This is a genomic window from Williamwhitmania taraxaci, from assembly GCF_900096565.1.
Classification (GTDB): Bacteria; Bacteroidota; Bacteroidia; order Bacteroidales; family Williamwhitmaniaceae; genus Williamwhitmania; species Williamwhitmania taraxaci.
Window position 1 is genome coordinate 1 of record NZ_FMYP01000025.1, and the last position, 48,937, is coordinate 48,937.

The 48,937-nt window shown below is 43.6% G+C and carries 46 protein-coding genes and 1 pseudogene; 26 read left to right on the forward strand and 21 right to left on the reverse strand.

Annotated elements, in window-relative coordinates; genetic code table 11:
• The 6 genes from BLS65_RS08050 to BLS65_RS08075 form a co-directional block, all read left to right on the forward strand.
• Positions 1-255, forward strand: a 255-nt coding sequence (locus BLS65_RS08050) for an ATP-binding protein (RefSeq protein ID WP_170830039.1), incomplete at its 5' end; no start/stop codon positions are given.
• A gap of 27 nt (positions 256-282) precedes the next feature.
• Positions 283-525 (forward strand): hypothetical protein, encoded by a 243-nt coding sequence (locus BLS65_RS08055; RefSeq protein ID WP_092437763.1) that lies wholly within the window; start codon positions 283-285, stop codon positions 523-525.
• Positions 518-979, forward strand: coding sequence for a hypothetical protein (locus BLS65_RS08060; RefSeq protein WP_092437764.1), 462 nt, complete (start codon positions 518-520; stop codon positions 977-979). The genes BLS65_RS08055 and BLS65_RS08060 overlap by 8 nt, the downstream gene beginning before the upstream one ends.
• Positions 980-981: 2 nt before the next feature.
• Complete coding sequence (locus tag BLS65_RS08065; RefSeq protein ID WP_092437766.1) at positions 982-2,142, forward strand: sensor histidine kinase; 1,161 nt, start codon at positions 982-984, stop codon at positions 2,140-2,142.
• Positions 2,143-2,312: 170 nt separating this feature from the next.
• Positions 2,313-2,765 carry a hypothetical protein gene (locus BLS65_RS08070; protein WP_092437767.1) on the forward strand — a complete coding sequence of 151 codons (453 nt, stop codon included), beginning with the start codon at positions 2,313-2,315 and terminating at the stop codon, positions 2,763-2,765.
• 300 nt (positions 2,766-3,065) lie between these two features.
• On the forward strand, positions 3,066-4,904 hold the full coding sequence (locus BLS65_RS08075; protein WP_170830040.1) for a DUF3413 domain-containing protein: 1,839 nt from the start codon (positions 3,066-3,068) through the stop codon (positions 4,902-4,904).
• Between the two features lie 173 nt (positions 4,905-5,077).
• On the opposite strand, the gene BLS65_RS08080 is transcribed toward BLS65_RS08075, so the two are convergent.
• Positions 5,078-6,334 (reverse strand): ABC transporter permease, encoded by a 1,257-nt coding sequence (locus BLS65_RS08080; protein ID WP_092437771.1) that lies wholly within the window; start codon positions 6,332-6,334, stop codon positions 5,078-5,080.
• A gap of 255 nt (positions 6,335-6,589) precedes the next feature.
• On the opposite strand from BLS65_RS08080, the gene BLS65_RS08085 reads away from it, so the two are divergent.
• Entirely contained in the window at positions 6,590-7,774 is a 1,185-nt protein-coding gene (locus BLS65_RS08085) for an exo-beta-N-acetylmuramidase NamZ family protein (protein WP_244500678.1), read from the forward strand.
• A gap of 698 nt (positions 7,775-8,472) precedes the next feature.
• Here the strand turns inward: BLS65_RS08085 and BLS65_RS08090 are convergent.
• From BLS65_RS08090 to BLS65_RS08100, 3 genes are all read right to left on the reverse strand, one after another.
• Positions 8,473-9,087, reverse strand: coding sequence for a hypothetical protein (locus BLS65_RS08090; RefSeq protein ID WP_092437775.1), 615 nt, complete (start codon positions 9,085-9,087; stop codon positions 8,473-8,475).
• 132 nt (positions 9,088-9,219) lie between these two features.
• Positions 9,220-10,872 (reverse strand): hypothetical protein, encoded by a 1,653-nt coding sequence (locus BLS65_RS08095; protein ID WP_092437777.1) that lies wholly within the window; start codon positions 10,870-10,872, stop codon positions 9,220-9,222.
• 3 nt (positions 10,873-10,875) lie between these two features.
• A complete protein-coding gene (locus BLS65_RS08100) occupies positions 10,876-11,664 on the reverse strand; it encodes an ABC transporter ATP-binding protein (protein ID WP_092437779.1) in 789 nt (262 codons plus the stop codon).
• A gap of 227 nt (positions 11,665-11,891) precedes the next feature.
• Here BLS65_RS08100 and BLS65_RS08105 point away from each other — a divergent pair, with 227 nt between their 5' ends.
• A complete protein-coding gene (locus BLS65_RS08105) occupies positions 11,892-12,296 on the forward strand; it encodes a UPF0158 family protein (RefSeq protein ID WP_092437781.1) in 405 nt (134 codons plus the stop codon).
• A 22-nt stretch (positions 12,297-12,318) separates the two neighbouring features.
• On the opposite strand, the gene BLS65_RS18140 is transcribed toward BLS65_RS08105, so the two are convergent.
• The 6 genes from BLS65_RS18140 to BLS65_RS08135 all read right to left on the reverse strand — a co-directional run bounded on the left by BLS65_RS18140 (position 12,319) and on the right by BLS65_RS08135 (position 16,362).
• Positions 12,319-12,588 carry a hypothetical protein gene (locus BLS65_RS18140; RefSeq protein WP_092437783.1) on the reverse strand — a complete coding sequence of 90 codons (270 nt, stop codon included), beginning with the start codon at positions 12,586-12,588 and terminating at the stop codon, positions 12,319-12,321.
• A gap of 356 nt (positions 12,589-12,944) precedes the next feature.
• Positions 12,945-13,205, reverse strand: coding sequence for a type II toxin-antitoxin system RelE/ParE family toxin (locus BLS65_RS19015; RefSeq protein WP_092437785.1), 261 nt, complete (start codon positions 13,203-13,205; stop codon positions 12,945-12,947).
• A gap of 37 nt (positions 13,206-13,242) precedes the next feature.
• Positions 13,243-13,710, reverse strand: coding sequence for a hypothetical protein (locus tag BLS65_RS08120; protein ID WP_125869810.1), 468 nt, complete (start codon positions 13,708-13,710; stop codon positions 13,243-13,245).
• A 103-nt stretch (positions 13,711-13,813) separates the two neighbouring features.
• Positions 13,814-14,203: a DUF1987 domain-containing protein gene (locus BLS65_RS08125; protein ID WP_092437788.1), complete on the reverse strand. Its 390-nt coding sequence runs from the start codon at positions 14,201-14,203 to the stop codon at positions 13,814-13,816.
• 23 nt (positions 14,204-14,226) lie between these two features.
• Complete coding sequence (locus BLS65_RS08130; protein WP_092437790.1) at positions 14,227-14,733, reverse strand: DUF1987 domain-containing protein; 507 nt, start codon at positions 14,731-14,733, stop codon at positions 14,227-14,229.
• A 183-nt stretch (positions 14,734-14,916) separates the two neighbouring features.
• Positions 14,917-16,362 (reverse strand): oligosaccharide flippase family protein, encoded by a 1,446-nt coding sequence (locus BLS65_RS08135; RefSeq protein WP_092437792.1) that lies wholly within the window; start codon positions 16,360-16,362, stop codon positions 14,917-14,919.
• A gap of 310 nt (positions 16,363-16,672) precedes the next feature.
• Here BLS65_RS08135 and BLS65_RS08140 point away from each other — a divergent pair, with 310 nt between their 5' ends.
• Genes BLS65_RS08140 through BLS65_RS08150 form a run of 3 tightly spaced genes read left to right on the forward strand, consistent with a single transcriptional unit; the run spans position 16,673 to position 20,607 of the window.
• Complete coding sequence (locus BLS65_RS08140; protein ID WP_092437794.1) at positions 16,673-17,818, forward strand: glycosyltransferase family 4 protein; 1,146 nt, start codon at positions 16,673-16,675, stop codon at positions 17,816-17,818.
• Positions 17,811-18,410 (forward strand): ribonuclease HII, encoded by a 600-nt coding sequence (locus BLS65_RS08145; protein ID WP_092437796.1) that lies wholly within the window; start codon positions 17,811-17,813, stop codon positions 18,408-18,410. Before BLS65_RS08140 ends, BLS65_RS08145 begins: the two co-directional genes overlap by 8 nt.
• Positions 18,411-18,459: 49 nt before the next feature.
• Positions 18,460-20,607, forward strand: a complete 2,148-nt coding sequence (locus tag BLS65_RS08150; RefSeq protein WP_092437798.1) for a S46 family peptidase — start codon at positions 18,460-18,462, stop codon at positions 20,605-20,607.
• Between the two features lie 71 nt (positions 20,608-20,678).
• On the opposite strand, the gene BLS65_RS08155 is transcribed toward BLS65_RS08150, so the two are convergent.
• From BLS65_RS08155 to BLS65_RS08175, 5 genes are all read right to left on the reverse strand, one after another.
• Complete coding sequence (locus BLS65_RS08155; RefSeq protein ID WP_170830041.1) at positions 20,679-21,413, reverse strand: DUF2490 domain-containing protein; 735 nt, start codon at positions 21,411-21,413, stop codon at positions 20,679-20,681.
• 75 nt (positions 21,414-21,488) lie between these two features.
• On the reverse strand, positions 21,489-23,816 hold the full coding sequence (locus BLS65_RS08160; RefSeq protein WP_092437802.1) for a CotH kinase family protein: 2,328 nt from the start codon (positions 23,814-23,816) through the stop codon (positions 21,489-21,491).
• Between the two features lie 328 nt (positions 23,817-24,144).
• The gene (locus BLS65_RS08165) at positions 24,145-24,864 is read right to left on the reverse strand and encodes a LytR/AlgR family response regulator transcription factor (protein WP_092437804.1); all 720 of its coding nucleotides are present in this window, start codon (positions 24,862-24,864) and stop codon (positions 24,145-24,147) included.
• A 40-nt stretch (positions 24,865-24,904) separates the two neighbouring features.
• Complete coding sequence (locus BLS65_RS08170) at positions 24,905-25,942, reverse strand: sensor histidine kinase (RefSeq protein WP_092437806.1); 1,038 nt, start codon at positions 25,940-25,942, stop codon at positions 24,905-24,907.
• A 7-nt stretch (positions 25,943-25,949) separates the two neighbouring features.
• The gene (locus tag BLS65_RS08175; RefSeq protein WP_170830042.1) at positions 25,950-26,855 is read right to left on the reverse strand and encodes an alpha/beta hydrolase; all 906 of its coding nucleotides are present in this window, start codon (positions 26,853-26,855) and stop codon (positions 25,950-25,952) included.
• A gap of 829 nt (positions 26,856-27,684) precedes the next feature.
• On the opposite strand from BLS65_RS08175, the gene leuS reads away from it, so the two are divergent.
• From leuS to BLS65_RS08190, 3 genes are all read left to right on the forward strand, one after another.
• Positions 27,685-30,447: a leucine--tRNA ligase gene (gene leuS / locus BLS65_RS08180; protein ID WP_092437809.1), complete on the forward strand. Its 2,763-nt coding sequence runs from the start codon at positions 27,685-27,687 to the stop codon at positions 30,445-30,447.
• Between the two features lie 105 nt (positions 30,448-30,552).
• Positions 30,553-31,425 carry a YitT family protein gene (locus BLS65_RS08185; RefSeq protein WP_092437849.1) on the forward strand — a complete coding sequence of 291 codons (873 nt, stop codon included), beginning with the start codon at positions 30,553-30,555 and terminating at the stop codon, positions 31,423-31,425.
• Positions 31,426-31,516: 91 nt separating this feature from the next.
• Positions 31,517-32,800, forward strand: a complete 1,284-nt coding sequence (locus BLS65_RS08190; RefSeq protein WP_092437811.1) for a M23 family metallopeptidase — start codon at positions 31,517-31,519, stop codon at positions 32,798-32,800.
• Between the two features lie 76 nt (positions 32,801-32,876).
• On the opposite strand, the gene purN is transcribed toward BLS65_RS08190, so the two are convergent.
• Complete coding sequence (purN, locus tag BLS65_RS08195; RefSeq protein ID WP_092437813.1) at positions 32,877-33,446, reverse strand: phosphoribosylglycinamide formyltransferase; 570 nt, start codon at positions 33,444-33,446, stop codon at positions 32,877-32,879.
• Between the two features lie 188 nt (positions 33,447-33,634).
• Between purN and BLS65_RS08200 the strand changes: the two genes are divergently transcribed.
• The 8 genes from BLS65_RS08200 (at position 33,635) to BLS65_RS08235 (ending at position 41,127) form a co-directional block, all read left to right on the forward strand.
• A complete protein-coding gene (locus tag BLS65_RS08200) occupies positions 33,635-33,871 on the forward strand; it encodes an acyl carrier protein (protein ID WP_092437851.1) in 237 nt (78 codons plus the stop codon).
• 58 nt (positions 33,872-33,929) lie between these two features.
• Entirely contained in the window at positions 33,930-35,177 is a 1,248-nt protein-coding gene (fabF, locus tag BLS65_RS08205) for a beta-ketoacyl-ACP synthase II (RefSeq protein WP_092437815.1), read from the forward strand.
• Between the two features lie 8 nt (positions 35,178-35,185).
• Positions 35,186-35,983, forward strand: coding sequence for a ribonuclease III (gene rnc, locus BLS65_RS08210; protein WP_170830043.1), 798 nt, complete (start codon positions 35,186-35,188; stop codon positions 35,981-35,983).
• 16 nt (positions 35,984-35,999) lie between these two features.
• Positions 36,000-36,413, forward strand: a complete 414-nt coding sequence (locus tag BLS65_RS08215; RefSeq protein WP_092437819.1) for a hypothetical protein — start codon at positions 36,000-36,002, stop codon at positions 36,411-36,413.
• Positions 36,414-36,638: 225 nt separating this feature from the next.
• Entirely contained in the window at positions 36,639-38,282 is a 1,644-nt protein-coding gene (locus tag BLS65_RS08220; RefSeq protein ID WP_092437821.1) for a sensor histidine kinase, read from the forward strand.
• Positions 38,264-38,959, forward strand: coding sequence for a response regulator transcription factor (locus BLS65_RS08225; protein WP_092437824.1), 696 nt, complete (start codon positions 38,264-38,266; stop codon positions 38,957-38,959). Before BLS65_RS08220 ends, BLS65_RS08225 begins: the two co-directional genes overlap by 19 nt.
• Positions 38,960-39,056: 97 nt before the next feature.
• Positions 39,057-39,443, forward strand: a complete 387-nt coding sequence (locus BLS65_RS08230) for a DUF1987 domain-containing protein (protein ID WP_092437827.1) — start codon at positions 39,057-39,059, stop codon at positions 39,441-39,443.
• A gap of 19 nt (positions 39,444-39,462) precedes the next feature.
• Positions 39,463-41,127: a glycoside hydrolase family 16 protein gene (locus BLS65_RS08235; protein ID WP_092437829.1), complete on the forward strand. Its 1,665-nt coding sequence runs from the start codon at positions 39,463-39,465 to the stop codon at positions 41,125-41,127.
• Between the two features lie 44 nt (positions 41,128-41,171).
• Here BLS65_RS08235 and BLS65_RS08240 read toward each other — a convergent pair whose 3' ends face one another.
• Together BLS65_RS08240 and lepA are read right to left on the reverse strand one after the other, a co-directional pair.
• A complete protein-coding gene (locus tag BLS65_RS08240; RefSeq protein ID WP_092437831.1) occupies positions 41,172-41,969 on the reverse strand; it encodes a hypothetical protein in 798 nt (265 codons plus the stop codon).
• Positions 41,970-42,015: 46 nt separating this feature from the next.
• Positions 42,016-43,803 carry a translation elongation factor 4 gene (lepA, locus tag BLS65_RS08245; RefSeq protein ID WP_092437833.1) on the reverse strand — a complete coding sequence of 596 codons (1,788 nt, stop codon included), beginning with the start codon at positions 43,801-43,803 and terminating at the stop codon, positions 42,016-42,018.
• Positions 43,804-44,128: 325 nt separating this feature from the next.
• Here lepA and BLS65_RS08250 point away from each other — a divergent pair, with 325 nt between their 5' ends.
• From BLS65_RS08250 to BLS65_RS08265, 4 genes are read left to right on the forward strand one after another with little or no spacing between them, the layout of a single operon-like run.
• Positions 44,129-44,830, forward strand: coding sequence for a hypothetical protein (locus tag BLS65_RS08250; RefSeq protein ID WP_139180959.1), 702 nt, complete (start codon positions 44,129-44,131; stop codon positions 44,828-44,830).
• Entirely contained in the window at positions 44,830-45,276 is a 447-nt protein-coding gene (gene yidD / locus BLS65_RS08255) for a membrane protein insertion efficiency factor YidD (protein ID WP_092437837.1), read from the forward strand. The genes BLS65_RS08250 and yidD overlap by 1 nt, the downstream gene beginning before the upstream one ends.
• A gap of 13 nt (positions 45,277-45,289) precedes the next feature.
• Positions 45,290-46,150, forward strand: coding sequence for a tetratricopeptide repeat protein (locus BLS65_RS08260; RefSeq protein ID WP_092437839.1), 861 nt, complete (start codon positions 45,290-45,292; stop codon positions 46,148-46,150).
• The gene (locus tag BLS65_RS08265) at positions 46,083-46,922 is read left to right on the forward strand and encodes a tetratricopeptide repeat protein (protein WP_125869811.1); all 840 of its coding nucleotides are present in this window, start codon (positions 46,083-46,085) and stop codon (positions 46,920-46,922) included. The genes BLS65_RS08260 and BLS65_RS08265 overlap by 68 nt, the downstream gene beginning before the upstream one ends.
• Before the next feature lie 256 nt (positions 46,923-47,178).
• Here the strand turns inward: BLS65_RS08265 and BLS65_RS18605 are convergent, their stop codons facing one another.
• From BLS65_RS18605 to BLS65_RS18220, 3 genes and pseudogenes are all read right to left on the reverse strand, one after another.
• Positions 47,179-47,598, reverse strand: coding sequence for a TM2 domain-containing protein (locus tag BLS65_RS18605; protein WP_092437843.1), 420 nt, complete (start codon positions 47,596-47,598; stop codon positions 47,179-47,181).
• Between the two features lie 94 nt (positions 47,599-47,692).
• Positions 47,693-48,568: a hypothetical protein gene (locus BLS65_RS08275; RefSeq protein WP_092437845.1), complete on the reverse strand. Its 876-nt coding sequence runs from the start codon at positions 48,566-48,568 to the stop codon at positions 47,693-47,695.
• 98 nt (positions 48,569-48,666) lie between these two features.
• Positions 48,667-48,937: pseudogene (locus tag BLS65_RS18220) on the reverse strand (hypothetical protein); the annotation flags it as partial.

Consider the following 48,937-nt stretch of genomic DNA (forward strand, 5'->3'; position numbering starts at 1 on the left):
CTGGATGATTTTGGGTTAACAGCCTTTGACGATCCTGCAAGAAATGCCCTAATGGATATCGTTGAACAGAAATATGACAAGACTTCTATTATCATTGCCGCACAGATACCAGTAAAAAACTGGCATGAAACAATTGGCGAAGGAACCATTGCCGATGCAATTCTAGACCGCATGGTTCACTCTTCACATCGCATTGAATTAACAGGAGAGTCAATGAGAAAAAACAAGATGAAAAAAACTCAAATTAATTCATAAATTTGGTCACGAAATCATCCTTTTTTTGTGGCACAATATCACCGAAACAAGTGGCACAATATCACCGAAATATCAAATTTCCACTTACCGTTGCTCGAAACCATGATACAGGAATTTAAAGAGGAATTTCCTGAACTTACAATATTGGTTGGCGGTCAAGCATTCACGCATGGTGGGCAAGACACGCTATTGAAGTATACCAATGTGATTTATAAATCGGATATGAGAAGTCTCGAATTATTCATCCAAAACATCGATAGCAATGGATAAAAACGATCTATTAACTTCTGCAAAACGTCTAAAACAAGTCAGTATCAGCGCTGCTGAAGAGTATAACCAAAACGCCGATCTACTTATTTCGAATATCAATTCGCGGATGCTCGAACGGCCAGATATTGAAAGTCTGGTGGGCTTGGACAATATCAGCATGATGAAAGACAATCATTCCAATCATGTACGGTTTATTGCGTCCATACTGAAAAACAACAATCCTGATGTATTAGTAGAAACCGTACTGTGGGTTTTTAGAGCGTATCGTAGTCATGGGTTTACCACTAATTACTGGGCTGCTCAATTGAACACTTGGATAATTGTGTTAAAAGAAGTCTTATCTGCAACTTCTTATGCCGAGGTTTATCCCTATTACGAATGGATGCAAGTGAATATTCCAATATTTGTAATAGTTTCGAACGAGAAGCTTGATGCGCCAAATTCATTTCATTAACTATGTTGGAAGAGGATATTATTTCTGAATGGTATAAAGAATTTAATCATTCAATAATAGATAGTGATATACTATTTGTAGCATTATTCTCTACCAATAAGGAGTTGATTTTTGCGAATAAAGCAATTACACTACTTTTTAAAGGAGATCCTTGCGAGTCCTTGATTAATCCAAACTTTGACGCTCTTTTGTTATTAGACAATACGATCCCACTTATTTTTGATGGATTTTTAACTTTAGGTGATTATAGCTCTATTAACACATCAATCTCGGCACAAATATACAGGAAAGAAAACAGGCTACTTATTATAGGTGGAGTAAAAGCGAATCACCTTATTGAACAGAATATAACGATGCATAAGTTGAATCGCGATTTAGGCAATCTTCAGCGCGAATTAATTAAAGAAAAGCATGAACTTGAAATAACCTTACGACAACTAAATACATCCAATGATGAATTAGAAAAATTGAATGAAAACAAGGACCGATTTATTTCAATTTTAGCGCATGATCTGAAAAGTCCATTTCAGTCAATTCTTGGCTTTCTGGAATTACTCATTGAAAGAATTCATCATGAAGATAGGGGTAGGATCGAGAGCCAATTATCAATGATATTTAGTTCAGCGCAAAATACTTATCACTTATTAGACGACCTGTTGTTGTGGGCGCGGGCTGAATCAGGAAAGATAACCTATGAGCCCCAAAAGCAAAATTTGGCAGAGGTTTGTATCAATGCTATTGATAATCTTGTCCTAAATGCGAGGAATAAGGACATAACAATAACCCATTCTATTGATGCGGATATATTCGTCTTTGCCGATGTAAATATGATAAGTACGGTCTTTCGTAATTTAATTTCAAATGCAATCAAATTCACCCATAAAGGCGGGTGTATTAGTATTTCTGCAATTCAAACCGATTCGGATGTTACCATAACTGTTGCTGACAATGGATTGGGCATACAACCAGAAATATTAAATAAACTCTTTAACATATCTCACAAAGTCACCACTAAAGGGACAGATAAAGAAACAGGCACTGGTTTAGGGTTATTCCTTTGCAAAGAATTTGTGGAGATACATGGTGGGAGAATTTGGGCTGAAAGTGAAGTGGGGAAAGGGAGCGATTTTAAGTTTACATTGAAATCATTTGTTGGCATATAGATGATGAAAAAGATATAGCTGTTGCTAATTCCTCCCGAAGGTAAATTCTGTGTGCGTAGTCGACTAATTCAGCAGCAATAGTGGGGAAACCAAAATCATTCATCCACAATTCTTCGGTGAAGAATATCAATCATGTATATTTGCCTTAAATCCATTCAGCGAAAGCACATATGAGCATTGCACAATCCATGAAACCGTGGGCGCCTAAGCGCCATCTCCTCTTCTTTGCCGCGGTTGTGTGGACCTTTGCGGGCGGCATGCTGCTTTATAAGGGCATTTCGTTGTTGCATAGCGGCACCCCATTGCAAAGCGTAGAGATAGGATTCAGCATTTTAGGTGGTGTACTGTTTTATCTGTTTCTGTTTTCGAAGCTATCGATGAAGCATGCCAAGCGAATAATGGCGCTGAAATCGGAAAAGCCTTGTGCATTCTCCTTCTTCAACATCCGCAGCTACATACTTATGGCAACCATGATATCCTCGGGCATTCTGCTTAGGGTATTTGGTGTTATTCCACCACACTACCTCTTGATTGTATACATTACCATGGGTATTCCGCTTTTCCTATCCTCGTTGCGGTTTTACTACTATGGGATATATTTTAGGAGGTTGGTTAAAGGTTAAATGTTAAAGGATGGCTGCCACAGAATGTCATTCCATTTACCAATGAAGAACATTTAGAGGTAAGAATTGTAGGGCTGTTGCATGCAACGGCCTTTATTTAATCACCACTACAACCATTAAACAAGAAATAACATGTGCCAAGGACACTCTGTGTCCCTCTGTGCCTTTTTTCCTCTGTGCCCTCTGTGGTAAAAAAAACGGATGTTTATTGCAGATACTGATACCCCTAAACTTCTAAATCGCTTACTCACATTTTTGAGTATTTTTGCGGACTACAATAACACAAATACGTTGAGCATTATGCGTAAACTACTGCTAAAGCAAGGGGCATGGGTATTCCTTTTTATTAGTCTTTTCTATATTCTAATAGCTTCGCGCTACTTTCAATACTTTAGCGATGCGGGCAATGTGCTCACCATTGGCTACCTGACGCTGGTAACAATCAGCCACTTTGTAATGCTCTCGTTGCTCACCTACTTGCTTCTTTATGTTCCAGTGGTGCTGCTAGTTCCCAACCGAACTGTGGCATGGGTATGGGCGGCTTTGGCAGCCAGCATGGGCTTGGCCATTCTGTTTCTCGATACATTTGTCTTTAGTCTATATCGTTTTCATATCAATCGGTTTACGCTTGAACTCCTCTTTGGAGGTGCCGGTGGTCAGATTTTCGAGGTGCATCTGGCACAGTATTTCCAAATGATAGGGGTAGTTTTACTATTTCTAGCAATCATGCTCTTTACATCATTTCGGCTCTTTCGATGGCAGCAACGCCGACCTCTCAGAGGTTTCCGATATGTTGTTATTGGGGTGGTATTCATGATGGTGCTCAGCCACTTCTTTCATGCTTGGGCCGATGCCGCCAACTACAAGCCCATTACCAAATCGTCGCGTTACTATCCGCTCTTTTTCCCAACTACCAGCAAGGGACTTATGCTCAAGATGGGTTTGGTGGATTCCCTTAGCGAAAGCAGCATTGATGTAGGAAATTCGGAGGAGAGCAAGGCACTAAACTATCCACAAAATCCGCTCATTGCCGACTCTACCGCAAAAACCAACGTGGTGGTTATTCTTCTCGATTCATGGTATTATAAGGTGTTTAATCCCGAAGTAATGCCCAATATATCGGCTTTCTCGAAGCGGTGTGAGGTTTACAATCATCACTATAGCGGGAGTAATGGAACCCGCACCGGCGTGTTCTCCATCTTTTATAGCATTCCGGGCATATACTGGAACGATGTTTTATCATCGAACACCAGCTCCATCTTGGTGGATATGATGCAAAAGAATAACTACCAAATTAAAACGCTTACGAGTGCATCGCTTATTAGCCCTCCTTTCCATCGAACGGTATTTAGTAAGGTGAAAAACCTCAACCTCGAAGTCAAGGGCGAAAAGGCGGTGGATAGAGATATGAATATCAACAAGGAGTGGCTCAGCGGTACAGCGGAGATGGCTGCAAATCCCGATAAGCCGGTATTTGCCTTCCTCTTTTACGATGCCTTGCATGCTATTTCGCATCCGAAAGATTTCAAAGGACCATTTCAACCCGAATGGGATTATGCAAAGTATGAGATTCTCAACAACGATACCGATCCTACACAATTCCTTAACCTTTACAAGAATGCGGCTTACTTTCTCGATTCGCTCGTAGGAGAAGTGCTAAGGGATATGGAGCAAAAGGGTTTGCTCAAGAATACATATGTGGTTATTACCGGCGACCATAGCCAGGAGTTCAACGACAATAAGAAGAACTACTGGGGACATAATGGCAACTATTCCGCGGCACAAATGCAGGTGCCGCTGTTGATTTATAAACCGGGCATTGTTCCCAAGCAGCACAATCATTGGACATGCCACTACGACTTGGTTCCATCCATATTCACCGATGTATTCCATTGCCAAAACAAGATTTCGGATTACAGCATGGGCCGCCACCTCAACGACTCCTCGGCGCGCAGCTGGATTATGGTGGGCAGCAACGATAACTTTGCCATTCTCGAACCGGGACGCATCACCAGCATTTATTTCGATGGTCACTACGACATCACCGACGATCGTCTGAATGAAATCCCAGGGGCCACCATCAACACCAAGCAGGTAAATGAAATCATGCAAGCCTCCAAGGTGTACTATAAGAAGTAAAAAGTGAAATAGTAAGAAGTGAATGGTAAATTGAGGACAATTTCACGTTCGGTCCAATCACTTCATTGATATTTAAGGATTAAAGACGGTAGCGTGGAGTAGTGCACGGTTTGTTGTTTACAATGGCGTTTTTGTAATTGTAGACGACCAGCTTTGCCACATTGGTAAGTTGCCTACGCGTATCTAATCGTCTTTTCGGGTGTAATGCGTGCAATGAGCAGTGATGGAATAAGCAGCATAACAAACACGGTTAAGAACGTTCCTATATTTATGAGCAAAACATGGTCGAGTTGCAGATTGATGGGAACGGAGGATAGGTAATAGTTTGTTTCGTCTAGCTTTACCAGATGGAAATACTTTTGCAGTAAGCAGAGCCCTATTCCAATAACGTTGCCCCAAAAGAGCCCTATGATAGTGACATAGGCCGAATGGTAAAGGAATATTTTCTGAATTAAGAAGTTTGATGCTCCAAGGGCTTTAAGCACGCCAATCATATGGGTGCGTTCCAGAATAAAGATGAGTAGTCCCGAAATCATATTGAATGCGGCCACAAACAGCATCAATGCTAAAATCACCGCTACGTTTATATCTTGAAGGTTTAGCCAATCGAATATCTGGGTAAACTTCTGCTTAATGTTGGAGACTTTTATTCCCGATCCATCGGGAAGCACCGTGAGCCCGGCAACATCCTCTACGTCGTAGGTAGTCCCTTCTACTTTTTTAAAGTCGGTAGTAGTAAGCTCAAAGCCGGAAATTTGATCGGGTGTCCATTTGTTGAGCCGTTGAATCTGTTTAATATCGCAAAAGACGAAAGTTTTGTCGAACTCGTCGAACTTAGTATCGTAAATGCCAACAATCTTAAACCTACGCACCAGCGGTGGGTTCTGAACAAAGAAGATATCTATCTTATCGTGCAGCTTCAGATTCAGCAGCAAGGAGATAGATTTCGAGATTATCATTTGATTTGATGTGCCAGTATCCGAGAGCGAGAGCACCTCGCCGGCATGCATGTTTTTCTTGAAAAAACTCCAATCGAAGTCGGTTGCTACTCCCTTTAGCACAATTCCTTGGATGTTATCCTTTGTCTTGATAATCCCCGGCTTGTAGGCATACTTTTGTACATGTGCAATGCCGGGAATGGAGGGGAGTTTGGAAACAAAGTCGAGCTGGGTGCTTATGGGGCGCGTTTCGTAGGAGGTGTTGGAATCGTAGTTTTGAACTTGGATATGACCGCCAAAGCCCAGCACCTTATCGGTGATCTCGTTCTTAAACCCGGTAACGATGGCCACAGAGACGATCATTACCACTAGGCTTAGGGCCACGGCAATGATGGATATTTTGGTGATGGGCCTCGATACGGCTTTCTTGGATTCGGGGTCGTGCGAAAGCCTACGGGCAATAAACAGTTCGGTGTTGAATCGCTTCGTCATATAGTGCAAACCTAATACTTTTTTGGGTGAAAATAAAGGATGTGCTTACTTTGAAAAGGATAGCCGTTGGTCTTTAGGACTAAGTTCTAATATATAGAGCAAAACCAGTTTGATTCACGAGCAATCTTTTAACTTTTAACTTTCAACTTTTAATTTGTAGTTTTGTAAAACGGAATAAATCAGTAGCTTTGATTAGGATTTGATGATTAAAGATAGAGGGATGTTATTTGCTGCCGATTTCAAATTGTTGTTGACTTGAGAATAGAACGATATATATCCCTCATTGCCATATTCTTATTGGTAACCGTTGCTGTAAATGGGCAAGTAGCAGTGCGCCCTATTCCAGCTGCCGAACGCACCGATCTTTATCTTCCGTTGCTCAAGGGCAAGCGTATTGCTATAGTTGCCAATCATACTTCACTCATTAAGGGACGGCATCTCGTAGATTCATTACTTTCCTTAGGGATTAAAATTGTAAAGATTTACTGTCCGGAGCATGGGTTCCGAGGCCAAGCCGATGCCGGTGAACGGGTGAACAGCTATAAGGACTTTCGCACCGGATTGGATGTGGTTTCGCTCTATGGGAGTAAGAAAAAACCCGATGCCGAATCGTTGCGGGGCATTGATTTGGTGATTTTCGATTTGCAGGATGTGGGTGTGAGGTTCTATACCTACCTCTCCACCATGCACTACGTTATGGAAGCGTGTGCGGAGAATAAAACTCCGGTAATGGTGCTCGACAGACCAAACCCCAATGGTTCCTATGTGGATGGTCCCATACTCGATAGCACGCTGCGCTCGTTTGTGGGTATTCATCCTATTCCTATAGTTCATGGAATGACCCTTGGCGAGTTGGCTCAAATGATCAATGGTGAGGGGTGGTTAAAGAATAAGGTGAAATGCTTGCTTACCGTTATTCCTTGCGGCAGCTATACTCGTAAATCGCTCTATACATTGCCAGTGAAGCCTTCGCCCAATCTACCCAATATGCGGAGTGTTTACCTCTATCCGTCCACGGGAATGTTCGAAGGAACGGCGCTAAGCGTAGGGCGCGGTACCCCTTGGCCTTTTCAAGTGTTGGGACATCCGCGCTATCCAAACGCTGGCTTTTGGTTTGTTCCCGTTCCGGTGATTGGTGCCAGTAAGGAACCACCCTATAAGAATACCCGCTGCTATGGCATCGATTTGCGTACCATTCCCGATTCCGTTTCGCTGGTAAGAATGAATCATATCAATCTCGACTACCTTATTGCGGCATACAATAAGTTTCCCAATAAGGATAGCTTCTTCAATAGCTTCTTTGATTTGCTGGCCGGGAATCGTCTGCTCCAAAAACAAATTAGGCAGGGCATGAGCGCTGGCGATATTCGCGCCACCTGGCAGCCAGACCTTAAGACCTTTGTTGAGCGACGCAAGCAGTACTTGATTTACGGGGAGTAGAAATTAGGTTATCATGGGGTAGGTTCGCCTTCCAATGCTACCATTTACCACAGAGGTCACAGAGAGTAAAACTACACAGAGAACACAAAGCGTTCGCATTACAACTATTCTGCATGGTATATACGCTACCGACCTCCTCCGGCTCCTCCAAAGGAGGAGTGACTGGGTGGTTAGGCTTTCCTCATCTTTAGCAAGTCACCCTTCCCTTTGGGAAGGGATGGGGTTAGGTCGGGAAGGTGCAGAAGCGCAAATCAGTTGGAGTTAAGAATATGCGTTATCAACAGAGAAATACACATGTCGGGCTTACAGCCCTATATATTACGTGGAATTAGTTTACACAGGGCTGCGCCCTGTGCTGTTACACGCCGGTCTTTCAGGCCTAATGGTTAGCCAAGGAGGAAGTGACGAAGTCCCGAAAGGTAATAGCACAGGTTGGAGCACAGCGTAAACCTGTGTAACCAATAGCAGTAGCAAAAAGCCTTGAAAGGGTGACAGGTTAAATGGTGAGTAGTGAAAAGAAAGAAAATAAAAGAGGGTTAGTCTCAATATTAACTTCTGTTCATTTATCAACCTCTTAATACGCAAAAAAAGATGGTCGCGTTAGTGGCCATCCTTTAACTTTTGCCCTTTAACTTTTATCCACAGAGGCCACGGAGTAAAACTACACAGAGAGTTCTTGGTATGCTACAGTGCCGGATTTAATCACAATGCTTTCGGATAATTTTCTTTGATCCATTTTGATCTTCCATAACAAAACCATTCTCCAGAAAGTAACTTATGTTATTACGTCCATTTAAGTGCCATAAAATATAACCGTATTCACATTGGTTGGGAATGTTTCCAATTTTACGCTCTGCTTCTATTAGAACTTTTAGTTCATCACAATAGACTTTAGGCGTATGCATTAACAATATATAGGGATCGTAATCTAACTTTATGTTGGTGAGAGTTTCAATTCTTTTTTTGGAAGGGAATCCATAGGTTTTAATAATTTCAATCATCCGCTTTGCATGTAAATTATCTGCTGGAGAAATATAGTTGTCCCAAACTTTCTTTGAGTTAGTTGCTGATAAACGAATTGAATCGACTAGCCGCTCCCTCAAAGTATCATTCAATAGTTCAACACTGTCAGTGAAATGTTTGTCGAATGTTTGGTAGCGTATGTATTCTCGGACGGCTTGATCATAGTTCCACATCATTCGCATCTCTTGAATCAGTTCGGCTCCATTAGCAATCAGTAAGCTGTCTTTGTTTGGCTGTGCTTCAACTCTTAAGGAAACTGCAAGTAGAATTAGAAGTATGATTTTCTTCATTATTATGGTTTGTTAATTAGGATAAATAGCGTGCGACTTTATGCACTAAAAACTCTCGAAGACGATTATATAATATGACAAACCTTTGTCTTAGGGTAATTTTCTGCGAGAGATTTTAATTTGCTTCCATCATCATAAAATAGATGCGATAGTCGGTTTTAACTTATTTCTAAGATATCTATATGTCAATGCTATGCCGCCAATTGGAACCACCGCAGCAGCAAGCGTCACCCACGGGCCCAGGAATGTAAGTAGGTAGATTACGCCGATGATTAGCCCTAGCACGAACATCGATATAAACACTTTCGCCACGTTGTTCCCTTTTTGCGACATCTCGCGCATTTGGGTAAATGGCAGTTCCATTCCGGTGATGGCTACCGATGCCAGCATGAGCATAACGATGCATAAACCGCCAAACATAACATAGATTAGTGGTTCCGCTCCCCATATGTAGGCAACAGGAATTATTGCAATCAAATAAATGGGTATGAAAAACTTTAGCAGCATGGCCTTGATGGCCCCCGTTAGGATATCGCCTAAGCGCGTAACGGGATATGCCTTATAGATCCAAGCCGCCTTTGGTTGATCGGTAAAGGGGAGTTGAAAAATTGCCGTTGTTCCAAAGAAGCCTAGGAAAATAAAGGAGAGGTATTTCTTCGATTCGGCAAGCGTCTCGAGCCAACCACTAAAGTCCGAGAAGTCGGGTTTCAACATCACAACCATCATCACGGCAATCATTCCAAATCCGGGGTAGATAGCCTGCTTGAATTTTCGATCGCGGCTCGATACCTTCATGGCAAATTGCCAACCGGCTTTCTCCATGGGCGAAACACAGATCAAATCCTGTAATCTTCTCGATCTCTTGGTTCGTATCTCTTTGTGATCGATGGTGTCGCTGCTGTTTTCCATGTAGGAGAGCATGCGGTTAAATCCGGGTGCTAGGAAGCGCACCATTATCCAAAGCCCAACAAAGGGTAGTACAATACCAACGATTCCAAGCACTATGCTCGAGAGCGGAGCATTGGGTGTTGAGGCCCAGTCTACCAATCCGGCAAGCCAAACGGGTGGAATGAGGTAGGTAAACCAGTGGATGTTGATGGTGGCGGTTTGTATCTCCTGGCTTTCGTAGAGGCGAGGCATGAATTGGTATCCGGCAAAGAGCATTATGGCCAAGAATACCTGAAAGTATACAATGATGTCCTTGAACTTCTCACCAGAGGTAAGCCTCATCATCAGTAAGTAAAAGCTGTTGGCTACGAAAATGGTGAAAATAGTGCTCAGGATAATTCCCACAAAGTAGGCAAGCCCGCCCATCCATCCATAATGAATAAAGCAGAATAGGGTGGAGAAGAAGGAGAGCGCAAGCGCAATAACACCCAGATAGCTGGCAATGTGAATGACCCTTGCCAGCAGCAGCGTTCTATTGTTGATGGGGCGAGGCAGTAGAATATAGTTGTCGCGCTGATCGAAAAGCACGCTGGTAAACTCCGAAATAAACGTGGTGGTTAGCATCACCATCAAAAATGAAAAGTTGATGGTCATGCTCAGCAGAATGCTGTTGATGTGAAAGATGGTAATTCCTATAAATAATCCCATCAGGGCAAAGAAGAACAGTTGCAGGTTGAAGTTTCTTTTCTTTCCTGAGCCGCCCAGTGCTGCTGGTTTTCGGCGGACATCGGCGGTTAGCTTTGCCTTGAGTATGGCGTGGAGTTGCAAAAAATCTGCACCGCACCACTCTATCGGCTTCCGGAAAATACGGATAATAAAAAGGATAGCTTTTACCATAATCTAGTTTCCAAATGCTTGAACAATGGCTTCGGCAGTAACGGTTTGTCCTCCTTGTCCGGTGAGGTCGGCGAACAGTTTCTCCAGTGTCTCGCTGCTTCCCGAGCGTAGCTCTTCAATGGTGCCATCGGCAACGACATGCCCGTGATTTATGAGCACAATGCGGTGCGAAATGCGCTCCACCACATCCATGATGTGCGAGCAGAAGAAAATCGTCTTACCATCCTTTGCCAGCTGCGAGAGAACCTCCTTTACCACCATTACCGAGTTGGCATCGAGACCCGATAGCGGTTCGTCCAGAAAGATAATGTCGGGGTTGTGAATAAGTCCAGAGATGAGCAGTATCTTCTGCTTCATTCCCTTCGAGAAGGTGTCCATGCGCTGATCGGCGTGCTTCTTCATCTCGAAAAGTTCGAGCAGCTTGCCGGCCTTCTCCATGACACGTTCCTCGGGCAATCCATAGAGTGCTCCGGCAAAGCTCATATACTCCAATGGGGTAAGCATGTCATACATGGCGGCATTCTCGGGAATGTATCCAATGCGGCGCTTAATGGCCAGCGATTCCGTGCGTAGGTCGTGACCCAATACGGTAATATCGCCTTCGAAATCTTCAATTAGCCCGCAAAGAATCTTTACCGTGGTGCTTTTTCCTGCACCGTTGGGGCCAATGTATCCAATGATTTGGCCAGGTGCAATATCGAGGTTAATACCTTTTAGCACATGGTTTACCTCTTTGCCGTTGAGGAAGTTTTTTTGAAGATTGCGGATTGATATTACGGGGTTGGTTTCCATACTTTTCAATTTGAATGTCAAAAGTAGCAATTGTAGCTGTGTTTGCAAGTGGAACTTCATTTTCAACAGTAATCCCAATTACAATTATTATCTTTGGATGAAATATAAATGACGAGTGACTAGATGACGGGTTGCGAAAAAGATGAATTACTTCTGGCTCGCTACGCTTGTCTTCGGACTCCATACTTCCAACTTTTAATTTTCTTACAAACTAAAAATACAACCTCATGCTGACAATTCACGGTAACACCAAACTAGCCATCACCCAAGAGTTAGCTGTAGGGCGCAAGTGCTACTACAACACAGCCGACGAGAGCGTTATTGTTGAGGACGACTTAGCCGTTGAGGCCACCAAAAAGGCAATGAAGGAGCACCCCGAGCAATACATACTCTTTACACCGCCAGCCGATACAACTGAGCTGGAGTTGGTGAAGTCCTTTGCCCCAAAGGTTAAGAATGCCGAGGAGAAGCGCCATTTGATCTTTGCCCTAAAGCGCGATAACCCAATGGCCTACTTTAAAAACTTCATCAACAAGTTCTCCGACGAGCGTAACGCCTGGTTCGTGTTCAAGAAGAAGCACTTCGTGGAGATGGTTGATAAACGCATTGAAGAGATTAATGGGGGGAAGTAGGGGATTGGTTAAATGTTAAAAGTTAAAGGACCGAAGACTGAAGAGAAAGTGGCTTCTGCTCAATGATTCCTTTTATATCTCTGCGGAATACTCCAAAATAAAGAACCTGCACAGCGGTAAACGTGGTGCAGGTTTTTTTGTGGGAGGTATTCAACCGCGAGCGGGTGAGCACAACCTGTTTTGGTGCACCCTCCGATTGCAGCGCCCCAAAACTTTTTAGATTTGAAGAAAACGCACGCGTTGGTGGCTTGAAACTTTTTAGTTTCGAAGAAATCGCACGCGCTGGTGGCATGAAACAAAACCGATTGGACGCATTTTCAATTGCAGAGCCATGAAACAAAACTGATTTGACGTATTTTCAATTGCAGAGCCTTCTCGACAAAAAAAGTGGGTATAAAAGCGTTTGCAGTTGGGTTTCATACTTAAAGTTTACCTGCCCCGCTCGCGGAGGTATTCAGGACGTTTCGTCCGGCTGAAGCGGCCTAAGGTCAACTCGCTTGGCCAGTATACTGTATGAGCAACATGCCCATGCTAACGCTTTTTGCTCTTGGCGTGGCTGTGGTTATGCTGCTTTGGCAATGGCTTGTAGTGCATGGCGGCTCCGGCATATTCCTGCTCGGTTTTGCAGGCCGCTCAGAGTCCAGTTTATTAGCGAGCGTGCCGTGCATAATGTCGCCGTTTTGGGCTTTGCCTATTATCGTAAAAATTAAGGAATACAATTGTGTCACCTTTGATCTTGTAAAATATTGTCAGCTGCTTAATCAAAACAAATCCACGAATCTGTCTATCCTCATTCTCAACTGAACCAATCTCAGGAAAATCAATTAACAAGTCAAGAAACTCAAATGTCCGCTTAACAAATGCTTTAGTTACATTTTCGCCCCACTCACCAAGGAGGTACTCAATTATCTTATCGTATTCTTGTCAGCATGCTTTGACCACTTAACTACTCTAGCCATTTTTTATGTTTATCCTTAATAGTTTGAAGTGGTATCAGGTTGTTGTCTAAATCTGTTTCCGAATCTATCTGCAGTAGCTCTTGTTTTTCTTCGCTAGTCAATCTATCCCAAAGGCTGCCGTCTTTAACCACAGAAGCCTTCTCCAGAATCTCATAGAATCTTGATAAAACAATATCGTTATCAATTCTATCAATCAAATTGTGGAAGTTTTTTCTTATCTCTACAGTATTCATGACAATCATTTTCTCAAAGTTACTCAAATCTCGCATCCAGCCAAATGCATATACGCTAACGTTGTCGGTATGAAATGCTGAATTATTTGGGCAAAAATACAACAACGGTCGTTCTTTATCAAATTGATTTACAAACAGGCAATCAGTCCTTGTTGATAGAATAGCGCTTTTTATATTTTTGGAAAGAATAAAGGTTTCGAACACCCCTAACAGCATGCCCATGCTACCGATCCATGCCCCGCTCGCGCGGAGGTATTTCCCGTCCGTGCCCAGTAAGAAACAAAAAAAGCCTTTCCGGTTAGGAAAGGCTTTACGTTATGTCAAATTATCCATCAATCTCCACCATCCTAAAATCGACCTTGGGGTTCATGATCGCTTTATAATCATTCCCTGCAAAGTAAATATCCTCGTCGTCCTCTTCGTAGTACCAAATAATGGTAACCTTAGAGAGTTCGTTAACGGCAATTTTCTCCATCCGCTTCATAATATCGAAGATGCGTTTCGACGAACTGGTATTGAAGTATTCCAACTTCAGTTCAAGGGTTGTTTGAGGCGGTGGGTTAGAGGTGTATTCGTCAATCCAGGTTAGAATTGGAGTGTAAAAATCAAACACATTTTCGGGAATAGATTTGCCATTTACAAATAGCCTTCCGGTAGATGCGTTGAAGGAAATAGCTGGTGTTGTAATCGACTCTGATATTTCCAAATTATTCATTGGTTTGCTTGGCTTAGTTGGTTTTATTCTTCTTTTGAAATTATGGAGTACTCTTGATCGTGGCCGTTACGAACGATAGCCTCCCAGTAACGCTGGGTAATGGAGAACTGCTCGCCGTTTTTCTTACGTCGGATGGTGATTTTTTGACTCCGTTGCTTAACGGTATCCGTTTCTAGGTATTGAAAGGGAACCTCACAAATTGATTCCATATCTCTACCCAGCTGCAGAATTGATTCGTCGTCCTCCTCGTATTTCCAAATCACTTCAATATCGAATCCCTTCGCTGCAATTGAGGTTATTTTTCTCAATATTTGGCTGATGAGTTTATTTGAACTACTGCTGGTATACTCCAATCCAATTTCTACTCGAGTGGTAGTCTCCGGATTTGCAGCATAACTCTCCACCCAATTCAGGAGCGGTGTCCAAAATCCAAAAACATCCTCGGTAATTGATCGTCCTTCAATTATGAGCAGTCCTGGGGCAAAATGCACCAGCGGTGTATCGGTAGTTTTATCGAGGATAATTTCCATAGCGAGTCTGTAATTGCGCTGTTATGGCATATTTTATGCGCTTAAAATTATATTTTCTCTTGCAATAAAACAATAATGCAATCTATTGTTTATGCTATCCGGGGTGACAATTGTCAAATATTCAACTTTATATTGACTTTAGCAAATTCTTTTTTGCTTCTTAAATCACTCGATGGCGACCGATTAGAGTTCTTCCTGTCGTATGATTTTGAGTAGTGCCCCAAAGTTGATCCGCCGAAAGACAATTGCTGCACCAAAACACACAACTAAAGAGGTGATTATCCCCAAAGATAGGCTTACTTCATAGAAATGTAAAAGCATTGGCGTTACTATGGCGATGGTAAAGTAGGCCATCTGCCACGTTATTTCCTTCCACGAGATTGTTACTTTGAAAATCTTATAGCAGAAGAATGCCTGTAAAAAAACCGAAGTTGTTTGGGTTACTAGGCTGGCAATTGCAGCCCCAATTGCGCCCATCGAAGGAATTAGAACTAAGTTTATTCCAATGTTGGTAATCACACCGGCAAGCGAAATAAGGTTGATAACTTTCATGCTGCCATTGCTGGTAAGTAGCGTTCCAAAAATGTAGGATGCACTGATGGCCAAAAACGAGAACATTAATACGCCTAGAATGGACGATGTGCTGCTAACATGGCTTAAGTAGAGCAGCTCAATAATTTCCACCCGATACCAAAAAACAAATGCTGCAAGGCCCAGAACTGGAGTGATTAGTAGATTGAACGATAGCTTCATGAGTGAAACCACTTCCTGCTTCTTGGCAATCATTGTGGCAAATATTGGGAGCAGCAACCCGCCAAAAAGGAATGGAACCATATTTACAGCATCCAGAAGACGAAATGCTTGGGCATAAGTGCCTGCTTGCGTTTCTCCGTCGGGAATAAGCCGCTCAAGCATTACGCTATCAATGCGGTAGTAGAACGACATCATAAGGGTGAGGAGCGCAAAGGGGTAGCTGCGCTTGAATATCGTCAGCAGGAAATTTAAATCGAGTCGGGGACGAAAAAAGGTCGTCCTTCGATACACTAGTAAAAAGGAGACAACGGCAGTAATTGCATAGGCTGCCGTTTGGGCGTAAACAAACCATTCGATTCGAAATTGGGAGCGCGTTGAGGGATTATAAATAAGTGCTCCGCAGAGAAAAATCATTAGGAATCGGTCCAGAACCGAGATAAATGAGTCGGTCTTGAATAGGTGAAGGCCGCTTATGTTGGATCGAAAATAGAGGGTGAAGGCCGCTATGATCTGATTAATCAGAAGAAGGGTGAGTAGCATTATGTGCTTCTCTCCATATCCAATGATGGAGCCAACGGCTAAACTAAAGCCAACATACAGAAAGCTTAGAATGATCTTTAGGATTACCAGGTTCGAAAAATACTTCGAAACCAGCTGCGGGTGCATGGCAATTTCACGGTTGTTGAAATTCGTGATGCCCAGATCCAGTAGGATGTTGAATAGAATGGAAAAGCTAAATAGCGAGAAATATAAACCATACTCGGCTGCTCCCACGGTATTTTGCACGGTACGATCGATGCCAAAAATCCAAATCGGCTTAATCAGCAAGTTTAGCAGCAGGAGCAGTATCAGATTGGTAAGAAATGTCTTCTTCAAGGTTAGGCTGTTTGACTTTTGAGGAGATCAAATATAGTTAAATCATGGATTGGCAAACGTGGTAACCCACAAACCTATGATTCTTATTTAATATGTTTTTCTAAAACAGGCGGTTATCAATCCGTGCAAAATCATCTTTCATGCGCCTGAATGGCCGATTGGGCGTACCTTTTTATAGGCATTACTATCGCTTTCAGCACGAAAATATGGTGTACTTTCGACGAATTGGATTCACTATACATCTCGACCAAAGAAATGGTTCGCCGCATTTTCGATAAAAGAACTATATTCGCTAAATATTGTTTTGCATATGCAAATAGCCGTAAACACTAGGCTTCTTCTCTCAAATAAACTAGAAGGTATTGGCTGGTTCACTTTCGAAACGCTTAGACGGATCGTTCAAAAGCATCCGGAGCACCATTTTTATTTCCTTTTCGATAGGCAGTTTAGCCCCGAATTTATTTTTGGGCCTAACGTAACCCCAGTGGTTTTAGGCCCACAGTCTCGGCATCCGCTTCTATGGTATATCTGGTTTGAATTTTCCGTGGCCCGGTTTCTTAAGAAAAACAAGATAGATCTGTTTATCTCCCCCGATGGTTACCTTCCGTTAACTACGAAGGTGCCCACCATAGCCGTGATTCACGACATAAATTTTGCACATCAACCCGAAGGTCTGCCGAAATTAACCGCATGGTACTACAACTATTTCTTTCCAAAGTTTGCCCATAAGGCCACGCGTATCGTTACGGTTTCGGAGTATTCAAAAACCGATATCGTTGAAACCTATTCCGTTGCGCCACACAAGGTGATTGTTGCCTATAACGGTGCCAACTCGGACTATATGCCATTGGATGGAAAACAAATTGCTGAGGTGAGGCGTGAATTGACCGGTGGCTCACCATACTTCATGTTTGTAGGGGCGTTTAGTCCGCGAAAAAACGTGGTTGGTCTACTGCAAGCGTTCGATCAGTTTAGAATGCAGCACGTCGATGGCTTTAAGCTTGTGCTTGTGGGTGAGCGGCTGTTTAAGACTAACGACATGGAGCGCGCCTACAAATCGATGACGTTTAAGGAAGATGTTGTTTTTACCGGAAGGCTTAATGTGGAGCGGCTCAAACTCGTGATGGGTGCTGCAGCTGGTTTAGTCTTTGTTCCGTTTTTCGAGGGATTTGGTATTCCTCTGCTTGAGGCTATGCGGTGCAATGTTCCAATAGTTTCGTCCAACAAAACCTCTATGCCGGAGGTAACCGGCGAGGCTGCCTTACTGGTTGATCCTTACAATATAAAAGAGATAGCAAGCGCCATGGTTTACCTGGTAGAGACCGAAGGGTTGGCCGAGGAGTTGGCGGTCAAAGGAATGGCGCGGTCTAAACACTTCTCTTGGGATATAACTGCACAAAAGTTGTGGGAGGCGGTTGAGATAGTCGATAAACAACGATCCGAAACGAATGCTTAGGTCGTATTACATAGAGAATCAGTTGGAGGCGGGCTGCGATGAGGCAGGGCGGGGATGTCTCGCTGGACCAGTGGTGGCTGCTGCGGTGATTCTTCCACCCGATTTTTCGCATCCCGATATTAACGATTCTAAAAAGTTGACGGAGAAAAAGCGAAACTATCTGCGCACAGTTGTGGAGGAGAATGCCCTCGCCTTTGCCGTTGCTATCGTTGATGCCGAAACTATCGATAGCATAAATATTTTAAATGCCTCTATTCTGGGTATGCATCGGGCCCTCGATAAACTTTCCATTGTACCCGAATTTGTGCTGGTGGACGGAAACCGCTTTAAGCAATACCTTGAAATTCCACACAAGTGCATTATTAAAGGTGATGGCATTTACGCAAGTATTGCCGCTGCCTCCATTTTGGCAAAGACCTACCGCGACGAGCTCATGGAAAAACTTCACCTTGAGTATCCTGTGTATGGTTGGAACAAAAACAAAGGGTATCCTACCGAAGTGCATCGCAAAGCAATAGAGCAGTTTGGCATTACAGATTACCATCGAAAAACATTTTCTTTAACAAATCGACAGCTCAAATTTAACTTTTAGTGTTTCTTGATATCTAATTGCATTGACAATTTACCTAATCCTAATAAATATGAGAAAAATAGTAGCCCTTTCCCTTGGGCTTATTCTAATGCTTGGTACTGTTGCTAAAGCTGACGAAGGTATGTGGCTTTTGCCGCTTATCAACCAGTTAAATGCAAAGCAGATGAAGAAAATGGGCGCAAAGCTCACTGCCGAGGACATTTACAGCATCAACAAAAACAGCATGAAAGATGCCGTGGTTATTTTTGGCCGCGGTTGCACTGGTGAGGTGATTTCTGATCAAGGTCTTGTCCTTACCAATCATCACTGCGGTTATGGTGCTATTCAGCAGCACAGTTCCGTAGAGCACGATTATCTAAAAGATGGTTTCTGGGCTCAATCTCTCCAAGAGGAGATTCCTACGCCAGGCCTTTCGGTTACCTTCCTCGTTCGCATCGAAGACGTAACCAAACAAGTGCTTGACTCACTCGCAGGAACAAAAACAGAGGATCAGCGCGAAATGAAGGCCTCTGCCGTAGGAAAGGTTATTTCCGACAAGGCCATTGCAGGCACAGGTTATAGCGGAATGGTAAGAAGCCTTTTTGGTGGAAATACCTATTACCTATTTGTGTACGAAACCTATACCGATGTTCGTATGGTGGGTGCTCCTCCTTCCTCTATTGGCAAGTTTGGTCACGATACCGACAACTGGATGTGGCCCCGCCACACTGGCGACTTCTCCATGTTCCGCATTTATGCTGGCAAAGATGGAAAGCCAGCTGCCTTCTCGAAGGATAACGTGCCTTACAAACCTCGCTACCATTTCCCAATATCTATCAAGGGGATGAAGAAGAACGATTTTGCTATGATTTTGGGATACCCAGGTTCAACCGATCGTTACATGACATCCTACGAGGTAAACGAAAACCTTCACCTCTCAAACCCTAACCGTATTTTCGTTAGAGGTATTCGTCAGGATATCTTGCTTAAAGATATGCAAGCTAACGAGGCTGTAAACATTATGTATGCCTCCAAGTATGCTGGATCGAGCAACTATTGGAAAAACTCAATTGGCGAGAGCCGAGGACTAAAGCGTCTTCACGTTTTTGAAAAGAAGCAAGCGCAAGAGCAAGCATTTTCCAACTGGGTAAAACAAAGCCCCGATAGAATCGAAAAGTATGGCGATGCGCTTAGCTTGATTCAATCGGCCGTTAATGGACGTAAGGATTTGTCTAACGCTCAGCAATATTTGAGCGAGTGTTTCTTCTCTGGCGTTGAAATTATGTCGCCTGCTCGCATTTCGTCTTCATTCATGGGTCGAATTGCTAAAGCTACGGATGCCGACAAGCCTGCGCTGATAGCCGATTGGAAGAAAGCCCTTGAAGGTGTCTACAAGAATATTAATATGCCTACCGATAAGCGGGTTGCTCTAGCAATGTTTAAGATCTACCGCGAAAAGGCGGGTGCTGAATATCTGCCTGCTTTTTACAAGCAAATCGACAGCTTGTATGGCGGTAACTCCGATCTTTTCATCAACAATCTCTACGAAAAGTCCATTTTTGCTAACCAGACTTCGGCAATGGCATTCGTTGAAAACCCAAGCCAAGAGTTGCTAGATGCCGATCCAGCAGCAGTAATGGCTGGTGATGTGATGAAGGTACTGCGCGAGGTTAGTGCAAAGATTGCTCCTTTCGAAGTTGATTACGACAAGGGTCACCGTGAGTATATTGCTGGTATCCTCGAAATGGAACCAAACAAGGCTCACTACCCCGATGCTAACTTCACCATGCGTATGACCTATGGTTCCGTACTCGACTATGTTCCTATGGATGGCGTTCACTACGACTTTAAGACTACCCTTAAAGGTGTAATGGAAAAAGAAGACCCAGACAACTGGGAGTTTGTTGTTTCTCCAAGGTTGAAGGAACTTTACAACGCTAAGGACTATGGTCGTTACGGCGTAAAGGGCGAAATGCCTTTGGCCTTTATCACTACCAACGATATTACCGGTGGTAACTCAGGAAGCCCAGTAATCAATGGCAACGGTCAGCTTATTGGAACTGCGTTTGATGGTAACTGGGAAGCAATGAGCGGCGATATCGCTTTTGAACCAGAATTACAACGCACCATTAGCGTGGATATTCGCTACACTCTCTTTATCATCGATAAGTTTGCCGGTGCAAAACGCCTAATTAACGAAATGACCATTGTGGAGTAATACTCTAGCATTGGTTTGAATATAGAAAGGGCTGCAAGCAATTGCAGCCCTTTTCTATTTGCCACGAATTCTTATTCCGCCACCGTTTCTTGTGGGCGTGTCTCTATCGGTTCTTTCTTCTGCTTCATCTCGAAGGAGTAAAAGAGCCCCAGAACCATTGATGATTTATCGGTCTTTGCATTCATATTCTTTTGATACTGCGCAAAAACCTCCAACTTATTGCGCTTATTTATGGCAAAATCACTGCCCAAACGGTATCGGATCCGATTGAACTCTCGCTCCTTGTTAGGGCTCATATCGTAAAATAGCTCGGCCGAGAAAAATGGTGTTAGCTTAGAGTTGGGGAGGTTGTATTCCACGCTAACTCTCCCTCTAACTCGTTTCGACTCTTCAAGGTTGTAGCCATTGGTGTATACTTCGGCAAACTCAAACTCGTAGCGCATGTTGTAAACTACCTTTAATCGGCTGATATCCCAATCGGTTTTTGCTCCAACGGTAAATCGATGGTTGGTATAAAAGGCATCCTCCTCTGCTGATCGTCCAAGCCGGTAACCTCCAAACAGGTCGAAATGGCTGTTGATTTTAACTCCGAGTCCGAACTCAGTCAAGAATTCATCCACCTTAGTAAGGGTATCTTTAAACTTGAGCTCACCTGCTAAGTTTAGCGAGATTCGTTTATTCAGTTTTTGGCTTATATCGGCACCGGTCCACAGGCCATAGTCGCGTTTTTGTGCCGCAGCGGTAAATCCTAATCCAAAGGAGCCAAGCATCAGGACAAGGTGTAGGGTAAAGCTAAATTTTTTCATTGCATACGATTTCATCACTTTGAACTCCGAAAGGAAATAGGTGCTCAGTATTCATCTTCCTTCTAGGTATTCACTTTACTTGTAGGGAAGATAGATCAACTTTTTCGACATCAGGTATAAGGAGCGCTTTCCTTCGCGCTCTACCATTATCGACACAATGTAAATCCCTTGTGGATTTTGGCTGCGCATTGCATTCCATATGAGGCCGGTTGTGGGCCATTCCGCATTTGCGATGTGTTGCTGGGCAACTACTCCTCCACTAATATTCGCGATGGTTACGGTAATGTTCCCCTTGGGAATTTCGGATAGTTTGATAATTACTGATTCGGCAAACGGGTTTGGATATGCCATCACCTCAGGAATTTTGGTCTTTGAGTTTGGACCTCCGCCTACGTTCGCCGTTCCAGGTGTTGGGCTGTTCATGAGCATTACGGGACCGGTGCCGTTTGGTAGTTTACCATAAGAGATATCGTTGTCCATATGCGGAAACATAAAGCCGTCGATAAATCTATATCCGTTTTCCTCCGAATCGAAAAGGATAATTTCTTCGCCTTCCTTGTTTAACTTGAAAGAGGTATGCATTTTGCCTTGAATTTCGTTGTCGTCGGCCCAAAAAACCATATAGCCGCCTGCCTTAATAATAGTGTCGGGGAGGGGCCATTGATTGGGGTTATAGGAATGGTTCGATAAAAACTTATCGCCGAGCCAAATGTCTTGAGCACCGCCATTGAAGAGTTCAATCCAGTCGTCGAAATCTCCGGCGTTATCGGTCAACGTCTGGTTGTTGTTGGCCATTATCTCATTTATATACAGTGTGCTTGTTGTTTGTTGTTTGAGGTCGATGGTGTAGTTACCCGAAATAGGCTCTCTGGTTTGTTGGTGCTTGCTGTCACTGGCCGTGATGTAGTAAGAAATCTTGGATGGGTTAGTTAAAGGGGCAAGGGTATCGGCATACTGGCCCAATCTGTTTTTGGCCAAATTTAACTCCAAAAACGTTCCGCCATTCATGGAATAGAACAACTTAACAACTGGCGCTACATCTTCATCCTCCACCGTTGCCGATATGGTTATGGGCAACTTATAGCTTACGGCGTAATGCGTGGCGTTCGAAATAACTGGTGCGATGTCAACCGTCTCGAGTTGGACTAAAACTTGCGACCTACGGGTGGTGATGTAGGGAATAAGCCCATACTTTACATGGGCTCCAAGGGCCTGAATGTAGGAGTTGGAGAAATCGTTCAGGCTCCATCCATAATCCAACGACCTATAAGTATCTTCCGATGCGTAAGGGGTAATCATTCCTTTAATTCGGGAAATCTTCGGCTCTAGTTGAGACGATCCAAAACTATTATTTATGAGCTGCTTTAAGTAAAAGGTGTAGCGATCGCGGTAGGTTTTAATGCTCAACAATCGCTTGGTTAGTGGTCTGCTTTCGCTGCCGTTTGCCCAACTGTAAACGTTGCGGGTTGCCCAATTAATGCCAAACCAGTCGATGCCAAAGGTGTTGTCGAGGTCATATGGAATAAATTCAAACTTGTTGGTGGCTTGGTTGTGGTATAGGTAAAAGTTATTCTTGTTGTAGCTATATCCATCCCAATGACCCGTTAACACCTCCATAGCCATATACTTTAGGTAGCTGTTTACGTTAAATACCTGCTCCAATTTTTGCGGCAGTTCCGTGATTGAACTATTGTTGAGTATGCCGATAAAGTTTGCCAAATCGGTATAATCGTCGGCTGCTACGTTGGTTTTGAGGTCGTAAATTCTTCCGGCGCTATTGGTTCCTTGGTAGGCACTGCCCGATGATCCTTTGTAGGTAAGATCGGCAGGGTAGAGGCATTTGTAAAGGTTGCCGCCGTTGTTCCCAAAGCGATTCTTTACCAAAACTTCGTCCACATGCTCCACGTTAATGTAAAGACCGTAGTACTTGTCGTTGATGTATAGCCTAACGTGGTTGGCTCGTGGCGAGGGAACTCCCGAAGCATTTAGTATATCCCAGCCTAACTTGGACCGGATTATACTAGGGTCATTGTGCTCTCCGTTGAGGTTCAACTTCTCGAGACCATGGTATTTCCGTCCTTGCACAAAGGTGTTGAAGGATACTTTGAAGGATTTCTTTTGCGAAACGCGGCTAGTGTTGCCACGCAACCTTACCCCAACTTCTTGCAAGGTATCGGCAGTTACTCCCGATTTGAAGATAAACATTCCGGGATATTCGGTATCGCTGTATTCACCGCCGAGGGCAAAGAGCGCTGTAAGATCGGTTGCCGACAGTGTAATATCTATGCGTGGAACTTCGGTATCGATGAAAACCTGACCATTTTCGGGGAATGGGGTTTGGGCCGCTAGTGGCATTAGAGCCGCAAGGACAAGCAATAGCGTGATTATGCAACGATTCTTCATGTGTTTCAACGGCTACTAGTGGTTGAGAAAGAGGTGACCTCCCACGCTCGTAAATGTAGCATCTTTGTTCATTAAGCTTGCCTAAAACTATTCTTAACGAATTGAAAATAATTGCAATCGATTGCGATGATGGTATGGAAAGCGAGAGACTATATCGAGGCTGGTTAATGACTGGTTTTGTTCTGAACTTAACCCATTTCAATATATTTTCCGCCCCATTATCATTCCGCTTCTCTCCAGTCAAAATCTTATTTCGCCTCTTTTACTATCATTACCCAATTCGTTTCTATAGATTGTTAGATTAGGCTTGTGGCATATAAGCTAATCGCTACAACGAAAGCTGCTCCTTAAACACGGCCGACTGTCGGCGTGATATCTCCACCTCGCGGCCATTGTCGAGCTGCACCTTCAGCGTTCCGCTAAACCAAGGAATAATCTTCTCCACCCGTTTAAGGTTGATAATCTCCTGCCGGTTGGCACGAAAAAACACCTTGGGGTCGAGCCTACTTTCGAGGTAGTTGAGCGACTTCATCACCATGGGGCTGTGGTTTTGAAAGTATATTTTTGTGTAGTTGCCGTTGACTTCCAGCAGCGATATTTCGCCCAGCTTCACAAACCAGCATTGCTCGTTGTCCTTCACAAAAATCTGATCTGCTTCGGTTAGCTGCTCCTTGGTGGTATCGGTTGTCTCTCTGATGGCCAACTTTTGCTCCACCTTCTCCAGCGCGGCGGTTAGTCTCTCGGGCTGGATGGGTTTCAGGAGGTAGTCGAGGGCGTTGTAGTCAAACGCTTTGAGGGCATACTCGCTGTAGGCGGTGGTGAAAACAACCTCAGGAACGTAATCAAGCTCCTCCAGCAGCTCGAATCCCGATTTGCCGGGCAGCTGAATGTCCAGAAATATTAAATCGGGGCAAAGCGATTCGATGAGCTGCTTGGCCTCCTCGCTGTCCTGTGCTTCGGCCACAATTTCGAGCGTGGGGAATTTTTCGAGCAGGCGCTTTAGCTCGTTACGGGCCAATCGGGAGTCTTCTACTATAATTGCTTTCACGGTGATGGTCTCTTAGTTCAATTTTATCTCTATAAATATTCTACTGCTGCGCGGGAATCTTTACCGTGGCCAGCACGCATGTTTCATCCTTGTTTACCAATGTGAACGAAGCCGCATCGCTGTAGCTGATGCGCAGGCGGTCGCGCAGGTTCTTCAGACCAATACCCGGCGTTTTATTCTCTTTCAGCTGGCCAGAGTTTTCTACCTCAATAATAATTATTCCTGAACGCTCCTTTATATCAATGTTGATGTAACCGCCCTTAGGCAGCTTCGAAATGCCGTGCTTTATGGCGTTCTCCACCAGCAGCTGAATCACCATGGGGGGAATGGGATAGCCAAGCGTTTCGGGTTGCACGGAAAGGCTGTGGGCTAGGCGTTCTTCCAAGTGGATGGACTCTAGCTGTAGGAAGCTCTTCACCACCTCTACCTCCTTTTCGAGCAACACTTTTTCCACCTGGCTGTGCTGAAATGAGTAGCGGAGCATGTCCGATAGCTGGGTGATGCCGGTGCGGGCCTTCTCCTGATCTTCTACTACCAGCGACCGAATATTGTTGAGGCAGTTGAAAATGAAGTGGGGGTTTATTTGCGCCTTGAGCGTGGCCAGCTCGGCCTCCTTTAGCAGCGCTTCCATGCGCCAGCGGTTTATCTCCTCGGCCTTGTAGCGCTGCACGTAGTGAATGCTGAAGTAGATGAGCGACCACAGCATCATTACGATGCTCATTTGCACCACTGATATGGCCAAAATGGGGATACTGAACTCCTCGATGCGGTATATTTTAAAGAGCACCATGAGCGCGAAGTTCATGAGCTGGCCTATGGCCGCAATAAGGAAAATAGAAAGCAATACTCGCCCCACCGTTTTGTAGATGGGCAGGCTTACCCACTTGTATCGCTTAATGATGTCGCGGTAGATATGCGAAAGCAGGAGCATAAAGGCTCCTGCTATTAGTGTTGTGAGTGCAAATAATGGCTTCGACTTGTATACAAACACTCCAATAATGGCGTTAAAGGCGCTGTAGGTTGTCCATGCTACAAGTTGAAGTGTCCAGTATAACTTGTTGTTCAAATCATTCTTCATTCTAACGCTACTGTTTGCTGTTGGTTTTTGCGATAAAGGTATCCATTTGTGCTAGCATCCACTTTGGGTCGTCAAACATAATAAAGTGTTTGCCATTATCGGTAAGTTCGAGTGTGTAATTTCCATGCTTTGCAAGCTGTCCCCGATACATTCCGGCTACCGACTCGTGGGTAGCGCCGTAGCTCTTGTAGGCAATCCAAGCACCAAGCACTAGGGTAGGGCACTTAATGTTGCTCAGTTCGTTTCTGATGTCGGTGGTAAAGAGCTCATACATGGCCTGTGCAACAGTAGCCTGATTCGAAGCCTGCATCCACTCAAGCACCTTAAGCCTGCTTAGCGAATCGTTTACCAGTGGAGTTACCATCGATGGCATTATAGCCTTTGCTTGCTCGGGATTTTGGGCGAGCATTCCCTTGCGCATATTCTCTGCCATGGGCTTCATGGATTCGGCGGTGGCCATGGGGTTCATGGTGGCACCCATAAAAGGGAGACCATCTACATCAATCACCAACGAAATTAGCTCGGGGTTGGTGCTGGCAATCCACAGGGCAAGGAATCCGCCGAGGCTGTGGCCCACCACGATCACCTTTTTCAGCTTGTTTTGAATGATGTATTCGGCAAGGCTGGTGCGCATGGTAGTGAGAAAGCTGTCGGTGGCCATGGCTGGTTGGCCGGCAAAGCCCGGCAGGGTGAGCACATGGCACTGGTAGCGCTGCTTGTAGTGGGCTACGGTTTCGTTCCACACATCGCCCGACGAGCTGAGGCCTGGAATAAAAATCATGGCTTGTCCTTTGCCCGAAACCTCCACCTTAAAGGGAGCGTTGTTCTTGGCGAATGTGGTTGCGCTAATGGCAAGAAAAAGAATTGCAGTAAAAATAGTTTTCATGGTTTTGGTTGTTTGAGTGCGTTTCATAGTGTGTTTGTTTTTAGTTTCTGATGCAAACATAGCGCACCCTACAGCCATATTTTCATGAAAAATGATGAGCGGTAGTTTCGCCTTATGAACGGTTGAGGAGGTGAAAAGTGAGTGGTGAAAAGTGAAAAGACGGCTGCGCGGGTTCCTGAACCCCTTCGGTAAGGTAAACCACTATCGGTTCTGGTTGCTGAACCCCTTCAGCGATGCAAACCCACTTCGGTTCTGGTCGCTGAACCCCTTCAGCGATGCAAACTCTCTTCGGTTCTGGTCGCTGAACCCCTTCAGCAAGGCAAACCCACTTCGGTTCTGGTTACTGAACCCCTTCAGCGAGGCAAACCCACCTCGGTTCTGGTTGCTGATCGTAGTCAGTGAGGCAAACCCACCTCGGTTCTGGTTACTGATTGCAGTCAGTAAGGCAAACCACTATCGGTTCTCGTTGCTGATTGTAGTCAGTAAGGCAAACCACTATCGGTTTGGGTTACTGATCGCAGTCAGCGAGGCAAACCACTATCGGTTGGGGTTACTAATCGCAGTCAGCGAGGCAAACGACCAACGGTTGGGGTTGCTGATCGCAGTCAGTGAGGCAAACCGCTATCGGTTGGGGTTGCTGATCGTAGTCGGCGAGTCAAGCGACTTTAGGTTCTTTCTTCTTTGCTTTTTTTGTAATACAGCGTTGTTACCGCATAAGCATATCATCAAACGGCCTTCTTCCGATTATCTTCCGACTAACTTCTGTATAACTTCCGTTTAACTACTTCGTTCCGTTGCTACTTTTTTATTAATTTCGCATCCTGATTTCAAACGACATATTATAAGGTAGGTAACCATGGATTACAATTTTGTAGAAATTGAGAAGAAGTGGCAGCGCTTCTGGAGCGAGCACAAGACATTCCACGTTGAGGTAGATAGCAGCAGACCCAAGTTTTACGTTCTCGATATGTTCCCTTACCCATCCGGTGCGGGGCTGCATGTGGGCCATCCGCTGGGATACATTGCTTCCGATATCTACTCGCGCTACAAACGTCTGTGCGGCTACAACGTGCTTCACCCCATGGGATACGATGCGTTTGGTTTGCCTGCCGAGCAGTATGCCATTCAAACCGGACAGCATCCTGCCCTTACTACCGATATTAATATTCGCCGCTACCGCGAGCAGCTCGATAAAATAGGATTCAGCTACGACTGGGATCGCGAGTTCCGCACCTGCGAGCCCGATTACTATAAATGGACCCAGTGGGCGTTCATCCAAATGTTCGAGCACTGGTATAGCCAGTCCACCCAAAAGGCGGAGCCCATCTCGGCCTTGGTTGCCGAGTTCGAGCGCAACGGCAACGCTGCGGTAAATGCCGTTTGCAGCGATGTGGCTACTTTTTCATCTACCGAATGGAAGTCCATGACCGAGAAGCAGCAGCAGGAGATATTGCTCGCCTACCGCTTGGCCTACCTCGCCGATATTATGGTTAACTGGTGTCCTCTCTTGGGCACGGTGCTGGCCAACGACGAGGTAAAGGAGGGCGTTTCGGTTCGCGGTGGACACCCGGTGGAGCAACGAAAGATGCGCCAGTGGTGCTTGCGCATCAGCGCATACGCACCGCGCTTGCTCGATGGGCTCGATACCTTGGATTGGTCCGATTCGCTCAAGGAGATTCAGCGCTACTGGATTGGCCGGTCGGAGGGTGCCGAGGTTAACTTCGCCCTTAAGAATTCCGAAGAAAAGATAGAGGTGTTTACCACCCGTCCCGACACCATGTTTGGCGTGACCTTTATGGTTGTGGCTCCCGAAAGCGAGCTGCTGCCTTCGCTCACCCATCCCGATTACCAAGCACCCGTTGAGGCTTACCTCGAGGTGGTGAAGAATCGCTCCGAGCGCGAGCGCATGACCGAGGTAAAGAAGGTCTCGGGCCAGTTCCTAGGCACCTATGCCATCAACCCATTCTCGGGTGTTGAGGTGCCAATTTACGTGAGCGATTACGTGCTGGCAGGCTATGGAACTGGTGCTATTATGGCCGTTCCTGCCCACGATAGCCGCGATTATGCCTTTGCAAAGCACTTCAACCTACCCATTATAGAGGTGGTGAGTGGCGGCGACATCAGCCAGGAGAGCTATGATGCTAAATCGGGCAAGTTGGTAAACTCCGACTTCCTCAATGGCCTCGATGTGAAGGATGCGGTAAAGCGCGCCATTGCCGAGGTGGAGAATCGCAAGCTGGGCAACCGCAAGGTGAATTTCCGCCTGCGTGATGCCACCTTTAGCCGTCAGCGCTACTGGGGCGAACCGTTCCCTATATACTATAAAGATGAGATGCCCTATCCGGTGGCGTTGGATAAGCTGCCGCTTATGCTTCCCGAGGTGGACGCATACCTGCCAACCGAAAAGGGTGAGCCACCGCTTGGCCATGCCAAAAATTGGCATACCGAGGAGGGTTATCCTTACGAGATGAGCACCATGCCAGGGTTTGCTGGTTCGTCGGCCTACTACCTTCGCTATATGGATCCGCGCAACAGCAAGGGGTTGGTGTCGAAGCAGGCCAACGAATACTGGCAGGATGTGGATCTTTACATTGGCGGAACCGAGCATGCCACGGGTCACCTTGTTTACTCCCGCTTTTGGAACAAGTTCCTTTTCGATATCGGTGAGGTATCGAAGGATGAGCCATTCCGCAAGCTGGTTAACCAGGGGATGATTCAGGGTCGATCCAACTTTGTATACCGTGTTAAGGATACCAACACCTTTGTTTCACTTGGGTTGAAGAATCAATACGACACCACGGAAATTCATGTGGATGTTAATATTGTAAACAACGATCAGCTCGATTTGGCTAAGTTCCGTGCTTGGCGCCCCGAGTTTGCTACCGCCGAGTTTATTCTCGAGGATGGCAAGTACGTTTGCGGATGGGCAGTGGAGAAAATGTCCAAGAGTATGTATAACGTAGTGAACCCCGACGATGTGGTGGAGCGCTATGGAGCCGATACCCTGCGCATGTATGAGATGTTCCTCGGACCGCTAGAGCAAAGCAAGCCATGGGATACCAACGGAATTGATGGTGTGTCGAAGTTCCTGCGCAAGTTCTGGAAGCTGTTTCTCAGCAAGGGCGGCGATATTCAACTTTCGAACGAAAAGGCCACGCCTGCTGAGCTAAAGGTGTTGCACAAGACCATTAAAAAGGTGCGCGAGGATATCGAGAACTTCTCGTTCAACACGTCCGTCTCCACCTTTATGATTTGCGTAAACGAGCTGGGCGATTTAAAGTGCAACAAGCGCGAAATTCTGGAGCCACTCACCGTGTTGCTCTCTCCGTTTGCCCCGCACATCACCGAGGAGCTATGGGCTCATATGGGTAAGAAACCAAGCATTGCCGATGCTTCCTACCCGGTGTTTAATTCGACCTACCTAGTGGAGTCGAGTTACGAGTATCCCGTTTCCATCAACGGTAAAATGCGATTCAAAAAGGAACTACCTTTGGGTATATCGGTTGCCGAGATTGAGGCGGCTATTTTGGCCGACGAGAATACTCAGAAATACTTAGAGGGCAAGCAGCCGAAGAAAGTAATTATTGTACCAAACAAAATCATTAATCTGGTTGTATAAGGTTGATGGACGGTGTTTCATTATCCGAGGCATATAATGCTTCAAAGACGGGTAATTGAGGGAGTGAAAACGATCAAGGATTTACTTATAAAAACTATTGCATCCATGAATAAGGCATACCATTTTTCGAAACCTTACGTGATCATCACATTCGGATTATTCCTATATGTGTTGGCATGGACCACGTTTATTCTTCCTTCCGGCATTACCGGTGGTGGGGTTAGCGGTATTGGGGCAATCATATATTTCGGCACAGGAATCCCAGTTGGTCTAACCTATTTTGTAATCAACCTCTTTCTGATAGGGCTAGCAATAAAGGTTCTGGGAGCAAACTTTGGTGTAAAAACTATTTTTGGTATTCTAATGGCCTCATTTCTTTTCTCCGTAATGCAGCCGCTTATTACGGTACCGCTGCTACAGGATAAGTTTATGTCGGCCATCATTGGCGGCATGCTCAGCGGTATTGGAATCGGGATAACCTTTACCCAAGGAGGCTCGTCGGGAGGAACCGATATTATTGCCATGATTGTGAACAAGTATCATAACATCAGCCCGGGTAAGGTTATTCTGGCCTGCGACGTTTTTATTATTGCATCGATATATTTGGTGATGCTCGACAAGACACCCATCGAACGGATTCAGGTAATTGTATATGGTTACGTTTCCATGTCGATTACCGCTTATGCTATTGATGCCGTTATTTCGGGGTCGAAGCAGAGCGTTCAGGCTTTTGTCTTTTCGAAGAAGTATGCCGAAATCGCCGATCGGGTTACGCGCGAACTCGGGCGCGGTGTAACGGTTGTGGATGGCGAAGGATGGTATACCAAGGAGCCGCAAAAGGTGCTTATATCGATGTTTCGCAAGCACGAGCTCTCCGATTTTTATCGCATAGTGAAGGAGATTGATCACGATGCTTTCATTTCGGTCTCACTGGTTATGGGGGTTTATGGACAGGGTTTCGAAAGAATTCGATCTTAACGTTTATTAAGTTTTCTAATCTCCGAAGAATTGATATTTTTGGGCAACCCTTAGGGGTTGCTTTTTTTTACCAAAGAATCAGACCTTCCCAATGAAAAAAAAATGGCTTTTAATTCCGTTTTCGATCGTAGTCACCGCTATCATCCTGGTATTTACCTATGATTTATTTGTAACTATTGAGATTAAGAAAGAAGAGGCCCTAATTCCTCCAGTGCTGGAATATGGCATCCCAGTAGACTCTTTCAACATTGAAAAGGTTCCTATTACCCGAAACCAAACGCTTGGCACCATTCTCAACGCTCGGAACCTATCCAACGCTCAGATATTCGAATTAGAAACAAAGGCAGCAGGCGTAATCGATATGCGAAAGATAAGAGCAGGTAACGTGCTCAAGTTTTTCACTTCCAGCGACAGTTTACAACGGTTGGCATATATGGTCTATGAAGTTTCCCCGGTGGAATATGTGGTGTTCTCCTTTGGCGATTCCATTACGGTGGTGAAGAATCAAAAGGACGTTGTATCGATCCGCAGAAAGGCTTCAGGGACTATTCAAACCTCCTTGTGGGAGGCCATGGTTAAGGATAGTCTGCCGCCTTCTTTGGTTTTAGACCTATCCGATATATATGCTTGGACCATCGATTTCTTTGCAATACAAAAGGGCGACGGTTTTGAGGTTATTTACGACGAACTCTATATCGATAAAAAAAGTGTTGGGGTAGGAAAGATATATGGAGCCCGTTTCACACATCGGGGCGAACCCTATTTAGCCGTTTCGTTCGATCAAGATTCGATTCAAGAGTATTGGGATGAAATAGGAAATAATCTGAGGAAAGCTTTTCTCAAGGCACCACTTAAATTTTCAAGAATTAGTTCGCGCTTTTCGCGAAGTCGGTTTCATCCGGTGTTACGCATATATCGTCCTCATACAGGAGTGGATTATGCTGCCCCTACGGGAACTCCGGTAATGAGTATTGGCGATGGAACAGTAATAGGAAGGGCATACTCTGGTGGTGGTGGAAATGGCGTAAAAATTCGCCATAATGCATCATATTCTACAGGTTACTTGCATCTGTCGGCCTATGGGAAAGGAATACATGTAGGGGCTCGCGTAAAGCAGGGGCAAATTATTGGCTATGTGGGGCAAACTGGTTATGCTACTGGTCCGCATCTCGATTTTAGGGTTTGGAAAAATGGCACTGCCGTAAATCCTCTACTTGTAAAGGCACCGCCAGTTGAACCTATGAAGAAGGAGAATATGGCAGCATATATGGTCTATCGCGATAGCATTCAGGCCGTGCTTAATGGCCGAATTGAGATGAGAGATACCACCGTGTATTCGGGTAGTTCGGCCGTATCGGTAATGCAAAAGAAATAGTAAGAATTCTAAAGGTTGGGTGCAAATTGTTGCTTTAGTGGCAATTTGCACCCAACCTTTTTGTGGGAAGTTGCAATTACAGCTTACAAATAATATCCTCCACTACTCGGGGAAAGTGCTTATACTCCAACTCATGAACTTTGGCCGCCAAACTTTCGGGAGTATCGCCTGGCATCACGAGGCATCGGGCCTGAAAAATTGTGCTGCCCGTGTCGTAGTGCTCATTTACGTAGTGTATCGTTATTCCACTTTCTTTGTCGCCACTCTCCACCACTGCCTTGTGCACATTTTCGCCAAACATGCCTTTACCACCATATTTTGGCAACAGTGCTGGGTGAATATTAACTATTCGATTTGGAAAGGCTGAAATAAGGTAGGAGGGAATGAGCCATAGAAATCCGGCCAAGACGATGAAATCTACCTCATATTTTTCTAGAACATCCAAAATTGCCTCCGAATGGTAAAAATCGTTCCTTGAAAAGGTGGTGGAAGGCACTTCAAGTCGTTTAGCCCGATTGAGCACAAAAGCCTCCTGATTATTCGAAAGCACCACAGACACATTGGCGCACTGTGTCTTGCGAAAATAGGTGATCAAGTTTTCGGCATTACTACCCGATCCGGAGGAAAATATTGCTATTGACTTCATATACAGTTGAGTATTATGATAAGCATGAGGATTAATGCAAATTTATCACTTGAAAGGTCAAAACTAAAAACAAATTATCTTACTTTTGCGCCGATCATCATTTGGATAGCTTTTTATTTTTTGTAAAAAGTTATTGTTTATATTTGAATGCTAAAGATAACCTAAGTATTAATTTTAAACTTACAACTATGTCTGACATCGCATCAAGAGTAAAGGCTATTATCGTTGATAAACTCGGCGTTGACGAGAACGAAGTTACTCCAACTGCAAGTTTCACCAATGATTTGGGCGCTGATTCACTTGACACTGTTGAACTTATCATGGAATTTGAGAAGGAGTTCAACATTTCTATTCCTGATGAAGATGCTGAAAAGATCGGCGCCGTTGGCGACGCAGTTAGCTACATTGAGAGCCACAGCAAGTAACTAGGAAGAAGTAAGATTAAACTTTTGCGCATAATTTTGTTTTTTAATAATTGGTTTTATGGAGCTTAAAAGGGTAGTTATTACGGGATTAGGAACAATTAATCCTATAGGAAACAACGTTGAGGAGTATTTTGCTAACCTTGAAAAGGGTGTTGGCGGATGCGATCTCATTAAGAGTTTCGATACAACCAATTTTAAAACAAAATTTGCGTTTGAGTTAAAAAACTTTGATCCCAACAATCATTTCGATCGCAAAGAGGCTAAGAAGCTCGATCTATATGCTCAGTATGCCTTAGTTGCCTCAGAAGAGGCGATGAAAGACTCAGGGCTTAATCTTGAGACTCTTAATCTCGACCGCGCGGGTGTTGTATGGGGCTCAGGCATAGGTGGAATTTACACCTTCCTGCATGAAGTAAAGGGGTTTGTCGAGGGCGGTAATATCCCTCGATTTAGCCCTTTCTTTATTCCAAAAATGATTTCTGACATTGCTGCTGGCCATATTTCTATGAAATATGGTTTACGTGGGCCAAATTACTCAACTGTTTCGGCGTGTGCTTCATCCACTCATGCTATGATCGATGCCTACAATTTAATCCGTTTAGGTAAGGCCGACGTATTTGTTACTGGAGGTTCCGAAGCCGCTATTAACGAAGCAGGTGTTGGCGGATTCAACTCAATGCAGGCGCTTTCAACCAACAACGATCAATACCAAAGCGCATCTCGTCCATTCGACGCCACTCGCGATGGATTTGTTATGGGAGAAGGTGGAGCCGCTCTCATTTTTGAGGAGTATGAGCATGCCAAGGCACGTGGTGCGAAAATTTACTGCGAAGTTATTGGCGGTGGAATGACGGCCGATGCTTATCACCTCACTGCTCCACATCCTGAAGGTCTTGGAGCTTCCAATGTTATGAAGTTGGCTCTTGCCGACAATAATACTAAACTGGAGGATGTTGACTATATCAATGTTCACGGCACATCTACCCCTCTAGGAGATATTGCCGAAACAAAAGCTATTGTTAATGTTTTTGGTGAGCATGCTTACAAGGTAAACATTTCTGCCACTAAATCTATGACTGGCCACATGCTTGGTGCTGCTGGTGCCGTAGAAGCGCTTGCTTGTATCTTCGCTATTACTCGCGGCATTATTCCTCCTACCATTAACCACGTTCACGCCGATCCAGAAATAGATAGCCGATTGAACCTTACTTTTAATAAGGCTCAGAAACGTGAGGTAAAAGTTGCTCTTTGCAACACCTTTGGATTTGGAGGTCATAACTCTTCCATATTGCTACGAAAACTTTAATTTCCAATTTGCGGGTATCTATCATTCATCGGAGACGATTTAAATCTGTCCGTGATAGAGAATTTTATGTAGAATTCAAAAGAGCAATTGGCTTTTACCCGCAAAATATAAATCTGTATAAGCTGGCTTTTATACATAAGTCAGCTTCTATTGTTTTACCCTCGGGTCAGTCTGTCAACAATGAGCGGCTGGAGTACCTTGGCGATGCTATCCTCGACGCCATTATCGCCGACTTTCTTTTTGAACAATACCCATCGGAAAGGGAAGGCTTCCTTACCAAAATGCGGGCTAAAATTGTTAGCCGCACCCACCTCAATCGACTTTCAGTTCAAATGGGGCTTCAGCGGCTTATAATCTCCAACTCCTGCAATTCCACGCAGCGCCATATCTTTGGAGATGCGCTAGAGGCGTTTATTGGTGCCATGTATCTGGATAAAGGGTATAAAAAAACTCGAAAATATCTCATTAGGAAGATATTTAAGAAGTTCGTCAATCTCAATGTACTTGAGCATCTCGAGACCGATTTCAAGAGCCGTATTATTGAGTGGGGTCAAAAGCATCGTCGATCAGTTACATTCGATTATAGGGAAGAGCATGAAGCCAAGGAGACTTCTCCAATTTTCTTTGCATTACTATATATAGCCAACACCTTAGCTGGTGAAGGCCAGGGTAGTTCCAAAAAAGAGGCAGAGCAAAATGCAGCCATGATTGTTTTGTCCAATGAGGAGCAGTTAAACCTTTTGGCGCAAAATATCATAGAGGAAGCGCACCTTGGTCCGGAAGAATGTGTAAATAGCAGTTTGTAATTCAATTCATATCGCAATGGCAAAGACCGTTCACCAACTCGATGTTCCTTTGCGCAATGCTGCTTTCTTAGGAATTTCGTGTGCCGAGTCAATCCTACGGTTTTCGTGGCTTCTGAATAAGCAGTTAGGCGCTGATTTTGTCTATGCCGAACAATCTCATGAATTAATCAGTCCGTTTGCTACGTTCCAATTTTTCGATGAGGAGGCGGCTCTTCATTTCTTACTTATATCCAATAAGGTAGAAGAAACGCGATTGTCCTTAGCACTAAAAAACATAGATTATATCCTAGTTTGTATTGGTCCCGATGCGGATAAGCCGCTTCTGCGATGGAGTAATCGAGTTAAGCAAATAGAGGGAGTTGTTGGCTGTTATCCTCTGCTTTCCGACAAAGGTATTCTTAAGAAATTAGCCACGATACTTGCTAAATAAACGAAAGAGGGCGGAACCGCTTCCACCCTCTTTGCTGTATATGTTGCTTTGGGCTCTACTCCAAAAGCAATTCGGAAAGATTACACTAAAACTGCTTGCCAAATATAAGGCATCGGAAAGTTAATTGCTGTTTTTCTCTGTTAAACTGTGTTAAGGTTCGGTAGAATAACTAAATCATTAACCTAACTTTGCACTAGTCTCCCACGAAAATTCAACACGACCTCGATGAATCGTAGCCATATCTGGATACTAACTGTAATCATTTCCCTCACTTCGGTTGCCCTTGTGATTCTTCAAATGCTTTGGATTCGTAATTCCTATCAGATGAAAGAGGAGGAGTTTGACCGGTTAGTGATTAATACACTCGAACGAATTATTGATGAAGTAGAGCGGCAAGAAACCGTTTCCCAGATTTACGATGAGGCTACCCCTTTCATTAGCGACAAAGAGAGTGGCAATATGATAGTGGCCTATAGCCGGAATGAGGTGGAAAAAACCCCTTGGAGCATTAAGTTGGAGCAGCGGAAACGCGAAGTTTTGGTGTTTGATGAGGCCGATTCTCTGTTCATCACCCCCAATTTCGACCTAATTACTCGGAATTCAAAAAAGTATGTGACGAATGCAAAACCGTTGGTTACAAACAATAAGAAAAAAATATTTAATCCAAGTTCCGAGTATGGACTTATTCCATTAAGTAAACGATTAACTCAAAAAACTGTTTTTGTAGAAAATATTGTAAAGAAGTTAATCCGAGTAGAGTCCACCATTGATGAACGTATTTCGAAGGAGCAGTTGGACAGCTTAATTCATCAAGAGTTGCAAAAAAAGGGAGTGACAACACCCTACGAGTTTGCAGTTTCCGACAGTAAGGGTGGTATCATTTACCAATCGTCGCGCTATTTGCCTGGTAATGCGCAGCAGTTTACCGATTTGCTTTTTCCAAACGATGTACTGTCACCTAAATATTACCTTAATGTATTTTTCCCTGGTCGCAAACATTTTATAATTAGTTCTCTGGGGATTATTCTGGGTGCTACTATAATTTTGACTCTGATCATTATTTTTGCCTTTAGCGCAACGCTTTACATAATTATTCACCAGAAGCGGCTTTCTGAGATAAAGAATGATTTCGTGAGCAACATGACCCACGAACTTAAAACCCCAATTTCCACTATTTCTCTGGCGGCCCAAATGTTGATGGACGATAGTCTTCCGCCCGAGAAGAAAAACTACCCTTACATATCTAAGGTAGTATGGGAGGAGAGCCGACGGTTGGGATTTCAGGTTGAACGCGTATTGCAAATGGCTATTTTTGATAAAGGGAAGCTGAAACTAAAAACCAAGAGCGTTGATTTTCATATGGTAGCAAAGAAGGTGGTCGATAATTTCTCCCTCCAAGTTGCGAACCATAACGGTATTTTAAGGAGGAACTTCGATGCCACCAATCCCATTATTATTGCCGATGAGGTACACATTACCAATATCCTCGCTAACCTGGTAGAAAATGCCTTGAAGTATTCGGGAGCGAAACCCGAAATCTTGGTAACCACTACCGATCATACTCAAGGAATACTGGTGAGCGTTATTGATAACGGAATTGGCATTAGCAAGGAAAATCAGAAACGCATTTTTGAGCAATTCTATAGAGTTCCTACGGGCAATGTTCATAATGTGAAAGGGTTTGGCCTTGGCCTTAGTTATGTTAAGAAGATGGTAGAGATACATGGCGGGTCCATATCCGTGGAAAGTGAATTGGGGATTGGAACAAAATTTACTATCTTTCTACCTCGTGAAAGCGACAGGGTTAATTCAGAGGAGTCAACATCAATACTAAAAAAAGTATACAAAAGATGGACGCAAACAGCATAAAGATCTTACTGGCCGAGGACGATGAGAATCTCGGCATGCTTCTTCGGGAATACCTAAATGCAAAAGGCTATGCCGCCGATTTGTACTCTGATGGAGAAAAGGCGTGGAAAGGGTTTGTTCAAAACACCACCTATCAGGTATGCGTTCTCGACGTTATGATGCCTATTCTCGACGGTTTTTCCTTAGCAAAAAAGATTCGGAATACTCATCCGAATATTCCTATCATTTTCCTTACCGCAAAGTCGATGAAGGAGGATGTTCTCGAGGGTTTTAATTCGGGCGCCGACGATTATATGACTAAACCTTTCAGTATTGAAGAACTCATTGCTCGGTTGGAGGCCATAATTCGGAGAACAAGTTCACGAAACCAAGCGTTGGAGGGCCAACTGTTTCAAATTGGGGAGTATAATTTCGATCCTACCAAGCAAACGCTTACCATTGGAGAAAGCCTAGCTAAACTAACAGCAAAGGAATCGGAATTGTTACTTTATCTTTGTTCCAATAGAAATGCGGTGGTGGATCGTAGTGAAGTTCTTAAGGCCATTTGGTCGGACGATAGCTACTTTAATGCACGTAGCATGGATGTTTACATTACAAAACTGCGTAAATTTTTGAAAGAAGATCCTTCAATTCAGATTATTAACTTAAGGGGTAAGGGCTTTAAATTGATTTATTAGAATTTTTTAGATATAATTGTAGTTTAAGATAACTTATTTTCCTTAATTTTATACCAAGGAAAAGGGGCTTTATATTTTCGGATTAATTCATGATGCCATGAAACCAATATTAATAGATCCAACTGAGGAAACCCCAAAAGTTGTATTAGATCAGGGAACAGGCGTGTTTGAGATAATAGGAAATTCACTTCCTGAGGATGTGCTTGAATTCTACAATCCTATTATTACTTGGTTAAGTGAATATACAACTAACCCAAATCCGAAAACGTCTCTTATTTTCAACCTGGAATACTACAATACATCTTCCTCGAAAATGTTTATCCGCATTTTTGAGAAAATGCGTGATTTGCATAGGCACGGCCATATAGTTGAAATACAATGGCATTTCTTCGAAGACGATGACGATATGCTTGAAGCGGGGGAAGACTATGCTGATAACCTGAAATTACCGTTTACGCTTATAAAGCATCAGAGAGATACCTAAAACACTAAGAACCTTTTAGATGGCAAACTTATTATATCGGTTACGATTTACAATTTCCCGTTCGCTTGGACTGCTTCCAAGTGCTGAGGCATATGAAGCGAAGGAAACTGCCCTTATAAAAGATCTAAACCGCTTTAGATCTATTCAACTGTCTGCCTCGTTGAATCGCTACACCGAGTTGAAAGCATTTGTTGAGTCACCAGAATTAAAGGCTCTAAAGCATTCCTTGGCCATTTTAGTATACAAAGGTAGTTCCGAATCGGTTGCCGAGAAGCGGCTAACTGTTCTTCGCCGCAATTCTAATCTTAAAAAATACTTCTCCTTCAAGGATTCAGCACCCTATCTATCGTTTCTAAAGGTAAATGAGTCAGTTAAACTCAAGCGATTCGAAGAGTTAAAGACCACCCTTAATTCTGCTGATTTTATCTCGAAGAAGAAAAACTTCAGTGTAAAAAATACGAACGAATATGCACTTCTGGGTGAGTATAATCAACTGCGAAATACTCACGAAATCAAGCAATATCTTAAGGGTAAGCAGGCTGCCAGTGAAGGTTCTACCGTTTCGAGGTTTGTCGAAGTAGAGAAGACCGTTAACACCTCTACATTTAAAGAGTTCCTGAAGAACTATAAGTGGAACAACACGTTGGAGCATGCACTCGAAGTTGAGTATAAAGAATTGGATCACGATAGCGAGATTAAGAACTACTATAAGGTTAAAGGTTCTTCCTTACTCAAAAATCTCGAGCAAATAAAATCCGGTAATTTATTGGTTGAGTTTGCCACTCTCGAAGAGGAGTGCAATTCGAAGGAATTCAAGGAGCGTAAACTATACCTACAATCTACGGATAAGTTTGAGCACACCGAAGAGCACCAACGTCTTATCGAGTTCAATGAACTGTGTAAAAATGAGGATATAGTCTTCTATACCAAAGAGGTTAAGACAGGTCGGTTGCTTCCATATTCTAACTGGAATGTTACTTTCGAGGATGATTTTGATGCTAAAACACTAGATAAATCTCGTTGGCTCACTCGATATTTCTGGGGTGAGGCACTTATGCAAAAGGGATATTCCTTATCGTCGGAGAAGCAGCACTTAACCGATGGCAAAAACGTAAGTTTAAATAATAGCCTTCTGAAAATTGAAACCAAGAAGCAAACTGAACAAGGCTTTGTTTGGGACAACAAACTTGGTTTTTTCCCTAAGGAATTCAAATACACATCGGGTTTAATCTCTACGGGACAGAGTTTTCGTCAGAAATATGGCCGTTTTGAAGCAAAGGTGCGCGTTAAACCACAACACCCTGTATTTCATGCATTCTGGATGGTTGGCGACAAAATGCTCCCTCAAATTACTATTTTTAAATTTGGATCTAAATCAGGATCAAAATTCGATCATGGAGTCTACCTTGCCGACAGTACCGCTCGTGTAAATAAGCGTGTTGGACGGCTTGGTCTGCCAACTATTAGCGAAAAATTCGCCGTGTTTACACTCGATTGGACTAAGGATGAGTTGTGCTGGATGGTTAATGGAATGGTTGTTCGTAGGGAGAAGAATAGTCTTCCCGACCAACCGATGTACATTGTGTTTTCGTCAGGTTTATGCAGCGATATTGAAGAAAGCAAACTACCTGTGTTTATGGAAATGGATTGGGTTAGGGTTATTTCCTTCGATGGGAAGTCGTAGGATGTAATTCGAAAAAAGATAGAATGAAGGCTAGGCTATTGCGCTTAGCCTTTTTTATTTGGATCAATCCGATGAAAAACTCCAACATGTAGGAATGTTTTGAAGTCGGAACGGTAGGTCATTTTTGTGTCGAACTTCCAACGCCAACGGTCAACTTGCCTCCACTTTTTTGAATCAATAGGGCAAAGCGGATTTACTCCACACAGACGATTTTCTTCATCGACAAGTTCTTCCTCAAAGTCCGATATTAAAAGGCTTTCCATGCCGTATAGCCAATCCAAATGCTGTAGCTGTAGCGTAGTGATGATTCTTGCTGCCGTCTCAGGACTTAGCTTGTTTTGTTCCTTTAATGTTTCTGCCGGGATATGAGCAAGCTGGCTAAGTATGTTAACGGAGATCGTTACATCTGCTTTTGGTATGTTTAGCCCAGCACCGAGCGTTTTGCAGGCTTCGAGTGCCTCGACTTCGGATATTTCACCTTTAAGAATAGAGGAAAAGAGAGAAACGGCTCCTCCGGTTACATCGGTTTCTATAAAAGTTATTTTAGGGTTAGCTTCCCACTTATGCTTAATGGACTTAGGGTGATTAATATCTACCAGATATACATGGTGTGTAAGGGAGAGAATTTTTTTCAACGGAATATCGAGCAGCCAACCCGAGCCAACGATTACTATTGTGCAATTGTCCTTTCCCTTTAGGCAGGATGTAATTGCTTCGCCAGTTTTGTTGAGATGATTGCTCCATCCCGATCCTTCCGCATGGTAACGATGGGCAATACCCAACTGGTCACCAAGAAAGCCAAGGCGCTTTAATAGGAAGTATCGCTTAATTTTTTTCAGCATACTACAAAATAAAATCAGCGGGGATTAGCCCGCTGTTTTTCATATCTCAATCCAGTTTAAGAATTGCGAGGAAGGCCTCTTGCGGTACCTCTACATTTCCTACCTGACGCATTCTTCGTTTGCCCTTCTTCTGCTTTTCCAACAACTTGCGCTTCCGCGAAATATCTCCGCCGTAGCATTTTGCTGTAACATCTTTTCTAACCGCCTTTACCGTTTCACGAGCGATAATCTTCGCACCAATAGCTGCTTGAATCGCAATGTCGAACTGCTGGCGTGGAATAAGTTCCTGCAACTTTTCGCACATTTTTCGTCCAAAATTGTAGGCATAGTCGCGGTGAATGAGCGACGAAAGCGCGTCAACCATTTCTCCGTTTAAGAGGATGTCGAGCTTTACTAGGTCGGCTCTTTGGTAGCCATTAAGGAAGTAATCAAATGAGGCATAGCCACGTGATATGGATTTGAGTTTATCGTAGAAATCGATAACAATATCGCTGAGTGGCATGGTAAAGGTGAGCTCCACCCTGTCGGAGGTGAGGAAAATCTGACTCTTTAGAATACCCCGCTTGTCGATGCATAGTTTCATTACTTGGCCAAGGTATTCGCTCTTCGTAATTACCTGTGCCTGAATAATTGGCTCGTCGATATAGTCGATCAGGGTTGCCGCTGGTAACCCGCTAGGGTTATGCACATCGATGATCTCTTTCTTTGTAGTATATACTTTAAAGGAAACGTTGGGAACGGTGGTGATCACGTCCATGTTGAATTCACGGAAGAGTCTTTCCTGCACAATCTCCATGTGCAACAGACCTAGGAATCCGCAGCGGAATCCAAATCCAAGCGCAAGCGACGATTCCGGTTCAAAGGTGAGGGAGGCATCGTTAAGTTGGAGTTTTTCCATCGAAGCCCGCAGATCCTCGTAAGCATCGTTATCAACCGGGTAAATGCCTGCAAAAACCATCGGTTTAACATCTTCAAATCCAGCAATTGAGGTCTTGCATGGGTTCTCAAAATTGGTAAGAGTATCACCAACCTTCACATCCACTGCATTCTTCATACCGGAAATAATGTAGCCTACTTCCCCCGCTTTTATTTCCTGCTTGGGCATCAACTTCATCTTCATGTAGCCAATTTCTTCGGCATAGTAAGTCTTTCCGGTATTGAAAAACTTTACTTTATCTCCACTCTTTAGCGTTCCGTTGAAAACCCTAAAGTAGGCGATGATTCCACGAAAAGAGTTGAATACCGAGTCAAATACCAGCGCTTGTAAGGGCGCGTTGGAATCGCCTGATGGTGGTTTTATTCGGGTAATAATGGACTCTAATACGAGATCTACACCAAAGCCGGTGCGGGCACTAACGCAAATAATCTCGTCGCGTTTACAGCCAAGTAGATCCACAATCTGGTCCTTAACGTCGTCCACCATGGCGGCATCCATATCTATCTTGTTGATGATTGGAATAATATCCAAGTCGTGATTAACGGCAAGATAGAGGTTGGAAATGGTTTGAGCCTGAATACCTTGAGTGGCATCAACAACAAGTAATGCCCCTTCGCAGGATGCGATGGCTCGGGAAACTTCATAGGAGAAGTCTACGTGGCCGGGGGTGTCAATTAGGTTGAACTGGTATGGTGTTCCTTCAAAGTCATACTCCATTTGAATAGCATGGCTCTTGATGGTAATGCCCTTTTCACGTTCGAGGTCCATGTCGTCCAAAACTTGGTTTTGCATTTCCCTGTCGGTGATCGTGTTGGTTTGCTGGAGCATTCTGTCGGCCAGCGTGCTCTTCCCATGATCGATATGGGCAATGATGCAGAAATTTCTTATGTTTTCCATTAATGGTCTATTTCGCTACAATGAATATACAGGAGTGTTCGTTTGGGTATCTCAATGCAATTGGTAAAAAGGCAACCGCTCTTTCTTTTCTCGCTACTAACCCAAAGCTAGCCTGTTATTGTTGCAAAGATATTCAAAACAATCGAGATTTTTGATAGCAAAAAACTTCATCTGTGAAGGTTTGATACTTTATTTCCAACTTAATATTTTCAGTAGTTATCTCGTTAATAGTCAGAAGAAGTAGTCATTTTACAGCTCTTTTGTATTTGTAAACCTAACAATTATTGTCATCTTTGTATTAAGAAATGGAATTTCAACTATGTATATGCGCTTACTTCCTTTATTGCTATTCTTATTTGTATCATTTGTCGGTCAGGGACAGGTTAATCAGGGTGTTATTTCTGCCAAATTGGTAGTGAAAAAGGCTCACAAGGGAAAGCTTATTTCAGTGGCGGCCGATGTTGCTTACTCAACTGCCGAAAGGCGCATGGTTGCAAACTATACCAGCCCCGATAAGTTTATAATGTTTGTAAACGAAAAGGGCGAAGTCAAGGTGTACTATCCTACTAAAAATCAGGTTATCCTTAACCAAAATAACCTTTTTTCGTCAAACTCTGATGTGTTCTATTTCTTTCTTACTCAGAACGAGCAGGACTTAGGGCTTCGTAGCATAGGGTATCAACTTATAAGTTCAAGTTCGAAGGGTGTAATTACCGAAACTCGCTGGAAGGCCCCTGAAGAGATGCAGTCAAGAATTTCGGAGGTAGAGATGGTCTACGAAAACTTCCTTCCAATATACGTTGCATACTTAGGACCTAAAAAGGGTATTACCAATAAGACGTTTTACGCGAATTATCAGGCTGTTGATAATGTAATGATTCCAACTCGAATTACCGAGTATGTTTATCTCTCTCCAACGGATTCAATTGTGAGCCGCAAGGACTATCTCGAGGTAAAAACCGGAAAAAACGCAAGCCGTTCTTTGCTCGATTTTAAAATCCCAGCAAATGCTAAAGTAGTAAAGTAATGGTGCGTATTAAGTTGATAATCTTGGGTGTGATTCTGGTTCTGATATCTGCTCCGCTTTTTGCTCAGTACGATTTTGACATGCATGCAAAGCAGGTTGTGGCTCAAACAAATTTCGTTGATCATAAATTGGAACGGCATATCGTACCTTTTGGGTTTTCAAATCAGCAGCCTTTGCTGAATATCACTTTTGGCCCATGGATGTATGCATACCAGAGGTTTCTTTCACCGCAAATCTCAGCCAGCTGCCTATACGGCCCTTCTTGTTCGGAGTATAGCCGGCATCTTTTCCATGAGGTAAATCCATTAAAGGCCTTTCTCTCCACTATCGACCGCCTTATGCGCTGCAATCGGATCTCTGCCACAGATATTCGGCTGATTCAAGTTGATCCAAAAACCGGAAAAAAACTGGAAACAGTCAACTACTATCGGTTTAATCACAAGTAATACACTATAATAAATGCGCATTTTTTTTGTGTGCCTTCTGTTTTTGATTGCAGGAAAAACATTTGGGCAAGATACTACCGCCACACATAGCGACATTGAATTTGCTGAATACTTAGTTGGTAACGGCATGTATGATGATGCTTTGCAATTATTTAGACAAACAAATCGCACTGATACTAGCAATGTTGATCAGTGGAACTATCTCCGAGGTTGGGCCTTTTACAATCTGAAGATGTTGGATAGTTCGTCAATCTTTTTATTGAAAGTCTCACCTAGGTCCGATAAATACTACAAAAGCCTATTCTTTGGAGCCTATAATCTCACCTACCAGAAACGTTTTTCAGAGTCGAAGTCTGTATTATATCAGATTCCGGATTCGGACACCTCTCTCGCGGAGCTGAAACGAATTCAGTTGGCAGGAATTAACCTTCTTGAGCATCAATGGAGAGAGTTCGAAACAAATAGTTCTCATTTCACCTTCACTAACTATTGCTTTAGTGAAAATGAAACAGAGTTGAAGGGGCTTGGTGCTGATTGCAGGTCGTTCAAAAGGAAATCACCGTTGGTAGCAGGTTTACTTTCGGCAGCAGTGCCCGGCCTTGGAAAAATTTATGCAAAAAAGACAGGAGGTGGGATTTCTGCTTTCTTAACGGTGAGCATTCTCGGAGCCTTAACCTATGAGAATTTCACTAAGCGTGGAATCGAACACCCCGGAACTATTGTTGCGGGTAGCCTGTTTTCACTTGCTTATGTTGGAAATATTTACGGAAGTGTATATAGTGTAAATGCATATAGAGAGGAGTTCTATGAAAAAGTTAATTATCGCGTGCTGTTTCATCTTCACATTCCCCTTCGCAACTTTTTCGATAGATAGGCCTAGCGCCGATAGCCTTGTAAAGGAGGGCCGTTACCTTGACGCAGCCCTTGAATATGAGCGGCTCTGTTTCTTAAGCGATTCGAATAATAAGAACGAACTATTGATGCAGAAGGCTCTTTGTCTTCGGTGGGCAGGAGAGTATGAGCGTGCTTCCGCTACCCTCGATCGTATACCGCTCTTTTTTGTGACTGATTCCGTCCGAAAGAAAGTTGTTTTTGAGCGGGCCTTGAACTACTATCTCAATGGACGGTTTGCGCAGGCAGAAGGCGAAATCAGGGTTTTGGAGGATATGTTTCAGGGTAAACTTCCTGTGGGTAGTGTCCTTTTGTGTGCACTAATTTTAAATGAGCAGCAAAAATGGGGTGACGCTAAAGCAATGCTTTTGGCAAATGCCTCGTCTGGCGTTTTTGGTAACGATAGTGTTGCTGCCAAAAATCGGATAATGATTCTTTACTCCGATTCCAACACACCAAGGCTTAAGAGTAAAAATACCGCCTTTTGGCTTAGCTTTTTACCTGGGGCTGGTATAGCATACGGAGGGGAACCAGCCGAAGGTGTTCTTAATTTTGTTATGAATGCTGCTGCGTTTGGATTTGGAGTTTATGAGATATACTATGGCTACTACCTAACTGGTTATTTTACTGGCGGAATTTTGCTCGAAAAATTTTACCTTGGAGGTAGAAAGCGCGCTGATTTTCTAGTTGAAAGAACCAACTATGAACGAGCAAAGCATTTTAATAAGCAAGCAAAATCTTCTTTGATGGAGTAATATAACGTCAGTTCGATGAAATCAGGCTTAGTAATATCATTGAAATACAGGCGATTGTATGAGTTCAGTAGGTTGCGCAGCCGAAACCATTTTTGCTGACGAGTGTTCCACATCGAAACCATTACTGCGGTTATAAAACCAGAATAGAATTAGTATTGCGTTGGCGGCGAGTTATGGGCATTACTATCAACAAACGAATTAACGAAAAAAAAAAGGCTATCCTTGCGGATAGCCTTCCTTATACTATATGGGTTGATTAAGCCCACATAAAGAATTTTTCGTTGTCAACATACTTATCGATGTTTTTGTTAACAACACCGTCAATAAGAAGAACAAACCAGTCAACAGTTGGTATAATACCGAAAATACCACAACCGGTGAAGGTATAAAGTGCCCACATGCTACCAGAAGTTCCTAGGTAGTGACGGTGAATACCAAAACCACCAACAACCCAGCAAAGAGCCCAAGCAACAACTGCGTTCTTCTCAGAAGAAACAGTAGTCGTGTTGTTTTCAGTTTTCATTGCATTAAAGTCATAAGCAGAAAGAGAAACCTCAGCAGCATTTTGGAATACTTGATCTACTGCTGCATTGTCTGCATAGTAGTTAGAGGTGTTTGCCATCGATGTGGCTGCAGTTCCAACTAGGAATGCAAAAGCAACTAAAAACTTTTTCATTTAATTAAATTTAATTGGTTAGGCAAAACGTTATCAAAATTAAACGTTTTTTCGATAACAGCAAATTTATTTACTAATTTACTAGTGAAGAATGCTAGATAGTTTCAATAGTTTTTAGAAAATGGTTCTTTTGGTCCGTCGAGAGGGCTCTTGATCCGGCAATAAGTGTATCAACTTCTTTCTTTGTTATTCCTTTTGACTTGAGTAGTGTGGAAGTTTTTAAAAGTTCAATTGCATAAAGCGGATTTTCCTTGTATTGATTATGGAGTAAGACAATGAGGTATTCTGAGTGGGTATAATCTTTATTGATTTCCGACCGCACCTTGTAGAGGAAGTAACTCGCTTCAGTTTTCACAACAGGAAAATCGGATTTGAGGCATTGATTTAGTTGAGTCTGGCCTAATGTCATATCCGCTTTCGGGAAGAATATTAGCGATTTAGCCAGTAGCGGATGTTGTTGCTTTATGGAGCCAAAGGCATAGTTATACATTCCCGCGAGAAGTTTGTATTCCTCACAATCATTGGAGTGCTTAATTACGTATTTTATGTTAGGTAGGAGTTTAAAGTATGTGTCCAGTGCTTTAAATTTTTCGTCGAAGTAAGCATCGCACCTTAACTTAAAAATTCCGGAATAGAGTAGCAGAAAAATATCTTTTTGCGATTGTAGTTTTGCTTTTTCGGATCTCCTTACAAGGGCAATAAAGGTTGATGTAATCTTATTGTAGTTTTCAACTTTATTCACGTTGCTGAGAATGTTGTACCATTGGATGTTTATGTCGATAATAAAGCGTTCGTGTGAGTTGGCATTATATTCGACAGTGGCTAGGCTATCAGCTGCCTGAAGATTATAGTTGTAGATTAAGTTGAAGCACTCCGTCATTTTTGTTTTATCGAATAGCGATTCTGCCGAAAATGCATTTAACGTAAAGGAGGTTATTGTTATGGCTATGGCCACAATTCGATTAAGCATATGATATGTATATTCCCGCAATTACTAATATTTAGCCAAAAGTATAAAAATCATTGGCTGTAATCTAAAAAAATGTTGTTGATAATATTTTGTTAGCATTAAAATGCTGCACTAACCTGAATTACTCCACTATTCCAATTTTGCGACTTCCACGACCGTTTCACTGGACATCGGTAGGTGCGCTCTGAGTAGGCTTGTATGAAACTCTTGTAATGCGCTTCAATGTTTGTAAATAGATCCCATGCTTGGTAGCGTTTCAACAGCTGCCGGCCTACCTTTTCCGGTGAGGATTTCTCCTTCTTTGCCCTTTCTACCGCGACAAACCAATTCGAATAGTTCTGTAGATACTTCGTTGACACGCCTCTCATT

Bases quoted from the DNA above. Each gene is read 5' to 3' on its own strand.
- BLS65_RS08105 (WP_092437781.1), top strand. From the start codon at position 11,892: ATGCTGACAATTCACGGTAACACCAAACTAGCCATCACCCAAGAGTTA.
- BLS65_RS08275 (WP_092437845.1), bottom strand. From the start codon at position 48,568: ATGCTTAATCGAATTGTGGCCATAGCCATAACAATAACCTCCTTTACG.
- BLS65_RS08100 (WP_092437779.1), bottom strand. From the start codon at position 11,664: ATGGAAACCAACCCCGTAATATCAATCCGCAATCTTCAAAAAAACTTC.
- BLS65_RS08090 (WP_092437775.1), bottom strand. From the start codon at position 9,087: ATGAAGAAAATCATACTTCTAATTCTACTTGCAGTTTCCTTAAGAGTT.
- BLS65_RS18140 (WP_092437783.1), bottom strand. From the start codon at position 12,588: ATGCCACCAGCGCGTGCGATTTCTTCGAAACTAAAAAGTTTCAAGCCA.
- BLS65_RS08130 (WP_092437790.1), bottom strand. From the start codon at position 14,733: ATGGAAATTATCCTCGATAAAACTACCGATACACCGCTGGTGCATTTT.
- BLS65_RS08230 (WP_092437827.1), top strand. From the start codon at position 39,057: ATGAAACCAATATTAATAGATCCAACTGAGGAAACCCCAAAAGTTGTA.
- BLS65_RS08065 (WP_092437766.1), top strand. From the start codon at position 982: ATGTTGGAAGAGGATATTATTTCTGAATGGTATAAAGAATTTAATCAT.
- BLS65_RS08190 (WP_092437811.1), top strand. From the start codon at position 31,517: ATGAAAAAAAAATGGCTTTTAATTCCGTTTTCGATCGTAGTCACCGCT.
- BLS65_RS08235 (WP_092437829.1), top strand. From the start codon at position 39,463: ATGGCAAACTTATTATATCGGTTACGATTTACAATTTCCCGTTCGCTT.
- fabF (WP_092437815.1), top strand. From the start codon at position 33,930: ATGGAGCTTAAAAGGGTAGTTATTACGGGATTAGGAACAATTAATCCT.
- purN (WP_092437813.1), bottom strand. From the start codon at position 33,446: ATGAAGTCAATAGCAATATTTTCCTCCGGATCGGGTAGTAATGCCGAA.
- BLS65_RS08060 (WP_092437764.1), top strand. From the start codon at position 518: ATGGATAAAAACGATCTATTAACTTCTGCAAAACGTCTAAAACAAGTC.
- BLS65_RS18605 (WP_092437843.1), bottom strand. From the start codon at position 47,598: ATGAAAAAGTTTTTAGTTGCTTTTGCATTCCTAGTTGGAACTGCAGCC.
- BLS65_RS08160 (WP_092437802.1), bottom strand. From the start codon at position 23,816: ATGAAGAATCGTTGCATAATCACGCTATTGCTTGTCCTTGCGGCTCTA.
- BLS65_RS08120 (WP_125869810.1), bottom strand. From the start codon at position 13,710: ATGGGCATGCTGTTAGGGGTGTTCGAAACCTTTATTCTTTCCAAAAAT.
- BLS65_RS08200 (WP_092437851.1), top strand. From the start codon at position 33,635: ATGTCTGACATCGCATCAAGAGTAAAGGCTATTATCGTTGATAAACTC.
- BLS65_RS08265 (WP_125869811.1), top strand. From the start codon at position 46,083: ATGAAAAAGTTAATTATCGCGTGCTGTTTCATCTTCACATTCCCCTTC.
- BLS65_RS08175 (WP_170830042.1), bottom strand. From the start codon at position 26,855: ATGAAACGCACTCAAACAACCAAAACCATGAAAACTATTTTTACTGCA.
- leuS (WP_092437809.1), top strand. From the start codon at position 27,685: ATGGATTACAATTTTGTAGAAATTGAGAAGAAGTGGCAGCGCTTCTGG.
- BLS65_RS08080 (WP_092437771.1), bottom strand. From the start codon at position 6,334: ATGACGAAGCGATTCAACACCGAACTGTTTATTGCCCGTAGGCTTTCG.
- BLS65_RS08250 (WP_139180959.1), top strand. From the start codon at position 44,129: ATGCGCTTACTTCCTTTATTGCTATTCTTATTTGTATCATTTGTCGGT.
- lepA (WP_092437833.1), bottom strand. From the start codon at position 43,803: ATGGAAAACATAAGAAATTTCTGCATCATTGCCCATATCGATCATGGG.
- yidD (WP_092437837.1), top strand. From the start codon at position 44,830: ATGGTGCGTATTAAGTTGATAATCTTGGGTGTGATTCTGGTTCTGATA.
- BLS65_RS08215 (WP_092437819.1), top strand. From the start codon at position 36,000: ATGGCAAAGACCGTTCACCAACTCGATGTTCCTTTGCGCAATGCTGCT.
- BLS65_RS08220 (WP_092437821.1), top strand. From the start codon at position 36,639: ATGAATCGTAGCCATATCTGGATACTAACTGTAATCATTTCCCTCACT.
- BLS65_RS08260 (WP_092437839.1), top strand. From the start codon at position 45,290: ATGCGCATTTTTTTTGTGTGCCTTCTGTTTTTGATTGCAGGAAAAACA.
- BLS65_RS08125 (WP_092437788.1), bottom strand. From the start codon at position 14,203: ATGAATAATTTGGAAATATCAGAGTCGATTACAACACCAGCTATTTCC.
- BLS65_RS08095 (WP_092437777.1), bottom strand. From the start codon at position 10,872: ATGGTAAAAGCTATCCTTTTTATTATCCGTATTTTCCGGAAGCCGATA.
- BLS65_RS08150 (WP_092437798.1), top strand. From the start codon at position 18,460: ATGAGAAAAATAGTAGCCCTTTCCCTTGGGCTTATTCTAATGCTTGGT.
- BLS65_RS08075 (WP_170830040.1), top strand. From the start codon at position 3,066: ATGCGTAAACTACTGCTAAAGCAAGGGGCATGGGTATTCCTTTTTATT.
- BLS65_RS08140 (WP_092437794.1), top strand. From the start codon at position 16,673: ATGCAAATAGCCGTAAACACTAGGCTTCTTCTCTCAAATAAACTAGAA.
- BLS65_RS08145 (WP_092437796.1), top strand. From the start codon at position 17,811: ATGCTTAGGTCGTATTACATAGAGAATCAGTTGGAGGCGGGCTGCGAT.
- BLS65_RS08070 (WP_092437767.1), top strand. From the start codon at position 2,313: ATGAGCATTGCACAATCCATGAAACCGTGGGCGCCTAAGCGCCATCTC.
- BLS65_RS08170 (WP_092437806.1), bottom strand. From the start codon at position 25,942: ATGAAGAATGATTTGAACAACAAGTTATACTGGACACTTCAACTTGTA.
- BLS65_RS08155 (WP_170830041.1), bottom strand. From the start codon at position 21,413: ATGAAAAAATTTAGCTTTACCCTACACCTTGTCCTGATGCTTGGCTCC.
- BLS65_RS08225 (WP_092437824.1), top strand. From the start codon at position 38,264: ATGGACGCAAACAGCATAAAGATCTTACTGGCCGAGGACGATGAGAAT.
- BLS65_RS08240 (WP_092437831.1), bottom strand. From the start codon at position 41,969: ATGCTGAAAAAAATTAAGCGATACTTCCTATTAAAGCGCCTTGGCTTT.
- BLS65_RS08185 (WP_092437849.1), top strand. From the start codon at position 30,553: ATGAATAAGGCATACCATTTTTCGAAACCTTACGTGATCATCACATTC.